The organism is Nocardiopsis sp. CNS-639, assembly GCF_000381685.1.
Classification (GTDB): domain Bacteria; phylum Actinomycetota; class Actinomycetes; order Streptosporangiales; family Streptosporangiaceae; genus Nocardiopsis; species Nocardiopsis dassonvillei.
The window spans coordinates 160,329-212,557 of the sequence record NZ_KB906866.1 but is presented as its reverse complement, the minus strand read 5'-3'; the positions used below and the strand labels follow the sequence as shown (position 1 = coordinate 212,557).

Below are 52,229 nucleotides of genomic sequence, written 5' to 3'. Positions count from 1 at the left end.
CGTCAGGTGCAGGAGTTGTTGGAGCGGGTGGGGTTGGAGCCGGGGCACTACAACCGGTTCCCGCACGCGTTCTCGGGTGGTCAGCGTCAGCGGATCGCGATCGCGCGGGCGTTGATCCTCAAGCCGAAGCTGATCATCTGTGATGAGCCGGTGTCGGCGTTGGATGTGTCCACGCAGGATCAGGTGTTGCGGTTGTTGTCGGAGTTGCAGGACGACTTCGGGTTGACCTACATCTTCGTGGCCCATGATCTGGCGGTGGTGCGTCAGGTGAGTGACCGGGTCGCGGTGATGCGTGCGGGTGAGGTGGTGGAGATGGGTGACAGCGACGCGGTGTACGAGAACCCCGCCAGCGACTACACCCGCCAGCTGCTGACGGCCGCTCCGGTCCTGGACCCCGACGAGGCCCGCCGCCTGCGCGCCGGGCGCGTGGAGAAGCGCGCCGAGGGCAAGGCCGTCGCCTGACGCTCCTCACGGGCCCAACGGTCCTGACAGTCCTGACAGTCCTGACGGACCAGTAGCCGACCGGCAGAACGACCCAGCGCCGGTGCCGCCGCGCAACCCCGCGGCGGCACCGGCGTTTCGCGTGTCCGGGACGAGGGCGCCGATGACAGCGCCGGGCCGTGCGTCAGGCCGGTCGCTGAACCCATCGGGCCACGCTCCGGAGCCGCTGAGCCGTGCGCCGGGCTGGGCACTGAACCCGCCAGGCCGGGCGTCGGAACCGCCGAACCGTGCGCCGCGCTGGGTGCTGGACCCGCCGGAGTCGCTGGACCCGCCGCGGCGTGCGCGGCGAGGAGGACCGCCAGTACTGGCGGTCGGTCCGCGGCGGTTCCGGCGGCTGAACGCCGTCGGGCGGGGGGTCGTCCACAGGGGAGAGATGACCTGGCCGGATCGGGAATGAAAACGGTTATCATTGACTTGTAACGCGTGGGAACCCTGAGGAGGCATCCATGGCACGCAACGAGATCCGGCCGATCATCAAGCTCAAGTCCACCGCGGGGACGGGCTTCACCTACGTCACCCGCAAGAACCGGCGCAACACGCCCGACCGGCTCACCCTGAAGAAGTACGACCCGCGCGTGCGCCGCCACGTCGAGTTCCGCGAGGAGCGCTGAGCCGGGCCGCGCCCCGGCCGCCCGTTCCCGGAAAAGGCCGGGCCCCGGCTGACCGGCGCCCCGACCGGCGGCGGCGCCGATCCTGACGGGCGCCCTCCCGTCGCGCGCCGCCGAGCAGGCGGACCGCCGCGCCCAACGACCACCCCAAGGGGGCACACATGAAGCAGGGAATCCACCCCGACTACCACCCGGTCGTCTTCCGCGACCGCGCGGCCGACTTCTCCTTCCTCACCAGGTCCACCGCCACCAGCGACAAGACCATCGAGTGGAGCGACGGCCGCACCTACCCGCTGATCGACGTCGAGATCTCCAGCGCCAGCCACCCCTTCTACACGGGCAACGCCCGCGTGGTGGACACGGCGGGCCGCGTGGAGCGCTTCCAGCGCCGCTACCAGCGCAAGGGCTGACCGACACGAGCGCGAGGCGGGGCCCGACGCCCCGCCCCCGACCACCCGAGAAGAAGGCAGAGGTTCCATGGCCGTACCCAAGCGCAGGATGTCGCGGTCCAACACCCGCACGCGCCGTTCCCAGTGGAAGGCCGCCACGCCCGACCTGGTGCGCGTCCACATCCGCGGCCGCGAGTACCTCGTGCCGCGCAACCTCGTCCGCGCCTACGAGCGCGGACTGCTCGCGCCGCCCGAGTAGCCGGACCCGGCACGGCCCGCCGACCCCCCGGTCCGGCCGTGATCCCGGACCCGGGCACCGCGGACGCCGCCGCGCGTCCGCCCGCACCGCCGCGCGCCGGCCGGGACCCCCTCCCGCCCGGCGCGCGGCGGTGTGAGCACCGCAGGCGAGCAGCCGGGCGGGGCGGCCGAGCGCCGTAGGGTGGTGGGCATGCCAGCCCGAACGCCCCCTACCGCGCCCGGCGGCGACGCCCCTGGGCTGCGCGCCGACGCGCTGCACAACCGCCACCGCATCGTCGAGGCGGCCCGCGCGGCCTTCGCGGAACGCGGGATCGACGTGCCGATGTCGGCCATCGCCCGCCGCGCCGGGGTGGGGGTCGCCACCCTCTACCGCCGCTTCCCCACCCGCGAGGCCCTGGTCACCGAGGTGTTCGCCGACCAGCTGACGGCCTGCGCCTCCCTGGTGGACGACGGCCTCGCCGACCCGGACCCCTGGCGGGGCTTCTGCTCGGTGGTCGAGCGGGTGTGCGCGATGCAGGCCGCCGACCGGGGCTTCACCGGCGCGTTCCTCACCACCTTCCCCGGCGCGGTCCCCTTCGAGGAGAGGCGCGAGCGCGCCGAACGCGGCCTCACCGAACTCATCCGCCGGGCCAAGGCGGCCGGGCGGCTGCGCCCCGACTTCGCGCTCGCCGACCTCACACTGGTGTTCCTGGCCAACTGCGGGGCCGCCTCCGGCCCGCCGGAGGCGGCCGCCGCATCCTCCCGCCGCCTGGTGGCCTACCTCCTCCAGTCCTTCGAGAACACGGAACGGCGCCGCCCCCTGCCCGCCGCCCCCGAGATCGGACTGGACCAGATCCCCGACCTCTCCACGGGCTGAGCGCGGACGCTCCCGCGAAACGCACCGCCCCTGGCCCCCGGCCCCCTCGGAGTCGGGCAGTCTTAAGGGTGTGACAACGCGAACCGACGAGATCCCCCCGCCGGACCCACGGACACCGAGAGCCCCGCGCAGGCCCGTCGACCTCCTCACGGGAACGGTCGGCCTGATCGTGGTGGCGGCGATCATGATCGCCGTCCGCGTGGTCACCGACGGTGTGGAGGGGACCGATCCCGACCGGCTCCGCGCACTGCTGCCCTCCGGCCTGCTCCTGCTCGTCGCCGCGGGTGCCAACCTCCTGCTGATCGTCCTGGTCAGCTACGTCGTCCTGCGCACGCTGTTCACCGGGCGGCGGCGCTCCCTGGTCCGGCCGGTCGCCGCCGGAATCGCCGCCTACACGCTCGCCTCGCTGATCAACGCCACCCTCTTCGCGCTGATCGGCCCGGAGCGGTTCCCCGACGCGCTCGCCCCCGACGACGTGTTCACCAGCGCCACCCTCGGCTACGTGGCCGCCGTCCTGGCCTTCATCCGCACCATGCCCACCGGACTGCCGCGGGTCCGCTCGATCCTGTGGGCGGGCAACACCACCGTCGCGGTCTGCGCCCTGCTGGCCGGGGTCACCAGCCTCCTCGCCCTCGTCCTGACCGTCCTGGTCGGCCTCACCTGCGCCGCCCTGGTCCGGTACGCGCTGGGGGAGAGGCCGCCGCCGCAGACCGACAACGGCCTGGACGCCGAGCTGCGCCGGTTCGGGCTGGCCGCCACCGGCGTCTCCCGCGCGGACGACGACGAGGAGGGAAACCCCCGCCACCTGGCCGAACTCGACGACGGCCGCCGGGTGGAACTGGTCGTGCTCAGCTCCGAGAACACCGCCGGGTTCTGGCGGCGCCTGCGCGACCTGCTGTTCCTGCGCGGTCCCGTGGCACCCCGGATGCTCTACGGCGTGCGCCGCCGCGCCGAGCACGCCGCTCTGATGAGCTTCTCCGCCCGGCAGGCGGGGGCCGCCGTCCCCCGGGTCCTGGCCGTCGGCGAACTCGGGCCCGGCACCGTCCTGCTGGTCCGCGAGCTGCCCGCCTTCCGCTCGCTGGACGCGCTCGACGACGAGGAGCTCACCGACGAGCTGATCGACCTGTGCTGGCGCGAACTCGGACTGCTGCACCGCCACCGGCTCGTCCACGGCAACGTCAACGGCGCCACCGTCGGTGTTCTGGACCAGCCCCGCGACCCTGCCAGCGCCTCCGTCCCCGAGGGCGCGTCAGAACCGGCAGAGGCCGCCACCTCGGCAGACACCTCCGGAACCGCGCTCCCGCCGGTCCCGGCGGCCTCTCGTGAAGCGGCGGTCCTGCTCACCGGCCTGGACCGCGGAGGCGTGGCCGCCCCCCAGCTCCAGGTATCCCTGGACCAGGCCGCCATGCTCACCCTGCTGGCCATGCGGGTGGGGTCCGGGCGCGCCGTGGACTCGGCGGTGCGCGCGCTGGGCGTGACCGCCACGGCCGCGGTCCTGCCCTTCCTGCAGCCCGCAGGCCTGCCCTACGCGCTGCGCAGGGGGCTGCGCGGGGACCGCGGGCTCCTGGCCAGGCTGCGCGAGCGCGTGGTGCGCATCGCCCCGGAGGCGCCCTCCGAACCCGCCCGCCTGGAGCGCATGCGTCCGCGCACCGTGGTCAGCGTCATCGTCGCCACCGTCGTCGGCCTGGTGCTGCTGTACCAGCTCACCGGCGTGGACTTCACCGCCATCGGCCGGGCCGACCCGGTGTGGACGCTGGCCGCGCTCGCCGCTTCGGTGGTGTGCACGCTCTCGGCCGCGATGATCCTCATCGGCTTCGTGCCCGTGCCGCTGCCGTGGTGGCGCACCGTCATGGTCCAGTACGCGGGGTCGTTCGTGCGCATCGCCGCCCCCGCCGGGCTGGGGTCGCTCGCGATCAACACCCGGTTCGTCACCAGGGAGGGGGTCTCGACCTCCCTGGCCCTGTCCGCGGTGGGCCTCACCCAGCTGGTCGGGTTCCTGGTGCACGTGCCGCTGCTGCTGGTGTGCGCCTACCTCACCGGCACCTCGTACTGGACCGGGTTCACGCCCTCCCCGACCGTCGTCGTGATCAGCGTCGCCGGAACGGCCGTGGTGGGGGTGGTCCTGCTGCTGCCCCGGCTGCGGCACGCCCTCGGCGCCCGGATCCGGCCCTACCTGCGCGGGGTGCTGCCGCGGCTGCTGGACATGCTCCAGAGCCCGTCCAGCCTGCTGCTCGGCTTCGGCGGAACGCTGCTGATCACCGCGGCGTTCGTGCTGTGCCTGCAGTTCTCGGTCCTGGCCTTCGCCGACCCGGGCGCCCAGGTGAGCCTGGTGGCGGTCGCGGTGGTGTTCCTGGCGGGCAACGCCATCGGCTCGGCCGCGCCCACGCCCGGCGGCCTGGGCGCGGTGGAGGCCGCCCTGATCGGCGGCCTGACCACCGTGGTGGGCGTCCCCGCCGCCGTCGCGCTGCCCGCGGTGCTGCTGTTCCGGCTGCTGACCTTCTGGCTGCCGGTCCTGCCGGGCTGGGGGGCCTTCTCCTACCTCCAGCGCCGCGAGGCCATCTGAGCGGGGCCCGGGCGTCAGGAGACGCCGGAGCGGGCGGGCACGAGCCTGCCGATCCCCCAGGCGACCAGACCGGTGACGGCGCCGACGGCCGCCCCGGTGAGGAGGCTGCTCACCACCGCGAAGCCGCGGATGACGACCGCGTGCGCGAGGGGCGGCAGGTCGCCGAGGTTGCCGCCGAGCCTGGGGGCACCGCCCTCCCAGGCGGTGTTCCACAGCAGCTGGTGCCCCAGGGCGAGGAGGACGCCGTAGAGCAGCCCGACCGCCAACAGCGTCAGGAACGGGTTCGGCACCCGGGTCAGGACGGCCACCGCCACCCACACGAGCGGGGGGACGAACACGAACAGGGCGTTGACGAGCGTTCCCTCCTGGATGACGCCGAGGTCGTGCAGGATCACGCGGGGCGCCGCGAGCAGGGCCAGCAGGGCGATGGCGGTCCAGGGCAGGCCGAGGGCGGAGCGTTTCTGTGCGGTCATGCCCACGACCCTAGGGAGGCCGCCGCGCCAGCACATCCGCGTTCGGTATCGACCGTGTACGCCCGTGGTCGGACCCGGGGCAGCGCCCCGTCGTTAACCTGTTGAGCCCGCCCCGTCGGGTGCGCACAATGGCCGGATGACCACGAGGAGGCGGGAACCCGTGCGCGGCTTCGACGACCTGGTGGAGGAGGCCGTCCGGCGGCCGACCTCCGGGTGGGACTTCCGGTTCCTGGACGGAAGAGTGGTCGAGGACCCGCTGCCCTGGTCCTACGGGGAGCGCGCCGGGCGGCTCGTGCGTACCGTGCGGGCGCCCGTCCTGGACCTGGGCACCGGGGGCGGAGAGTTCCTCTCCTCGCTGGCGCCGCTGCCGCCAGGCTCCCGGGCCACCGAGGGGTGGCCGCCGAACGTGCCCGTCGCGCGCCGCAGGCTCGCGGCCCTGGCGGTGGACGTGGTGGAGCCGGGGCCCGACGGGAGCCTGCCCCTGCCCTCCGGAGAGTTCGACGCGGTGCTCGACCGCCACGAGGTCTACGACCCCGCCGAGGTCGCCCGGGTCCTGGCCCCCGGCGGGGTCTTCGTCACCCAGCAGGTCGGCGGAGACGACGGGTACGAACTCAGCGCCCTCCTGGAGGGGCCGCCCCCGGACCGGGACGCGCGCTGGAACCTCGACGCGGCGGTCGCGGGCCTGGAGGGGGCGGGCCTGGTCGTCACCCGCGCCCGCCGGGCCCGGACCCTGCGCCGCTTCTACGACGTGGGCGTGCTCGTGTCCTACCTGCGCATGGTGCCGTGGCAGGTGCCGGGCTTCGACGCGCACACCCACCGCGGGCCGCTGCTGCGGCTGCACCGGGACATGGCGCGGGGGATCCCGCTCACGTGCACGGTGGACCGCTTCCTCGTCGAGGCGGCCCGGCGCTGACCGGCGCTCACTCGCCCAGTGTGATCGCCTCGGCCTCGGCCCGGGCGGACTCGGTGCCGTTGTCCACCCTGCGCAGCGCCCCGCGACCCAGGAGCACGATCCCCGCGGCCAGCGCCACCGACACCGCCGCCGCGTACATCGGCGCGCCGGGGGACAGGGCCGCGGCGAGCGCGGAGGCGGCCGGGGGAGCGGCGGCGCCGCCGAGGAAGCGCACCGCCGAGTAGGACGAGGACGCCACCGAGCGCGGCAGGTCGCTGGCCTCCATCACGCACTCGGTCAGCACCGTGTTGAGCACGCCCAGCAGCAGGCCGCCCAGCACGATGGCGGTGATCAGCCCCGCCGTGGACGAGATGAGCGCGCCCGCGGCGACCAGGTCCGCGGCCAGCAGGAGCAGGGTCGCCCACAGCACCCGCGTGCGCGGCCACCGGCGGGTGAGCACCGGGGCCACGAAGACCGAGGTCACGGCGACCGCCAGACCCCAGCCGAAGAAGGTGAACCCCAGGCCCATCTCGTCCAGCCCCAGGGGGAAGGGCGTGTAGGCCAGAAGGGCGAAGAACCCGATGTTGTAGAACAGCGCGGCCAGGGCCAGCACCAGGATGCCCGGGACGCGCAGCGCCGCGAACGGGGCCGACAGCGGCACCGGCGCGGTCCGCTCCGTGGCGTCGCTCCTGAGCAGGACGGCGATCGCGACGAACCCGACCGCCATCAGCGCGGCGGTGCCGAAGAAGGGGCCGCGCCAGCTGACGCTGCCGAGCAGTCCGCCCAGGAGCGGGCCCGTGGCGATGCCCAGGCCCAGTGCCGCCTCGTAGAGCACGATCGCGGAGGAGGCCCCACCGCTGGCGGCGCCGACGATGGTGGCCAGGGCGGTGGAGATGAAGAACGCGTTGCCCAGTCCCCACCCGGCCCGGAAGCCGATGACGGACTCGACGCTGCCGCTGGCCCCGGCCGCGGCGGCGAAGATCACGATCAGCGCCAGGCCGACCAGCAGGGTGCGCTTGGCGCCCAGGCGGCTCGACACCCAGCTGGTGACGAGCATGGCCAGGCCGGTGACCAGAAGGTAGCTGGTGAACAGCAGCGAGGTCTGGGTCTGCGTGGCCTCCAGGCTGCGGGAGATCGCGGGCAGGATCGGGTCCACCAGGCCGATGCCCATGAAGGCGATCACGCAGGCGAACGCCACGGCCCACACGGCGCGCGGCTGCCGGAGGATGGAGCCCTCCGGCGCATGCCCCTGGTCCGCGCCTCCGGGCGGTGCTGTACGCGGGGTGTCGGTCTTCGCCACCATGTTCTCGCTGCTCCCTGTCGTCGCTGATGGTGGGGAGGACGGCGGCCGATCCGGTCGGGGCCCTCATTCACATAGGTAACCTATGTTAATCCCCGCGCATTCCCGACCGGCACGCGAGGGGCGCGGGGGAGGGGAGGCGTCGATCACCGGAACCGCGGGAGGGCACGCGGGCGGCGGGCGCGAGGGCGGTGCGAGCCGAGGGTGCGACCGGGCTCCGGGAACGGAACCGCCCGCTCAGGCCCCGCCGCGGCGCAGTCGCTCGTCCAGCAGCCGCACCGACTCCGACAGCAGCTCCCGCTCACGCGCGGACAGGTCGGAGAACAGCGGCTCCAGCGCGTCGCCGATCCGGTGCCGCCAGTCCTCCAGCGCCGCCGCGCCCGCCAGGGTCAGCTCGTGCAGCTGGGCCCGCCGGTCGTCGGGGTCGGGGCTGCGCGCCACGTACCCGGAGGAGAGCAGCGACTCCACGATCACCGTCATGGTCGGCTGCCTGACCCGGCAGTGCTCGGCCAGGACGCCCAGCCGCAGCGGCCCCTTCTCCTGGAGCACGCTCAGCGCGCGCCATGTCGCCGGGGACGTGCGCTCGCCGGTCTCGTGCGCGGCGTAGCGCCCGATCCGCTGGCTGATGTTGAGGAGGCGGACCAGGAGGTGGGCGACATCGGGGCCCCGGCCGTCCCCGGCGTCCGCGTTCTCGGTGTGCTCGTCGTCGTGGTGCACGCCGCAAGGCTAGGGCATCTTCGGTCGGCGTGCTCCGCCGTGGGACGGGCGCTGTTCCCCCGCGGCCTACCGCGCCGCGGGGGAACAGCGGTCACGGGCGCCTGCCTGCCCGCGCCACGGAGTCGTGCGGGGGCGGCCCCGCGGCCGCCGTGGTCGGCCGTCCCGGTCCCGGGATCGGAGGCGACCAGGCCCTGTCCACACGCCCGGACGCGCCGTTTTCCTTCCCGTGGCTCACAGGCCGTGGCGGCCCTCGCCCGCCACCAGCTCGCCCACACGCGCCTCGGACTCGGCCGAGAAGGCGTCACGGCGGGCGGCGACCGCCCGGCGGGTGTCCTCGTTGACCAGGTCGGCGTTGATCTGGGCCCCGGCGGCGGCGCCCGAGGCCGCCGACGCGCCGACCTGGGCGGTCAGGTCGGTGACGTTGCCCGCGGCCCACACCCCGGGCACGTCGGTGCGGCCGTTCTCGTCGGTGGGGACGTACTCGCCGACCCCCATCGGGTGCTCCTGCACCCGCAGACCGAGCGTCTCCAGGAAGGAGGCGCGCGCCACCATCCGCGTTCCGACGGCCACCACCTCCCGGTCGACCACCGTGCCGTCCGCGAGCCGCAGCCCCGTGATCCGGCCGCCGGCGGTCTCCAGGGAGGCCACCGGACCCTCCACCACACGGATGTCGCGGGCGGCCAGCTTCTCGGCGTCCTCCTCGCCCGGTGCGGACGTGGTATGGGTGAAGAGCGTGACGTCCTCGCTCCACTGGCGGAACAGCAGCGCCTGGTGCACCGCCATCGGTCCGCTGGCCAGCACGCCGATGGCCCGGTCGCGCACCTCCCAGCCGTGGCAGTACGGGCAGTGCACCACGCCCGCGCCCCACTGCTCCCGCACGCCCGCCACATCCGGTAGTTCGTCCACCAGTCCGGTGGTCACCAGGACCCGGCGCGCGCGTACGCCGCGGCCGTCGGCCAGTTCCACCCGGAACCCGTCGCCGTCGCGGGTCACAGCCGTGACCTCCCCTGTGTTCACGTGGCCGCCGTAGCCGCGCACCTCCGCCCGGCCCCGCTCCAGCAGTTCGGCCGGGGACATGCCCTCCCTGGCCAGCAGCCCGTGCACGCCCGACGCGGGCGCGTTGCGCGGGGCGCCCGAGTCGAGTACCGCCACCGAGCGCCGGGCCCGGGCCAGCATGAGGGCAGCGTTCAGTCCGGCGGCGCCACCGCCGACCACCACCGCGTCGTAGCCGTTCTCCAACTGATCGTTCACCGCGATCACCTCCATGCCCCCACCATGCGACCCCCTCACCGGTTCACGCAATCTTTGTTGCCGTTATGGCAAAATGGCGGCATGGAACACGACCTCGACCAGGCGCTCGACGCGGTCGGACCCCGGTTGCGCGCGCTGCGCAAGCAGAAGGAGACCACGCTGACCGACCTGTCGGCGGCGACCGGCATCTCGGTGAGCACGCTGTCCCGGCTGGAGTCGGGTTCTCGCCGTCCCACCCTCGAACTGCTGTTTCCGCTGGCCAGGGCGTACGGGGTCACTCTCGACGAACTCGTGGACGCGCCGCCCACAGGCGACCCGCGCATCCACCTGCGTCCGGTCAACCGCCACGGCATGACCATGCTGCCCCTGACCCGCCGCCCCGGCGGCATCCAGGCGTACAAGCTGGTGATCCCGGGCCGCGACCGGCCGAGCCGGCCCGACCCGCAGACCCACGAGGGCTACGAGTGGCTCTACGTCCTCAACGGTCGGCTGCGGGTCGTGCTGGGCGAGCACGACCTAGTGCTCGCCCCGGGGGAGGCGGCCGAGTTCGACACCCGCGTGCCGCACTGGTTCGGCTCCGCCGACACCGAGGCGGTCGAGTTCCTCAGCCTGTTCGGCAGACAGGGAGAGCGCGCGCACCTGCGCGCCCGCCCCAAGACGGAGAACGCGTCCGGCGACGCCGACGCGTGACCGGAAGGGCGCGTCGGCCCGCGCCCACCAGGGGCGGTCCTGCTCCCAGAGGCGCGGTGGACCGCTGACAGCGCCCTCGGGGGCAGGGCCACCGCTGCGGAACCCCCACGCGTCACATCGTCCACGCTTTCGGTCAGGGGGTCGGCACTCGTGAGCCGGGGGCCGCCTGCTCGGCGGTGGGGCTGTCGGAGGCGCGCACGCTCGGGCACAAGGAGTCCGAGCCCGTCCCCGTACGGAACCCGGTTCCGGGTGCGGGGGCTCTCAGGAGCCGGGGACCGCTTCTTCAGCGGCGGGGCGCCCGGAGGCGCACACGCTCCGGCACGCGGCGACGACCTCCTCCACGCCGATCGCGTCCAGTCCCGGGTCCAGTTCGGCGGCGTGCGGATCGCCCAGGCGGCCCGCCCACAGGCACACGTGGACGTCCCGGTCCACCCGCGGGCCCCACAGCCGCGGGGAGACCGGCCCGAACAGGCGCACCGACGGCGTGCCGTAGGCCGTGGCCAGGTGGCCGATCCCGGTGTCCCCGCACACCACCAGCCGAGCCTCGCCGACCAGCCGCGCCAGCAGGCCCAGGGAGGTGCGCCCGGCCAGCACCGCCCGACCGCCGAGCCCGGCGGCCTCGGCCACCCGCTCGGCCAGCGCGGTCTCGTTCGGCGAGCCGGTCACCAGCACCCGCAGCCCCGAGGCCGCGAGGTCCCCCGCCACCCGCGCGAAACGCTCCGGGGGCCAGCGCCGCGACCCGGAGGCGGCCCCCGGGTGGACGATCGCGGTGTCCCCCTCGACCACCGCGTCCCGCCCCCGCGACGGGTTCGGCCACCGCAGGTCGTCGGGGTCGGCCGCCACACCGTGCGCGAGCAGCAGGCGGCACCAGATCTCGGCGTCGTGGACCCCCTCGGGCCACTCCGGGCCCGGCCACTGCGGGGCGGACGGGTGGCCGTGCGTCCACAGCCGCTCCGGCGACAGCGCCGCCAGGGCCGCGGTGCTCTGCGGTCCCCGGCCGTGCAGGTTGACCGCCAGGTCCGGAGAGCGGGTGTCGGGCGCGCGCAGCGGCTCGGTCGGCAGGACATCCCAGTCCAGCCCGGCCAGCGCGACCAGGTGCCGGTACCAGGAGGGGCCCGCCAGGGTGCGCCGCCAGGACGGCAGCGCCCGCTCCAGCGCGCGCAGCGCGGGAACGGCCGTGGCGAAGTCGCCCAGCCCCAGCGCCCGCAGCGCCAGCAGGGCAGGCCGCCCGCCCGTGCCGGGGACCCGGCCCCCGTCGGGCCCTCCGTGGCCGGGGCCCGGGTTCTCTCCCGCCGGTTCCACCGGATACCTCAGCGGTTGGGGTCGGCGGCGCTGACGTCGGCCAGCGCCGAGTCCTCGTCCACGGCCCGCGCCAGGTCGCCCATGGACACCACGCCCACGACGCGGTCGCCGTCCACGACGGGAAGGCGGCGCACCGCGCTGGTGCGCATGACGTGCACCGCGTCGGCGATCCCGCTCTGCGGCGGCACGGTGGCCACCTCCGAGCTGCACACGTCGCCGACGCTGTGCTCGCCCGGGTCGCCGCCCTCGGCCACGCAGCGCACCACGATGTCGCGGTCGGTCAGGATGCCCATGATCTGCTTGTCCCGGGTCACGACGACGTCGCCCACGTCGGCGTCGCGCATGATCTCCGCGGCCTCACGCAGGGACGTGTCCGGCGAGACCGTGCGGACCGGGCTGCTCATCACCTGGTCGATGGTTCGCACCACCATGGTCCTGCTCCTTTCGTGCCGGTCGTGCCTCTTCCGTTCTCACCGGTCCCATAGCCCGCATCCATGGGGGCAAACATGACGGCTCCCCCGCCGCCGCGGGGCGGACGGCGGGTGCGCGGGCGGCGGGCCCGGAGCGGTTTCCACGCGCGCGTCGGTGCTGGTGAGCGGGTTCCGGTCGGCCTGTGGTCGATGTTTAGGCGTCGCTGCTGCTGGTAGTCGAGTGGGTGCGCTCGGCGTCTGAGTCGCAGACCGGGCCTGAGGAGGGAGCGGTTACATGCGTGTCCTCGGTGTCAACGCCGTCTTCCACGACCCGGCGGCGGCGATCGTCGTCGACGGCCGTACGGTCGCGGCGGCGGAGGAGGAACGGTTCTCGCGGCGCAAGCACGGCAAGGCCGCGGTCCCCTTCTCCACGTGGGAGCTGCCGGAGCAGGCGATGCGCTGGTGCCTGGAGCGCGCGGGGCTGCGCCCCGCCGACCTGGACGCGGTCACCTACTCCTACGACCCCGCGCTGGCCGACCCCGACGGGCCCGGACAGGACCGCGGCTGGGAACGCCTGCGCCTGTTCTACGTCGAGCGCGCGCCGCACTTCCTGGCCACCGCGCTGCCGGGCCTGGACCCGGCCAAGGTCACCTACGTCCCCCACCACGTCGCGCACGCGGCCTCCGCCGGACTCGCCGCCCCGCCCGAGGCCGGAGGCGGCGAGTGCGCGGTGTTCGTGGCCGACGGCCGCGGCGAGAGCACCTCGCACATGGCGGGCGTCTACACCGGCGGGAAGCTGGACGTGCTGGTCCGCCAGCCGCTGCCCGAGTCCCTGGGGCTGGTCTACGAGGAGCTCACCGAACACGTCGGCTTCCACCGCTCCAGCGACGAGTACAAGGTGATGGCCCTGGCCTCCTACGGCGAGCCCACCATGCTCGACGCGGTCCGCAAGTGCGTGCGCTACGAGGGCGACGGCCTGGTCCGCGCCTCGGGCCTGGACTGGAACTCCCTCACCGACCCGTGCGAGCCGGGACGGGAGCCCTCCAAGGAGCACGCGAACCTGGCCGCCAGCGTGCAGGCCGCCATGGAGGAGACCCTCCTGGCCGTCGTCGGCTGGCTGCACGAGCGGACCGGCCGCCCGCACCTGACGATGGCGGGCGGGGTCGCGCTCAACTGCGTCGCCAACAGCCGCATCGTCCGTGAGGGGCCCTTCGAGAGCGTCTGGGTGCAGCCCGCCTCCGGCGACGCGGGCACTGCGCTGGGCGGCGCCCTGCACGCGGCCTCGCTCGTGGAGGACGTGGCGCCCATGCCCGGGGCCGCCCTGGGCCGCTCCTGGGACGAGGACGAGCTGCACGCGATCCTGCGCGAGGCCGACGTCGCCTTCGAGCGCCCCGACGACCTGGCCGACACCGTGGCCGAGGCCCTGGAGCGGGACGCGCTGGTGGCCTGGTTCCAGGGCGCCGCGGAGTACGGGCCCCGCGCGCTGGGGCACCGGTCCCTGCTCGCCAACCCGTCCAACCCCGACAACCTCGAACGGCTCAACCGGGTCAAGGGGCGCGAGCAGTTCCGTCCCGTCGCGCCGATGGTGGCCGAGCACAGGGCGTCGGAGATCTTCTCGGGCGGGCCCCTGCCCAGCCCCTACATGCTCTTCGTCCACGAGGTGCACCCCGACTGGCGCGACCGCCTGCCCGCCGTGGTGCACGTGGACGGCACCGCCCGCGTGCAGACCGTGGCCGAGCGGGACGACCCGCTCACCGCGCGCCTGCTGGACCGCTTCGAACGGCGCAGCGGCCTGCCGGTCCTGGTCAACACCAGCCTCAACACCGCCGGGCGGCCCATGGTCGACTCCCCGCGCGACGCCCTGGAGTGCTTCGGGTCCGCGCCCGTGGACCTGCTGGCCATCGGCCCGTTCGTCGTGCGCCGCCGCGCGGGCGAGGGGGCGCACCGGTGAGCGCTCCCCGCTACTCCGTGGTCGTGCCCACCGTGGGGCGCGACACCCTGCCCCGCGTGCTGGGACCGCTTCTGGACGCACCGCCGCGGGAGGCGCCCGAGGAGGTCGTCGTCGTGGACGACCGGCCGCCCGACGACACCGCGCCGCTGCCCGGGACCGACCACGCCCGGGTGCGCGTCCTGCGCACCGGGGGAGGCGGCCCCGCCGCCGCCCGCCAGGCCGGGTGGCACGCCTGCGCCACCGAGTGGATCGCCTTCCTGGACGACGACGTGGCCCCGCCCGCGGACTGGCCGCGGCGCCTTCGCGCCGACCTGGCCGACCTGCCCGCCGAGGTGGGCGCCAGCCAGGGCCGCATCACCGTGCCCCGCCCGCGCGGGTACCGGCCCACGGACGCCGAACGGGCCACCCTGGCCCTGGAGGGCGCCCGCTGGATCACCGCCGACATGGCCTACCGCAGGAGCGCCCTGGAGGCGGTCGGCGGCTTCGACGCCCGCTTCCCGCGCGCCTACCGCGAGGACACCGACCTGGCCCTGCGGGTCGTGGACGCCGGGTTCGTCCTCGTGCCCGGCGAACGCGAGTGCGTGCACCCGCTGCGCGGCGGCGGGCGCTGGGCGAGCCTGGCCGCCCAGCGCGGCAACGCCGACAACGCGCTGATGGACCGCCTGCACGGGCGCGGCTGGCGCAACCGGGTCGGGGAGGGCCCCGGCGGGCTGCGCGGGCACGTCCTCACCACGGCCGCCCTGCTGGGCGCCGCAGGGGCGGCCCTGACCGGGCACCGCGCCGAGGCCGCCGCGTGCGCCGCGCTGTGGACCGCGCGCACCGCCGCGTTCGCCCGGCGCCGGATCCGCGGCGGACCCGCCACCCGCGACGAGGTCACCGACATGCTGGTGACCAGCGCGCTCATCCCGCCCCTGGCCTGCTGGCAGCGGCTGCGCGGCGAGATCCGCCACGCCGGGGCGCGGCCCGCCCCGGGAGCGGCGGCCGTGCTGTTCGACAGGGACGGCACCCTGGTCGAGGACGTCCCCTACAACGGCGACCCCGACAAGGTGCGCCCCACGCCCTCGGCCGAACGGGCGCTCGCCCTGGCCCGCGGCGCCGGACTCGCCGTCGGGGTGGTCAGCAACCAGTCGGGCATCGCCCGCGGACTGATCACCCGCGACCAGGTGGACGCGGTCAACCGGCGGGTGGAGGAACTGCTGGGCCCCTTCGACGTGTGGCGCGTGTGCCCGCACGGCGAGGAGGACGGCTGCGGATGCCGCAAGCCCGCGCCCGGCATGGTCCGCTCCGCCGCGGCCGAACTGGGCCTGCCGCCCTCCCGCTGCGCGCTGGTCGGCGACATCGGCGCCGACGTGGACGCCGCTCGGGCCGCGGGTGCGCGCGGGGTGCTCGTGCCCACCGCCGCCACCCTGGACGCCGAGTGCCGTTCCGCGCCCGAGACCGCGCCCGACCTGGAGGCCGCCGTCCTGCGCCTGCTCGGAAGGGACGCTTCGTGAGCGGGGGAACCGTGATCGTGGCGCGCCTGGACAGCATGGGGGACGTCCTGCTGTCCGGACCGGCCGTGCGCGCCGTCGCCCACGGAGCCGACCGGGTCGTCTACCTCGCCGGACCCCGGGGAGCCGAGACCGCCGCGACGCTGCCGGGTGTGGACCGCGTCCTGACCTGGTGCGCGCCCTGGATCGCCGCCGACCCGCCGCCGGTGGACGCCGCCGACGTCGCCCGCCTCGTGGAACGCCTGTCCGGCCTCGGCACGGACGCCGCCGTGATCCTGACCTCCTTCCACCAGTCGCCGCTGCCGCTGGCCCTGCTCCTGCGCATGGCCGGGGTGCCCCGCGTCTCGGCCGTCAGCGAGGACTACCCGGGCAGCCTGCTCGACGTGCGCCACCACGTGGCCCACGCGATCCCCGAGGCCGAGCGGATGCTGTCCCTGGCCCGCGCGGCCGGGTACCCGCCGCCCCCCGGCGACGACGGACGCCTGGCCGTGCGCCGCCCGCTGCCCGACACCCGGGAGCTGACCGGGCCCGACGGGTACGCGGTGGTCCACGTCGGCGCGGACGCCCCCTCCCGGGAGCTGCCGCCCGCCCTGGCCGCCAAGACCGTCGCCGCGCTGGCCGAACGCGGCCACCGGGTCCTGGTCACCGGCACCGCAGGGGAGGCCGAGACGGCCCGCGAGGTCGCCGCGCACGGCGCGGCGGACCTGGCCGGGCGCACCACCGTCACCGAACTGGCCGACGTGCTCGACCGCGCCGCCGTCCTGGTCTCGGGCAACACCGGCCCCGCCCACCTGGCCGCCGCCGTCGGCACGCCCGTGGTCTCGCTCTTCTCCCCGGTCGTGCCCGCCTCCGCGTGGGCGCCCCACGGCACCGCGGTCCGCGTCCTGGGGGACCAGCTCGCGCCCTGCGCCGACACCCGGGCCCGGGTCTGCCCCGTACCCGGTCATCCCTGCCTGAACTCCGTCTCCTCCGACGACGTCCTGACCGCGGTCGACGAACTCCTGGGGGCACGATGACCATCCACCACCCGACGCCCACGATCCCGGCGCACACACCCCGGGGCATGGCGCAGGGCCGGGCCCGGACGCCCGCGCGCGTGCTGCGGATCCTGCTCTGGCACGTCCACGGCTCGTGGACGACCGCGTTCGTCCACGGCGGGCACACCTGCCTGCTGCCGGTGACCCCGGACCGGGGGCCCGACGGGCGGGGCCGCGCCCGTACCTGGGACTGGCCCGCCAACGCCGAGGAGCTGTCCCCCGAGGCGGTGCGGGACAGCGACCCCGACCTGGTGGTCCTCCAGCGACCGCACGAGATCGCCCTGGCCGAGGAGCTCCTGGGCCGCGTGCCGGGCCGGGACGTGCCCGCCGTCTACGTCGAGCACAACACCCCGCGCCAGGACGTGCCGATCACCCGGCACCCCGTCGCCGACCGCGGCGACATCCCCGTCGTCCACGTCACCCACTTCAACGACCTGTTCTGGGACTGCGGGCGCGCGCCCACCCGCGTGGTCGAACACGGCGTGCCCGACCCCGGGTACCGCTACACCGGCGAGGTCCTCCGCACGGGCGTGGTGCTCAACGAGCCCCTGCGCCGCTGGCGCTTCACCGGCACCGACCTGCTGCCCGCGCTCGCCGGGAGCGTGCCCCTGGACCTGTTCGGCATGGGCGTGGCCGGGGTACCCGAGCACCTCGGGCTGGCGCCCTCGCGGCTGCGCGCCCACGAGGACCTGCCCCAGGGCGCCATGCACGGCGAACTGGCCCGCCGCCGCGCCTACGCCCACCCGCTGCGGTGGACCTCGCTCGGCCTGTCCCTCATCGAGGCGATGATGCTGGGCCTGCCCGTGGCCGCCCTGGGCACGACCGAGGCCTACGAGGCCGTACCGCCCGAGGCGGGCACCGTCTCGACCGACCCCCGAGTACTCGCGGAGGCGCTGCGCGCGTTCCATGAGGATCGCGACCTCGCCCTTCGCACCGGCAAGGCCGCCCGTGCGGCGGCACTGCGCCGCTACGGGCTCACCAGGTTCCTCGACGACTGGGACCGGGTGCTACAGGAGGTGACGTCATGAGGATCGCCATGGTCTCCGAACACGCCAGCCCGCTGGCGGCGATCACCGGAGAGGACGCGGGCGGCCAGAACGTCCACGTGGCCGAGCTGGCCGCGGCGCTCGCCGCGCGCGGACACGAGGTCGTGGTCCACACGCGCCGCACCGACGCCGAGCGGCCCGACAGCGTCTCCCTGGGCCCGGGCGTGCGCGTGGAGCACGTGCGCGCCGGACCGGCGGCCCCGATCAGCAAGGACGAGCTGCCCCAGTACATGCCCGAGTTCGCGCAGCGGCTGCGGGCGGCCTGGCGCGTCCAACGGCCCGACGTCGTCCACGCCCACTTCTGGATGAGCGGTTTCGCCTCCCTGCGGGCGGCCGGCGCCCTGGGCCTGCCCGTGTTGCAGACCTTCCACGCCCTGGGCACCGTCAAGCGCCGCCACCAGGGCACGGACGACACCAGCCCCGCCGAGCGCGTCCCGACCGAACGCGCCGTGGCCGGTCAGTGCGACATGGTCGTGGCCACCTCCACCGAGGAGCGGCGCGAACTCGCCGAGTGGGGGATCCCGCCCGCGCGCGTGGCCGTGGTGCCCTGCGGCGTGGACACCTCACGCTTCACCGCCGAGGGCCCCGCCGCCGAGCGCGGCGACCGCCCGCGCCTGCTCAGCCTGGGCCGCCTGGTCAGGCGCAAGGGCGTGGACACGGTGATCCGCGCGCTGGCCGAGGTGCCCGAGGCCGAACTGGTCATCGCCGGAGGAACCGCCCGCGAACGCCTGTGGACCCAGCCCGAGGCGGTGCGGTTGCGCATGGCCGCCGAGCGCGCGGGCGTGGACGACCGGGTCCGCTTCCTGGGCTGCGTGGACCGCGCCGAGGTCCCCGCCCTGCTCAGGTCGGCCGACGTGGCCGTCAACGTGCCCTGGTACGAGCCGTTCGGGATCTCCACCGTCGAGGCGATGGCCTGCGGTGTCCCCGTGGTCGCCTCCCGCGTGGGCGGCCACGTCGACACCGTCGTGCACGGGGAGACCGGGCTCCTCGTCCCGGCCAGGTCGCCCGAGCGGCTGGGCCGCGCCGTGCGCTGGCTGCTCTCGGACGAGGCGACCAGGATCTCCTTCGCCGACGCCGCGGCCGAGCGGGCGCGCGACCACTACTCGTGGGCGGAGGTGGCCCGGCGCACCGAGGAGTGCTACCTGCACGTGACCACGACCGCGACCGGTGCGGCCGTCCCCGCGCCCCGCGCGGGGCTCAGCACGCCGGTCGCCACCACCACCGGGGGAGGCGAGGAGTGATGCACACCCACCTGAGACAGCTCAGCTCCGCGCTGGACGGCACGGACGCGGCCCTGGTCGAGGAGTGGGGACGCCGCGCCGCGCGCGCCCTGAGCCGGGGGCAGCGCCTGTTCACCTGCGGCAACGGCGGCAGCGCGGCCGAGGCCCAGCACCTGACGGCCGAACTGACCGGACGCTTCGAGGACGAGCGCGAGCCCCTGTCGGCCATCGCGCTGCACGCGGAGACCTCCAGCGTCACCGCCATCGCCAACGACTACGGCTACCACCAGGTCTACGCGCGCCAGCTGCGCGCCCACGCCCGCCCGGGCGACCTGCTGGTGTGCCTGTCCACCAGCGGCAACAGCGAGAACGTCGTCGCCGCGGCCAAGGCCGCGCGGGAACTCGGCGTCACCTGCTGGTCCCTGACGGGCCCCGGAGCCAGCGCCCTGGAGTCGCTCAGCGAGGAGACGGTCTCCGTCCCCGCGCCCAGCACCTCCACCGTGCAGGAGGTCCACCTGGCACTGGTCCACGTGTTCTGCGCCGCGGTGGACGCCGAGGTCGCCGCCCGCGCGCACGGGGTCTTCGTCCCCGAGGGGAGGGCGGCCACATGAGCGGGGGAACCGTGGTGGTGGTCGGCGACGCCCTGCTCGACGTGGACCTGCGCGGCGTGTCCCGGCGCGACTGCCCCGACGCGCCCGCGCCCGTGCTGGAGGAGCCCGAGTCCTGGTACCGGCCCGGAGGCGCGGCCCTGGCCGCCCGCCGCGCCCGGCAGGACGGCCACGACGTGGTCCTGGTGACCGCCGTGGGCCGCGACACGGCCGCCGACGACCTGGCCGCGCTCGTGGGGGAGGGCGTGCGACTGGTGGGGCTGCCCCTGATGGAGCACACGCCCACCAAGACCCGGGTCCAGGCCAACGGCCGCACCGTGGCCCGCCTGGACCAGGGGTGCGAGGGCGTGGAACTCGACGCCCGCGCCGAGGACGTCGCCGAGGCCCTGGCCGGGGCGGCGGCCGTGCTCGTGGCCGACTACGGGCACGGACTCACCCGCCAGCGCGCCGTACGCCGGGCCCTGGCGGTCTGCGCGCGGCGCGGCGTGCCGCTCGTGTGGGACCCGCACCCGCGCGGCGCCGACCCCGTGCCCGGAACCCGCCTGGCCACGCCCAACGCCGCCGAGGCCGGGGTCGCCGGGGGCGCCGACGGGCGGGCCCTGCGCCGGGCCGGTGAGCTGGCCGGGGCGTGGGACGTGCACTCGGTGGCCGTCACCCTCGGCGCGCGCGGCGCCGCCTGGTCGGACGCCGGGGACGGGTGCGCCCTCCTGCCGGGCACACCCGTCGACGCGCCGACCGACACCTGCGGCGCCGGGGACGCCTTCGCCGCCGCGTGCGCCACGGCGCTCGCCGACGGCGACGACGTACGCGACGCCGTCCGACGCGGGGTCGCCTCCGCCTCGGCCTTCGTCGCCGGGGGCGGAGCCTCGGCCTACGCCGCCCCGCGCCCCGCCGCCGGGCGGGCGCGCGCCGCCGCGGTGCCCGGCCCCCGCACGGGGGAGGGCCGCCGGGCGGAGCGGGTCGTGGCGACCGGCGGCTGCTTCGACGTCCTGCACGCGGGCCACGTCGACCTGCTGCGCCGTGCCCGCGCCCTGGGCGATCGCCTCGTGGTCCTGCTCAACAGCGACGCCTCCGTGCGCGCGCTCAAGGGCAGCGGCCGTCCGGTGGTCGCCGAACAGGACCGCGCCCGCGTGCTGGGCGCGCTCGACTGCGTGGACGAGGTGGTCGTCTTCGACGAGGACACGCCCGTGCGCGCCCTGGAGGAGCTGCGGCCCGACGTGTGGGTCAAGGGCGGCGACTACGAGGTGGAGGACCTGCCCGAGACGCCCGTCGTGCGGCGGGCCGGGGGAGAGGTGGTCACTGTGCCCCTCGTGCCCGGCCACTCCACGACCGGGCTGATCACCCGCATCCGCGGCCGGGGCCGCGACGGGGTACCCGCCCGCTGAGGGCCCCGGGACCGGACGCCCCCGCCCGGCGCCCGGGAAGCCGGAAACGAACGACGAACGACGACGAACGACGACGGAGAACGAGGGAGACAGATGCGTCCACTCGGAAACACGCTGATCACCGGAGGGTCCTCGGGCCTGGGAGCGGCCACCGCGCGGGCCGTGGCCGACGGGGGCGGCCACCCGATCATCCTGGACCGGCAGCACCCCGGCAACGACCTGTCCTTCCACCAGGTGGACCTGGCCGACCGCGAAGCGGTCGAGCGCGCCGTACAGCAGGTCAGCGTCCAGCACGGCCGCATCGACGCCCTGGTCAACGCGGGCGGGACCGACGCCTGCGGCACGCTCACCGACGTGTCCGCCGAGGACTGGGAGCGGGTCATCCAGGTCAACCTCATCGGCACCGCCGCCGTGACCCGCGCCGCCCTGCCGCACCTGCGCGCCTCCCGGGGCACGGTGGTCAACTGCGCCTCCACGCTCGGCCTGCGCGCGCTCAGCGACGCCACGGCCTACTGCGCCTCCAAGTTCGGGGTCGTGGGCTTCACCCGGGCGCTGGCCGCCGAACTCGCCGGACAGGTCGGGGTGACGCTCCTGGTCCCCGGGGGCATGAGCACCTCCTTCTTCGACGACCGCCCCGACCAGTACAAGCCGGGCCCGGACGCCAAGCTCAACGCGCCCGAGGACGTGGCCCGCGCGGTGGTGTTCGCGCTGAGCCAGCCGCCCGGCTGCGAGGTGCGCGAGATGGTGATCTGCCCCTCGCAGGAGACGTCCTGGCCCTGACCGGTGTCTTTCGGGGCCTCCGCTTCGCTTCGGCCCGCGTTCGGGCGCCCGAACCACCCCCCTCACGCCAAGACTCCGTTCACAAGACAGGCCCCAGGGGCCACAGAACAGCACCCAGGTAAGCGGTGAGACCATCCGAGGAGGTGGGCGACGATGCGCGAGCACGCGTCGAGAGGTAGGGCCCTGGTCACCGGTGGCGCCGGGTTTCTCGGCTCCCATCTGTGCGAACGGCTGCTGGAGAGGGGCACACGCGTGGTGTGCCTGGACAACTTCGCCACCGGCCGGGCGCAGAACGTGGCGCACCTGGCCGGGCACCCCTGGTTCGAGCTGATGGAGGCCGACCTCACCGAACCGTTCACGCTGGAGGAACCCGTGGACACGGTGTTCCACCTGGCCTCGGCCGCGTCGCCGCCGGACTACCTGCGCCTGCCGGTGGAGACGCTGGAGGTGGGCAGCCTGGGCACACGCAACGCGCTGGAGTGCGCCGAGCGCCACGGCGCCCGCCTGGTCCTGGCCTCCACCAGCGAGGTGTACGGCGACCCGCTGGAGTACCCGCAGCGCGAGACCTACTGGGGCAACGTCAACCCCGTCGGCCCGCGCAGCGTCTACGACGAGGCCAAGCGCTACGCCGAGTCGCTGACCATGGCCCACCACCGCGCCCGCGGGGCCGACGTGGGCATCGCCCGCATCTTCAACTGCTACGGGCCGCGCATGCGCGCCGACGACGGCCGCATGGTGCCCACCTTCGTCAACCAGGCGCTGGAGGGCAGGCCGCTGACGGTGGCGGGCGACGGCCACCAGACGCGGTCGCTGTGCTACGTGGACGACACCGTGCGGGGCCTGATCGCCCTGGCCGACAGCGAGACGACGGGGCCGGTCAACATCGGCAGCGACGAGGAGCTGTCCGTGCTGAACCTGGCCCGCGTCGTCCTCGGCGTCACCGGGACCCGGTCGGAGATCACCTTCGTCGAACGCCCCGAGGACGACCCGCACTTCCGGCGCCCCGACATCCGCCTGGCCGAGGAGGCCCTGGGCTGGAGGCCGCGCGTCCGCCTGGACGAGGGGCTGCGCCGCACCGTCGCCTACTTCGTGGACCAGCGCGACCGCTACGAGGGCCTGCCCGAGGGGACCGCGCCCGCCAACTGAGGGCCGGACCGGAAACGGTGCCGGTGTGACGCCAGAGGTCCTGGTCCGCGGCGCCCCCGTACCCGTGGCGAGTCCGGAGCGCCGGACCCCGCCACGAGTACGGGACCGCGGCGAAGGCGCGGGTCGGGACACGAGAGGGGAGAGAGGGCCAGCGTGGGGAATCCGGAGCGCTCACGGGTCACCGTGGTGGTGGCCACCCGCGACCGGCGCGAGGAGCTGCTGCGCACGCTGGGGCACCTGGAACTGCTGGAGCCCCGCCCGCCCGTGGTGGTCGTGGACAACGCCTCCACCGACGGCACCGCCGAGGCCGTGCGCGAGGGGTTCCCCGACGTCGAACTCGTGCGCCAGGACCGCAACACCGGCTGCGTCGCCCGCAACACCGGGGTGGCGCGCGCCCGGACGCCCTACGTCGCCTTCTGCGACGACGACTCCTGGTGGGCGCCGGGGGCGCTGGAGGCGGCGGCCGACGCCCTGGACGCCCACCCGCGCCTGGGGCTGGTCGCCGCGTCGGTGTTCGTCGGCGAGGAGGGGCGGCCCGACCCGCTCAACGGGGCGCTGGCCCACAGCCCGCTCCCGGACGGCGACGGCCTGCCCGGCCCGCGGATCCTCGGTTTCCTGGCCTGCGCCGCCGTGGTGCGGCGCGAGGCGTTCACGGAGGCGGGCGGCTTCAGCCACCTGCTGTTCTTCGCCGGGGAGGAGGTCCTCCTGGCCCAGGACCTGGCGGCCTCGGGCTGGGAGCTGTGCCACCTGGAGCACGTGCGCGTGCACCACCACCCGTCCTCGGCGCGTCCGCCCGGCCTGTGGCGGCGCACGCTGGAGGAGCGCAACGCCCTGCTGACGGTCTGGCTGCGCCGCCGCCCCGGCCTGGCCCTGGCGCGCACGGCCCGGCTGGCCGGGCGCTCGCTGCGCGACCCCGTCTCGCGCGGCGCCCTGACCGGGGCGCTGCGGGTCCTGCCCGCGGTGCTGGCCCGGCGCCGTCCGGTGCCCGCGCACGTCGAGAGGGACCTGGCCCTGCTGGAGGAGGCATGAACCGGAGCGCGCGCGTGGGCGTCGTGGTCATCACCCGCGACCGCCGGGAGGAACTGCTGCGCACCCTGGACCGGCTGGCGGACCTGCCGGGGCCGCCGCCGACCGTCGTCGTGGACAACGCCTCGGGCGACGGCACGGCCGCGGCCGTCGCCGAACGCCACCGGTGGGTGCGGCTCGTCCGGGCGGGGGCCAACCTGGGCTCGGTGGGCCGCAACGTCGGGGTGGAGGCCCTGGACACGCCCTACGTCGCCTTCTGCGACGACGACACCTGGTGGGAACCGGGCTCCCTGGAGCGGGCCGCCGACCTGTTGGACGCCCACCCCGGGCTGGGTTCGGTGACGGCGCGGCTGATCGTGGAGCCCGGGGGCGGCGAGGACCCCCTCACCCCGGAGCTGCGCCACTCGCCGGTGCCCGGGCCGGACTGGCTGCCGGGTCCCGCCCTGCTCGGGGTGCTCGCCGGGGTCACCGTGTTCCGCGTCCGCGCCTTCTGGCAGACGGGGGGCTTCTCCCGGCGCCTGTGGATGGGCGGGGAGGAGGAGCTGCTGGCGCTGGACTTAGCCGCCGCCGGGTGGTGGATGTGCTGGGACGAGGACACGGTCGCCCACCACGCCGCCTCGCCGGTGCGCGACCCCACCCGGCGGCGGCGCCTGGGCATCCGCAACACCCTGTGGACCGCGTGGCTGCGGCGCCCGGTGGACGGGGCGTGGCGGCACACGTGGTCGGTGCTGCGGTCGGTGCCGCGCGACCTGTCGAGCGCGATGGCCGTCGCCGAGGCGCTCGGGGGGCTGCCCTGGGTGCTGAGGGAACGCGCGCCGGTCCCGCCGGGTGTGGAGCGCGGGCTGCGCACCCTGGAGGCGCCCCGCAGGGAGTCCCGTGCGCGGCGCTACGTGGGCTGAGGCGTCCGGGACGCGGGTCGCCCGGGATGCGGGCTGCTCGGAACGCGGGTCGCCCGGGCTGTCACGGCCGTGAGCCGATCGGGGCGTGAGTTGTCCGGGGCGCGAGCCGTCGGGGGCGCGAGCCGTCCGGGTCCCTGGCACGGGAGGCGCCCCGGGGGCGCCCGGGACGGCTCCGGGTTCCGGATGAACGCCTGCCCGCGATCCCGGGTGCGGCGCCCTTCCGGGGGCGGTGCCTTTTCTCTCCGTGCGCGGTGGGGAGCTGGTCCCCATTCCGGGGGACAAAAGCTGGAATTCCAGGTAAGCGACAGATAGCCATTCGGTGAATACTCGGTGTAGTGGCGCGGGTATGTACACGAACGCGTCACCTGTCCGTTCGATCCCTGGGTCCGCCCCTCCCAGGGCGAGGAGTCCCCCGTGCAAGCGCAACGGAACCCTGTCCCCGTTCCCCCGCTTCCCCCGAACACCCGGCCGACACCGTGCGGGCGGCGCGCATGACCCACCGACCCCTCCGCGCGTCGGACCGGGCCCCCTCCGGCGCGGGCGCGCGCAGGGCGTTGGCCGCCCTGTGCGTCACCGTCACCGCCAGCCAGGGAGTGCTGTTCTACGCCTTCCCCGTGCTGGCGCCCGCCATCGCCGAGGACACCGGCTGGTCCCTGCCCGCCGTCATCGCCCTGTTCTCCGGTTCCCAGGTCGTGGCCGGGCTGGGCGGGCCCCTGGTGGCCCGCTGGCTGCGCGTGCGCGGCCCCCGGCCGGTGATGACCGCGGCGGCCCTGCTCGGCGCGGTCGCCGTCGCCGGACTGGCTCTGTCCCCGAACCTGTGGTTCTTCGGCGCGGCCTGGCAGGTGGCCGGAGTCGCCGTGGCCGGGCTCTCCTACCCGCCCGCCTTCGCCGCCCTGACCCGCTGGTACGGGCAGGGCAGGGTCCGGGCGCTCACCGCCCTCACCCTGGTCGGCGGGCTGGCCAGTACCGTCTTCGCCCCGCTGACCGCCGCCCTGGAGGCGCAGGTCGGCTGGCGCGGCGCCTACCTCGCCCTCGCCCTGGTCCTGGCCCTGGTGGTGCTGCCGCTGCACGCCCTGGCCCTGACCCCGCCCTGGACTCCCGGCGGCACCGCCGACCGGGCCGGGGACCGCCGGGCGGTGCGCGGGGTGGTCCGCAGCGGCGCGTTCTGGGCGCTGACCACGGCGCTCGCCCTGGGCACCCTCACCGTGTACGCGGTCGTGGTCGGCGTCGTCCCGCTCATGGAGGGGCGCGGGTTCGGCACCGCCGAGGCCGCCTGGACGCTCAGCGCCGTGGGCGTGGGCCAGGTGCTGGGCCGCCTCGTCTACGCCCCGTTGGCGCGGTACAGCGGGGCGGTGCACCGGATCGCCGCGGCGCTCCTGGCCTGCGCCGGGGCGACCGGCCTGATCTCCCTGGTCAGCGGGCCGCTGTGGCTGGTCATGACCGCGGCGGCGCTGGTGGGCGCCGCGCGGGGCGTGCTCACCCTGCTCCAGGCCACGGCCGTGGCGGACCGCTGGGGGGAGGAGCACTACACCACGCTCAACGGCATCATGCACACCCCGCTCATGCTCACGATGGCCCTGGCGCCGGGGGCGTGCGCGCTGCTGGCCGGGCCCCTGGGCGGCTACCCGGCGGTGTTCCTGCTGCTGGCGGCCCTGTCGGTGCTCGGCGCCCTGGTCGCGCTGGCCAGCGGCCCGGCCCGCCGTTAGCGCCGTGACCGGCGGGGCCCTCCGCGGCGCGCCCGCCGGAGGCGGTCCCGCTCCCCGCGGCACCCCCGACGGCCCGCGGTGCCGCCGGGAGCGGGGTCGCCGACGAGGAACCCCCACGTCACACCGGACACGTTTTCGGCCCGTCGCGATGGGAGCCCCGCCCACCCGTCCTCGACGGGTGTCAGGCCTCGGACGCCGACGCGACCCGCAGCAGCCGCAGCTGCCCGAGCTCGGCCACGTTCTTCATCAGCTCGCCGTTGACCCAGGCGGCCGTGTGCTCGACCGCCAGCCCCGAGTCCGGCGGCCAGGGGAACGCGGCGGGGGCGTCCAGGTCCGGGCCGGTGAGCCCCTCCAGCACCTCCAGCCACTGCGTCCGCAGTGCGCGCAGCCAGTCGGCCGCCTCCTCCGGGCCCGGCCAGTGGACCTCCTCGCGCTCGCGCGGAACGCGTCCCCGCAGGTGGTCCAGGGCCGTGGACCACCACCAGCCGATGTGCCAGGTGACCCAGGCCGCGGTGGGGACGGGCACGGGGTCGGGTTCGGTGTCCGCCCAGTCGGGCACCCAGCGGCCCCCGCCGTCCCGGCGCACCGTCCAGCACAGGGGGCCGGGCTCCCAGAGCAGGTCGCCGGGCTCCAGGCGCTCCAGGTGGTACTCGAACAGGGACCAGGTGAAGTCGAACTGCCAGCGCAGCAGCGCGCAACGAGGGTCGGACATGGTGCCAGCCTGGCACAGGACCCCGCCCGCGCCGAAGCGGTTTTCCCGCGTCTGCCTCCACACGGGGCGGGCTGGACCACACGGCCCGCTGGTCCCCGCGTCCGGGTTTTCCCGCGTCCGCGCGGGCGCGGGAAAACCCGGACGAGAACGTGTTGCGGTTGACGTAGCGTCAACGCCTAACGTCGTTCCCCGGGCCGGAGGGACCGGCCCGACGAGGGAGAGACCGCGATGTCCTGGTCGATGGGAGAGGTGTGCCGTATGAGCGGCGTCACCTCCCGCACCCTGCGGCACTACCACCGGATCGGCCTGCTGGAGCCCGAGCGGATCGGCCCTGGCGGGATCCGCCACTACGGGCACGGCCAGCTGCTGCGCCTCCAGCACATCCTGGTGATGCGCGAGCTGGGCATGGGGCTGTCGGACATCACCCGCGTGCTGGACGAGCGCGGGGATCGGACCGGGGCGCTGCGCGACCACCTGCGCGCCCTGCTGGTCGAGCGGGACCGCGTCGACACCCTCGTCGCCACCGTGCGTCGTACCGTCGACGCACTGGAGGAGGCAGACGCCATGAAGGCCGTACACCACCCCGAGGACCTGTTCGCCGGGTTCGACACGTCCGACTACAGCGAGCGCGCCCGCGTCGAGTGGCCGCACACGTGGGAGCGGGCGCGGCGGACCACGGAGGGGATGACCGAGGACGACCGGGAGCGGTACCGCGACGAGGCCGCGGACCAGCTGCGGCGCATGGCCGCCCACCTGGTCGCGGGCATCCCGCCCGACGACCCGGCGGTCCAGGCCGAGGTGCACGTCCACTACCTGGTGGTGAGTCGGATGTGGGCGTGGACGCCCGACGCGGGCGCGTTCGAGAACCTGGGCCGGAGCTACGCCGAGGAGGGACCCTGGCGCGAGGTCTACGAGGGCTGTGCCCCGGGACTGGCCGACTACCAGCACGAGGCCATGGCGTTCTACGCACGCCAGCGGCTCGACCGGAAGGAGGAAGCGTGATCCCCGAGGACTGGCCGGTGCACCGCCGCGACGAGGACGGCGAGGTGCTCGGCTACCTCGAACCCGCGGGGGAGGGGCGCTACCGCCCCGTCACCCCCTTCGGCCGTCCGCTCGACGGTCCCGGTGACGAGGACTCCGCCCGCGCCGTCCTGGACGCCTGGGGACTGTCCTACCTGGCCGACCCCTGGCTGCTCAGCCTTCCCGGGCGGGAGGAGCCGATCAGGGTGCGGATCGTGGAGGTCAGCCCCGAGCGCGTGCGGGTGGCCAACATCGACCACGGCTACGAGGAGGCCGACCTGGGCCGCGTCTTCGTCCTGGACGTGCCCGAGACCGAACGCCTTTGCCCGGTCGGGGGCTAAACGGCGCAGTCCTTCCTTCGTTGGGGCGTTCCGCGTCCGGGGGCCGGGAGGCCGGGGCATACGCGCCCCGGCCTCCCCCGCCGCCCCTCAGAGGACGTCGGGCGAGACGTCCAGCACCGTGCGGTCGCGCGAGGCCACCAGGTCGAACTGCGGCCCGGTGCGCGGCAGCTCGTGGCGGAAGAAGTACGCCGCCGCGGCGCGCTTGCCCTCGTAGAAACCGCCCTCGCGCCCGTGCGCGGCCACCAGCTGCTCCAGCCACATCCAGGCGACCACCACGTGTCCCACCGCCTCCAGGTAGGGGGTGGCGTTGGCCAGCGCCACCGCCGGGTCGCCCCCGGCCCAGGCCGCGGCGGCCGTCTCCGCGGTCCGGTCCAGGGCCTCCGACAGCAGCCGCGCGTACTCGGCCTCGCGCCCGCCCAGCTCCCGGGCCCGGTCCGCCGTGGCGCGCGCGGTCTCCACCAGCAGCGACAGCCGGGAGCCGCCGTCGAGCACGGCCTTGCGGCCCAGCAGGTCCAGGGCCTGGACGCCGTGGGTCCCCTCGTGGATCGGGTTGAGCCGGTTGTCCCGGTAGTGCTGCTCCACGTCGTACTCGCGCGTGTACCCGTACCCGCCGTGCACCTGGATGGCCAGGCTGTTGGCCTCCACGCACCACTGGGAGGGCCAGCTCTTGGCGATCGGCGTGAGCACGTCCAGCAGCAGGTGGGCGCGCTCGCGCACCTTGCCGTCCCCGGCGCTGGCGGTCTCGTCCACCAGCCGGGCGCAGTACAGCACCAGGGCGAGCGCGCCCTCGACGTAGCTCTTCTGGGCGAGCAGCATCCGGCGCACGTCGGTGTGCTCGACGATGGGGACCTGCGGCCGCCCGGGGTCCTTGTCGCCCAGCGGGCGGCCCTGGAGGCGTTCGCGGGCGTAGGCCAGCGACTTGAGGTAGCCGGTGTAGCCGACGGCGGCGGCGCCCGCGCCCACCCCGATCCGGGCCCCGTTCATCATGTGGAACATGTACTTCAGCCCCTGGTGGGGCTCGCCGACCAGGTAGCCCACCGCGCCCGGCCGCCCGCCGGGGGTGTGGCGGCCCTCGCCGAAGTTGAGCAGCGCGTTGACGGTGCCCCGGTAGCCCATCTTGTGGTTGAGCCCGGCGGGCACGACGTCGTTGCGCTCGCCGACCGACCCGTCGGCCTCCAGCAGGTACTTGGGCACGACGAACAGGGAGATGCCCCGGACCCCGGGCGGGCCGCCGGGGATCTTGGCCAGCACCAGGTGCACGATGTTCTCGGTCAGCTCGTGGTCGCCCGCCGAGATCCACATCTTGTTGCCGAACAGCCGGTAGCCGCCCTCCCCGTCCTCCTCGGCGCGGGTGGTGATGTCGGCCAGAGAGCTGCCCGCCTGCGGCTCGGACAGGCACATGGTCCCGGTGAAGCGCCCCTCCACCATGGGTCGCACCCAGGTGTCGACCTGCTCGGGACTGCCGTGCGCCAGGAGCAGGCGCGCGTTGCCCGAGGTGAGGAAGGGGTAGGCCGAGGTGCCCAGGTTGGCGGCCTGGAAGTAGGCGCCGCACGCGCTGGAGACCACGTGCGGGATCTGGGCGCCGCCCACGGAGGCGGGCATCCCGGCGGCGCTCAGGCCGGTCGCGGCGTAGACCTCCAGGGCCTTCCCCACCTCGGGGATGACGTGGACGCGCTCGCCGTCGAAGCGGGGCTCGTTGGCGTCGCCCGTCTTGTTGTGCGGCGCGAAGTGGTCGGTGGCCACGCGTTCGGCCAGCTCCAGCGCGGCGTCGAGGGTCTCGCGCGAGTGGTCGGCGTAGTGGGGGCGTCTGGTGAGCGCCTCGGTGTCGAGCCACTCGTAGAGCAGGAAGTGCAGGTCGCGCGTGGACAGCAGGGTGGACGCCACGGGTCGCCTCCTCGGAATCGTGGACCGACTGGTCGGTATGCTACCCCGTCCGCGGGACTCCGGGGCGACCGGGGCCACGGCTCCTCCCGGGCCCTAAGCTTGCTGCCACCGACCCGAGAAGGAGCGCTGACCCGCATGTCCGCTGTGTCCGACCCCTCCCGCACCGTCCTGCTGCTCAACGGCCCCAACCTCAACCTGCTGGGCACCCGCGACCCCGGGCAGTACGGCACCACCACCCTGGCGGAGGTCGAACGGCGGGTGGTCTCCCTCGGCGAGGAGCTGGGCGTGCGGGTGGTGTGCGCGCAGAGCAACAGCGAGGGCGTGATGGTGGACCGGATCCACGCCGCCCGCGACTGGGCCGGGGTGGTGCTCAACCCCGGCGCCTACGCGCACTACGGCATCGCGCTGCGCGACGCGATCGACGCGGTCGAGGCGCCCGTGGTGGAGGTGCACATCTCCAACGTCTACGCGCGCGAGGAGTTCCGGCACACCTCGGTGACCGCGCCGGTGGCCGCGGGCTACGTCGCCGGGTGCGGGGTCTTCGGCTACGAACTGGCCCTGCGCGCGGTGCTGCGGCGCGACGCCGAGCGCCGGGAGGCGGGCGGCGCCCAGGCGGGGTGAGCCGGGCGGCCGGACCGCGCCCGGTCCCTCGGGGGGTCCTCCGCGGGCCGATCGGACCAGGGGTCCGCGGGGCTGTGTGCGGTCCCGGCCCCGACCCGCGGGGACGCGGGTCGGGGCCGGGACCAGGGGGGCGTACGCGGTCGTACCGGCCGCCCTGGAGGCGGTACCAACCGGTCGGTTTGCGCCGGACGCGCGTCGGGCGGCACGTGCGTTCAGCGGTAGGTCATCAGCGCGGGACCGCCCTGCTCCAGGTGGGCGTGGTCGTTGAAGGACAGCAGCCGGGTGCCGCCCCGGCCGTGCAGCAGCTTGCTCACCGAACCGTTGACCACCACGCGGTTCAGGGCCAGGAACCCGGTGGGCGCCGTGCCCAGCAGGGTCGAGCACACCGTCGCGATCACCCCGGCGGAGGTGAAGACCAGCGCGGTCTCCCCCTTGCCCAGTCCGGCGACCAGGTCGTCCAGCGCCTGCCGGACCCCGCTCCGGAAACCCTCCCAGGTGCCCGGACCGCTGCCCCCGGCCTCGATCCACGAGGTCAGGGAGGCGTCGAGCCGTTCCTGGAGCGAGCCGGTCGCGCCCGGGTGGGCGCCCAGCAGGCCGAGGTGGTCGTACTCGTTCCACCGCTCGTCGCCGACCGGCTCCAGGTCCAGGCCCGCCTCGGCCAGGGCCGCGGCCGCCGTCTGGCGCTGGCGGCGCAGCGCGCCGGTCACCACGCGGCCGACGCGGGGGCCGCGCCGCCGGAGCTCGGCGCCCAGCAGGCGCGCCTGCTCGTAGCCGGTCGGGCTCAACTCGTCGTAGTCCTCCGCCTCGGGGGAGGCCTTCCCGTGACGGATCAGATAGATCGCTGGCATCGCACCAGGGTACGAGCGGCCCCGCTGACGCCCCCACGCCGGGGGAGGCGATCGGAGGGACGGGCGAAGGCGCTGACGGGGTCCGGGCACGGGCGCCCGTCGTTCGGGAACGCCCGCGCACACGGCGCTTTCGCTTGCGTCACGTTTTCCGCGAGCAGGACAATACGGGCGCGGACCACGCTTCCCGTGAGAGGGCACACCATGACGGACACACCCCCCATCGACACCACCGTGGCACACTCCGCCCGGGTGTGGAACTACTGGCTGGGAGGCAAGGACAACTACCCGGCCGACCGCGAGGTCGGCGACTACGTGCTCCAGGCCTACCCGGAGATGGTCACCGCGGCCCGCGCCGACCGGGAGTTCCTCATCCGCGCGGTCACCCACCTGGCCCGGGAGGAGGGCGTCCGCCAGTTCCTGGACGTGGGCACCGGGCTGCCCACGCACGACAACACCCACGAGGTCGCCCAGGCCGTCGCCCCCGACGCCCGCGTGGTCTACGTGGACAACGACCCGCTGGTGCTCACGCACGCCCGCGCGCTCCTGGCCGGAGAGGGGACGGGGGAGGTCCACTACGTCGACGCCAACCTGCACGAGCCCGGGCAGGTCCTCAAGGCGGCCGCCGCCCACCTGGACTTCGGCCGGCCCATCGCGCTCACCATCCTGGGCGCCATGGGGCACACCCCCGACAACGCCCGGGCCTACGCCACCGTGCGCGCCTACGTGGACGCGCTGCCCCCGGGCAGCTTCCTGGCCCTGTGCGACGGGACCGACACCAGCGAACCGATGATCGAGGCTTCCCGGCGCTGGAACGAGACCGCGCCCCTGCCCTACCACCTGCGCAGCCCCGAGGAGATCGCGGGCTTCTTCGCCGGGCTCGACCTGCTGGAGCCCGGCGTGGTCTCGGCGCCCCTCTGGCGGCCCGACGCCGCGGAGGCGGGCGGGATCGTCGCGGCCGACCAGTACTGCGGCGTCGCCCGCAAGGCCTGACGGTCCGCCGGGCCCCGGGGAGCGCGCCCCGGGACCGGACGACCCGCCGGGCCCGGCGGGCCGGCCGGAAGGGTTGCCGGTGTGACGCGTGGGGCCCGGCGAAGGGGACGGGCCGGGGCACCGTTCCGGTCACGGGGTCATACGGCCCCGGAGTCGGGCTCGAAGCGCACCACCACCGACTTCGACGTCGGCGTGTTGCTCACCTCGGCCGTGGAGTCCAGCGGCACCAGCACGTTCGTCTCCGGGAAGTAGGAGGCCGCGCACCCGCGCGCGGTCGGGTAGTGCACCACCCGGAAGTGCGCCGCGCGCCGCTCCCTGCCGTCGTGCCACTCGCTCACGAGGTCGGTGTAGGCGCCGTCGGCCAGCCCCAGCTCCCGCGCGTCCTCGGGGTTGACCAGCACGACCCGGCGGCCGTCCTTGATGCCCCGGTACCGGTCGTCGAGGCCGTAGACCGTGGTGTTGTACTGGTCGTGCGAGCGCAGCGTCTGCAACAGCAGCCGCCCCTCGGGCACCTCCGGCGCGTACGTGCCGTTCACCGTGAAGTTGGCCAGCCCGGTCGCGGTGGGGAAGCGCCGGTCGTCGCGCGGGGCGTGCGGCAGGGTGAACCCGCCGGGCCTGCGCGCGCGGGCGTTGAAGTCCTCGAACCCCGGCACCACCGCGGCCACGTGCTCGCGCACCCGGTCGTAGTCGGTCAGCTCCGACCACGCCACCGGGAAGTCGCCGAGCACCCGTTCGGCCAGGTCGCAGACGATGTCCACCTCCGAGCGCATACCCGGCGACAGCGGGGCCAGTACGCCGTGGGAGGCGTGCACCTTGCCCATGGAGTCCTCCACCGTCACCCACCGCGGCTCGCCGTCGCGCAGGTCGCGGTCGCTGCGCCCCAGGGCGGGCAGGATCAGCGCCCGCGTCCCCGTCACCACGTGCGAGCGGTTCAGCTTGGTGGACACGTGCACCGTCAGCCCCACCCGGCGCATGGCGTCCTCGGTCACCAGCGTGTCCGGGGTGGCCGCGACGAAGTTGCCGCCCATCGCGAAGAACACCCGCACGTCACCGCGCGCCATGGCGCGGATGGCGTTGACGGTGTCGTACCCGTGCTCACGCGGCGGCGCGAAGCCGAACTCGGCGCCCAAGGCGTCCAGGAACTCCTCGGCCGGGCGCTCGAAGATCCCCATCGTGCGGTCGCCCTGCACGTTGGAGTGGCCGCGCACCGGGCACACGCCCGCGCCCGGGCGGCCCACGTTGCCGCGCAGCAGCAGGAAGTTGACCACCTCGCGGATGGTGGGCACCGAGTGCCGGTGCTGGGTCAGCCCCATCGCCCAGCACACCACGATCCGCTCGGAGGAGGTGACCATCGCGAAGATCCGCTCGATCAGCTCCCGCTCCAGGCCGGTGTCGCGCTCGGTGCGCGCCCAGAACTCCTCGTCCGGCTCGGCCAGCAGCGCCTTGGCGAACTGCTCGAACCCGTGGGTGTGGGAGGAGACGAACTCCCGGTCCAGGACCGGCTCACCGCGCTCGTCGGCCTCCAGCAGCAGGCGGTTGAGGGCGGAGAACAGGGCGAGGTCGCCGCCCAGCCGCACCTGCGCGAACAGGTCGGTCAGCTCGGTGCCGCGCCCCAGCAGGCCGCCCGCGCGCTGGGGGTTGCGGAACTCGCGCATCCCCGCCTCGGGCAGCGGGTTGACGGTGACGATCCGCGTCCCGGACTTCTTGGCCCGCTCCAGGGCGGTGAGCATACGGGGGTGGTTGGTGCCGGGGTTCTGCCCGGCCACGATGATGAGGTCGGCCTCGCGCAGGTCCTCCAGGGACACGCTGCCCTTGCCCACGCCCAGGGTCTCGGTCAGGGCCGAACCGGACGACTCGTGGCACATGTTGGAGCAGTCGGGCATGTTGTTCGTCCCGAGGGCGCGGGCGAACAGCTGGTAGCAGAACGCCGCCTCGTTGCTGGTGCGCCCGGAGGTGTAGAACACCGCCTGGTCCGGGGAGTCCAGCGCCCGCAGGTCCTCGGCGACCAGGTCCAGCGCGCGCTCCCAGCTGACCGGCTCGTAGTGGGTGGCGCCCTCGGCCAGGTACAGCGGCTCGGAGAGGCGGCCCTGCTGGCCCAGCCAGTACCCGGACCGCCCGGCCAGCTCGGAGACCGGGTGCTCGGCGAAGAACTCCCCGGTCAGAGCCGTGGCCGTGGCCTCCTCCGCGACGGCCTTGGCGCCGTTCTCGCAGAACTCGGCCCGGTGCCTCTTGTCCCCCTCGGGCCAGGCGCAGCCGGGGCAGTCGAAGCCGCGCTTCTGGTTGATCGCGAGCATGGCGGGCAGTCCGCGCCGCACGCCGGTGTGCTCGTTGAGGTGCCGGAGGCTGTTGAGCACGGCGGGGAGTCCGGCCGCGCTGCTCTTGGGCGGGCTGATCCGCGGGGAGTCCTGGGCGGGGTCTGCGTTGTCCGAGTGCTGGTGTCTCACACTGCGCATTCTGGCACTGACCATCCGATGGTGGGACGTCCGGGTGAGCGTCACCGGTCAGGGCGGGGCGCGGAGCGCACGGAGGCCTTCCCGCGCGGGGCGTCGCGCACCGCCCGCCGGAACCGCTGCCGGTCCGAGGGACGACCCCCGGGACCGGCATGCGTCACGACTCGCCGGGATACCCGATGAGCCGCCGTACGGCGGTCGGAGGCCCGTGCGCGCCGGAGGCGGGGTCGAAGACCAGGTCGTCACGGAAACAGAAGTACAGCCGCTGCCAGATCCCCCACGCGCGGGCCCTGAGGGGCGCGTCCCGCTTCCTGCGCGCTTCGGTGCTCTGGACGTCCCGCAGGACCAGCGCGGTTCCCGCTCCGATCACCAGTGCCCACACGACCATGCCGAACACGAAGGAGGCGAACCGCTCCACTCCTCCGAGCAGGCTCAGGGCGCCGTTGGCCACCAGGCCCACGAGGAGGAGGACCGCGGCGGACGCGATGAGCGCTCTTCTCCACTCCCAACCCAGCAGCCAGCGCAGGACCAGACCGGTGGCCACCGCCGGTACGGCGCCGAAGACACCGAACTGGATCACCAGCGGGGCGGCGAGCACGAGCAGGGCGATTCCGATCCACCGGGCGAGCCCGGGCGCCGTTCCGGGCGGCGCGGGGAAGCTCAGTTGCGCCGCCAGGGCGCTCTGGGAGTAGGAGGTGGAGGAGTGCCGGGCCCGGGCGATCGTCGTTTCGCCGCGCAGCCACGACCATTCGTCATCCCCGCGGACCGTCGACGATCCGGCGCTCCGCGTGGTCGTCGTGCCCTCACGGACCACGGCGGACACCTTGATCGTCCGATCCTGACGTGAGCACACCGGGCAGTTCGCCACCGGCCGCCTTCCTCCCGCGTCCCCGTGCCGTCAGACCTCCAGATGAGGCTAACCGTTGGCGGGGCACCGCGGAAAGGCTTTTCCTCCCGCTTCCGGGGCCCGGCTCCGCCGCCCGGCGGCGGTCCGCCGTCCCCCGCACCGGCCGCCGTGGTCGCCGACCGGTGAGGGCCCGGCGGGAGCCCGGTCGGTCCGGCGCCCCTCCTGCGGGTCCGCCGCGGGGTTCGCGGGCGCCCCTCGGGCGGTGGATGACATGCCGCCGACTCCGCAATGCGCTCCCCGGGCCGCCTCGCGGGGCAGACTGACGGCGCTGGTCATCAGGAGAAACGTGGGTAAGCGAACCGCATGGGTGTCTTCGAGCGCAGCCTTCGGACGGCCCCGGCGGGGCCGCGGCCAACTCCCGCGCGGCGGCGCGGCAACCGGAGGGCGGCGCGATGAGCGACGACGGCTGGCCGCTGGAGACCGGCCTGCTGCGCGCGGTGTTCGACAGCGTGGGCGCGGGGATGTTCGTCATCGACACCACCGGCCGGATCACCGCCGCCAACCCCTACGCGCAGCACATCCTCGGCCGGCCCAGGGAGCGGATGCTGGGCCTGGACCTGCACGAGCTGCTGCACCGCGACCCGGAGGGGGAGAGGAGCTCCAGGGAGGACTGCCGCGTCCTGGCCGTGCTCGACAGCGGCCACCCGGCCGAGGGGAGCAGCGAGTCCTTCCTGCGCGGGGACGGCACGCTCGTGCCCATCATCTGGGCGACCACCCCGCTCCAGCACGAGGGGCGCCTGGAGGGCGCGGTCATCGTCTTCCACGACTTCCGGGCGCACCGCGACGCCGCCGAGCAGACCGCGGCGCACCTGGCGGCCCTGGAGGAGCTCACCGGCCGGTTGAGCCTGGTCGCGGAGATCTCCGTGGTCCTGGCCTCCACCCTGGACGTGCCCGAGATGCTGGACAGGCTGGTCCGGCTGCTGGTGCCGGAACTGGGGGACTGGGCGGTGGTCGACATGGTCACCGACGGGCGCACCAAGGAGGTGGAGCGCGTCGCCGTGCACGCCCTCGGCGACCAGGACACGGCCGAGGCGCTCAAGGGCCCGCTGCCGCCGCTGTCCTCCGACGCCCACGCGGCGCTGATGCGCGCCCTGTACAGCACCCAGCCCGTCCTGTTCGTCGCCGGTGACCTCGCCCGTGAACCGGACGAACCGCTCGCCCGGGCGCACCGGCGGCTGTTCGACCGCCTGGGCGGGCACTCCGCGGTGGTGGTGCCGCTGCACACCCACAGGCAGGTCTTCGGGGCGCTGACCGTGGCCCGCACCGGGGAGCGGCCCGCCTACACCGACGCCGAGATCCTCGTTCTGGGGGACGTCGCCCGGCGCGCCGGTCTGGTGATGGAGAGCGCCCAGCTCTTCGCGCAGCAGCGCCACGTCGCCGAGACCATGCAGCGCCAGCTGCTGACCCCCCTGCCACAGGTCGACCACCTGCGGTTCGCCGCCCGCTACCAGCCCGCGCAGCAGGCCGCCGAGATCGGCGGGGACTGGTACGACGCCTTCCTGCTCGCCGACGGCGTCATGACCATGGTCATCGGCGACGTAGTCGGCCACGACCTCCAGGCCGCCGCGCACATGGCCGAGGTCCGCAACATGCTGCGCGCCCTGGCGTGGGACCGCCAGGAACCGCCCAGCCTGATCATGCGGCGGCTGGACGAGGCCATGACCAACACCAGCGACGCCCCCATGGCCACCGCCGTCTTCGCCCGTATCGAGGGCCCCGAGGGCGGGCCCTGGTGTCTGCACTGGGTCAACGCCGGACACCCCCCGCCGCTGCTCGTCACCGCCGACGGCCACACCCGCTACCTGGAGGACGGCCACGGACCCCTGCTGGGGATGAGCGCCGCCCTGCACCTGGGACTGGACTGGTCCGACGCCCGCGAGGAGATCCCCGCGGAGTCCACCCTGCTGCTGTACACCGACGGCCTCGTCGAGAGCCGCGACCACCCCATCGACACGGGCCTGGCCAACCTGCGCCGCCACGCCGCCGCCCTGGCCCGCCGCGACGTCGAGGACTTCTGCGACGAACTCCTCGCCCGCATCTCCCCCCGCGGTGACGACGTCGCCCTGCTCGCCCTGCGCATCCCGGCGGCGGGAGAGGGAGCGGGCGAGGACACCGCGCCGCCCCAGCACGCGCACAGCCCCGCCGCGCCCGACCGCGGGGCGCCCGGCGCGGCCGTCGAGGACAGCCCGGTCAGGGACACCTCCGAGCGGGGGTGAGCTGGAGCGGACCCGGGAGGGGTACGGGCCCGGGGCGCCGGTGCACGGGGCCTCGGACCGGTGCGCCGACCGGCTCCGGATCGCACGCCGGGCCCACAGCGGACCGGTTCCGGGGCGCCCGCGACTCCCGTTTCCGCGGACACGGGCCGGGTAGTGGCCGAGGGCAGTCCAGGGGGCCGCGCGCTCCCCAGGCGACGCCCGCCACCGTCGTGAGACCAGGGGGAACCAATGAAGGCAGTGGTGTGGAACGGGACCAGGAACGTCGACACCGTGACCGTTCCCGATCCGCGGATCGAGGAGCCCGGTGACGCCCTCGTCCGGATCACCAGTTCGGGCCTGTGCGGATCGGACCTGCACCTGTACGAGGTGCTCGGGCCGTTCATGACCCCGGGGGACATCCTCGGACACGAACCCATGGGCGTGGTCGAGGAGGTCGGTTCCGGCGTCACCTCCCTCACCCCCGGCCAGCGGGTCGTCATCCCCTTCCAGATCTCCTGCGGGCACTGCCTCATGTGCGACACCGGCCTCCAGAGCCAGTGCGAGAACACCCAGGTCGAGGAGCAGGGCATGGGCGCCGCGCTCTTCGGCTACAGCAAGCTCTACGGCGCGGTGCCCGGCGCGCAGGCCGAGTACCTGCGGGTTCCGCGAGCCGAGACCACCGCGGTCCCGGTGCCCGACCAGGGCCCCGACGACCGCTACCTGTTCCTGTCCGACGTGCTGCCGACCGCCTGGCAGGCCGTCCGCTACGCCGACGTCCCCGAGGGCGGGTCGGTGGCCGTCCTGGGGCTGGGGCCGATCGGCGACATGTGCTGCCGGGTCGCCCGCCACCTGGGCGCGGGCCGGGTGTTCGGCGTGGACCCGGTGCCGGAACGGCGCGCCCGCGCCGCCGCCCGGGACGTGGAGGTGTTCGACTCCTCCAAGGGCACCGACGACGTGGTCCAGGAGATCCGCGACCGCACGGACGGGCGAGGCCCGGACGCGGTCATCGACGCGGTCGGCATGGAGGCGGCCGGGCACGGCTCGGTCAAGTTCGCGCAGCGCGTGGCCAACCTCATGCCCCGGGGCGTGGCGGCCAAGATGATGGAGACGGCCGGGGTGGACCGGCTGACCGCCCTGCACACCGCCATCGACCTGGTGCGGCGCGGCGGGACCGTCTCCCTGATCGGCGTGTACGGCGGCATGGCCGACCCGATGCCGATGCTCACGCTCTTCGACAAGCAGATCCAGCTGCGGATGGGGCAGGCCAACGTGCGCCGGTGGGTGCCGGAGATCCTGCCGCTGCTGGAGGGGTCCGACCCGCTGGGGGTGGACGACTTCGCCACCCACCACGTGGGCCTGGACGCGGCCTCGCTGGCCTACGAGAAGTTCCAGAAGAAGCAGGACGGCGTGTTCAAGGTCGTCTTCCGGCCCTGACCCGCCGGAGGCGGGCGCCCCGGGCCGGGGGGATCCGGCCCGGGGCGCCGTTCTGTTCTCCTCCGTTCGTCCGGACTAGTTCTCGTAGATCCGGACGTAGTCGACGACCATCTGCTGGGGGAACTGGGTGGTGCCGTCGGGGTAGCCGGGCCAGTCACCGCCCACGGCGATGTTGAGGATCATGAAGAAGGGCTGGTCGTAGACCCACGGGTTGCCGCCCACGTCGGCGCTGGTGAGGGTGTGGTAGGCGTTGCCGTCCACGGACCAGGTGATGGAGCCGGGGCTCCAGTCGACGGCGAAGGTGTGGAAGTCGTCGGCGAAGGACCAGCCCTGCGGGTGCATGTAGGAGCCGGTCAGGGGGTTGCCCCCGGAGTAGCCGGGGCCGTGGAGGGTGCCGTGGACCAGGTGGGGTTCGCGGCCGATGTTCTCCATGATGTCGATCTCGCCGGAGTTGGGCCAGGGGGTGTCGGGGAAGTCGGCGCCGAGCATCCAGAAGGCGGGCCAGATGCCCTGGCCGCGGGGGATCTTGATGCGGGCCTCGATGCGGCCGTAGGCGTGTTCGACCTTGTTCTGGGTGGTCATGCGGGCGGAGGTGTAGGCGCCGTCCGCTTCCTTGCGTGCGGTGATGACGAGGTTGCCGTTGCCGTCGAGGGCGGAGTTGGCGCGGCTGTCGGTGTAGTTCTGGAGTTCGTTGTTGCCCCAGCCGTGGGCGCCGGTCTCGTGGTTCCAGTTGGCGGGGTCGGGGGCGCTTCCGGCGGCGCCGTCGAACTCGTCGGACCAGACGACGTCCCCGGGCGCGGCGCTGAGTTCGGCGTTGGCCTCGTCCACGTCGGCTCCGGTCCACTGCGGTGCGGTGAGGATCGCCGCGGCCAGCGCGGCGGAGGCGGTCACCGCCGTGGCGACGGTGGCGGTGCGGCGGGTACTGCGGCGGGCGCTCTTGGTCATGGCGTACTCCGGTGAGCGGGGGGACGGGCGAGCCCGGCGCCGCGACGCGTGCGAAATAGCGGGTCCCGCACGTGCCGCGAGGGGCTTGCCCGCGTGGGCGGACGCCCACTGAACAAGCGTTAAGTGACTGTACGTACGCGACCGTTCGCGGACAAGGGGGTCGCGCGAAAAAGTTGGGATCGCTCCCATGGGGCTGGGGTGAAATATGTGGTCTGTGTGCTTTTGGGGTGGTGTGGTCTTCGTGGGGGAGAGGACCTGTGGGGCGCGCCGTGTCCCGGCGCCTGAGTCCCAAGCCCTCGTGCTCACGGGGTCGGGCCGGATTCGGGTCACGCACCACACGGCGGGCGGCCCACGTCCTCGTGCTCGCGGAGACGGGTGTTTCGGGCGTCCCTGCCCAGGCGCTCCGGACGCCCGCGCCCCCGCGTTCCTGCATGGGCCGCCGGGACGAAAGCGCGAGCCGCGCGGCCGTCGGCCTCCGGGGGCCCGACGACGACGGGCCCCGCGGAGCGCGCGCTCCACGGGGCCCGGCAGGCGGGGCGTCAGCCGTTCAGGGTCTCCTGGAGCAGCGGGACCAGCTCGTCCAGCGCGTGGGAGATGCCCGGGTACGAACCGCTGGAGAAGGCGTTGGCCAGCTCCGGGTCGTCCAGGATGACCAGTCGGCCGTCCTCGGCGGAGGGGATGCCCTGGAGCACCGGGTCCTCGCGCAGGTGGTCCGCCGTGCCGCCGATGGGGAACATGACCGTCAGGTCCGCGTCCAGGACCTCCAGCCGCTCCGGGCTCAGGTCGACGTAGAAGGCGCCGTCGGCCATCTCCTCGACCTCGGGCTCGTACTGGAAGCCCAGCTCCTGGAGCAGGTCCACCCGGGAGTCGCCGGGCACGTAGGCGCCGTACTGGCCGTCGAAGTAGGCGCCCACGGTCAGGGTCATGTCGGCGAACTCGGGGTTCTCCTCGCGGATCCGGGCGAAGCGGCCCTCCAGCTCCTCGATGAGCTCCTCGGCGCGCTCCTGCTCGCCGACCACCTGGGCGACCTGTCGGGTCTGCTGCTGCCAGGTGGTGCCGTAGGTGACCTCCACCCCGGGCGGCGGGCCGACCACGGGGGCCACCGGAGAGAGCGTGTCGTAGCGCTCCTGGCTGTTGTCGGAGCGGGTGTCGAGGATGACGTCGGGCTCCAGGGAGGCGATCGCCTCCAGGTTCGGCTCCATGGTGCCGAGCTGGACCGGCTCCTCCTCGAACATGTCGGCCGCCCACGGGCCCACGCCCGTGCCGCCGTAGGCCTGCCAGTCGGCCACGCCGACCGGCTGCACGCCCAGCGCCAGCGCAGTCTCGGCGTCGGACCAGCCCATGGCGACGACGTTGGTCGGCTTGTCCGCGATCTCCACGTCGCCGAAGATGGTCTCGACGGTGACCGGGTACCCCTCGGCGACCTCGCCGTCCGAGCCGCCCTCCTCGGAGCCGGAGGTCTGGCCGCCGCAGGCGGCGAGCAGCAGGAGGGAGAGCGCGCCGGCGGCGATCGCGCCGCCGCGGTTCAGCGGACCGGGGTTCATGGGGCCTCATTCGGTCGAGTGGATGAGCTTAGCCTTGCCTAAGCAAGGTTATGGTGCTGGAGTCGTCCGTTTTGCGCAAGCCCGTGGTGGGAGGGCGTGGAAAACCGCGTATGCCGGTGAAGCCCGTTGTGCACGGTCGTCGGCGGGGCCGCGCGGCGCTCCTCGCGGGCCGGTGCCGTGTCGAGGGTCACACCGTCACGAGTAGGCCGCCACGCCGTGGCGCCAGTAGCCGATGAAGGCGATGTCGTCCTTGGGGATGTGGTGTTGGCGGACGAGGGTGCGGCGTAGTTCGGTGGGGAGGGCGTTCTCTCCGGCGACGAAGCAGTAGGGGCGTCCCTGGGGGAACTCGGCGGTGCGTACGGTCTCCAGGGCGAGTCGTCCGGGGATGGCGTGGGGGTCGGTGCGGGCGAGCCAGTGCACGTCCACTCCGGGCGGGGCCTGGACGGGGCGTACGTCTTCGGGGCAGGGGACTTCGAGGTAGGCCTGTCCTCGCAGGTGGGCGGGGGCCTGTTCGAGGATGGAGAGCAGGGCGGGCACGGCGCTCTCGTCGCCGACGAGCAGGTGCCAGTCGGCCTCCTCCGGCGGCAGGTAGTAGATCCCCTCGGCGTACAGGCCCAGTTCGTCGCCGGGCCGCGCGGCCAGCGCCCACGCCGACGCCGGGCCCTCGTCCCCGTGCGCGACGAACTCGATGTCCAGCTCCAGCGCCTCGGCGTCGAAGCGGCGGACGGTGTAGTTGCGCACGTGCGGGCGCACGTCGTCGGGCATGGCGCGGAACGCGGCCACCCACCCGTTGCCGTCGCCGCCGCTGTCGGCGACGGGCAGGTGCAGCCTCTCCTGGCCCGGCCGGGCGAAGAGGATCCGCGTGCACTGGTCCAGGCCCAGGAACTCGAACCCGGTCAGCTCCTCGCCGGTGAGCGTCACGGTGAGGAAGTGCTCGCTGGTCCGCTCGGTGCGCGCCACCCGGGTGCGGATCATGCTGCGGTGGCTCGGATACCTGATGCGCAAGGCGCGGCCCCTTCGTTCGGGTCGGAGAGCGGCGGATGTCGGGTTCGTCCGGTCTCGGGGTGCTGTGACCGTATGCCGACTCGGGAAAGGTTAGCCTAACCAAGCTTGGTGTGGCACGGTGGTCCGGGGGCGCTCCTTCCCGGTTCCGCGGGCGCTCCGCCAGCCCACTAGCCTTGCCCAGGGCACGACACAGCGGGGGGAACAGGACATCGGATGAGTAGACGTCTGTACGGGGCCGCGCGCCCCGCGCCGAGCGGACGCGCCGTATGAGCGCCGCCCCCGCGACAGCCCCCGCCGCCGAGCGCGAACGGCGCTCCCCCAGCGTCTCCGGGGGTGAGGTCCCCGACAGCGTGCGCGCCCTGCGCCGCCGCACCCTGCGGCGCAACCGCGGCCGCGTCCTCGTCGGCGTGGTCCTGCTCTCCCTGCACCAGGTCGCCGAGGCCCTCGTCCCGGTGGCCATCGGCCTGACCATCGACTGGGCCGTCTTCTCCGGCGACGTCGGCGCCCTCGCGGTCTGCGTCGCGGGCATGGTCGTGCTCTTCACCGTCCTGGCCCAGGCCTACCGCAACGGCGCCCGCTTCACCCTGCGCGCCGTCGAGAACGAGGCGCACCTGCTGCGGGTGGAGGCCGCCCGCCGCGCCCTGGACCCGCGCGGCGAGCGCAGCGGCCTGCGCGCGGGCGAGGTCCTGTCGGTGGCCACCTCCGACGCCGAGCAGGCCGCCCTGTACGTGCGCGCCTGGTCGGCCTCGATCGCCGTGGCGGTCGCCATCATCGTCACCACCGTCGCGCTCCTGGCCGTGGACGTGCCCCTGGGGATCGGCGTCCTGGTCGGCGTCCCCCTGCTCATGCTGCTCCTGCGCCTGCCCGCCGCCCGCATCACCCGGCGCAGCGAGGCCAAGCAGGCCACCGCCGCCGGGGCCACCGCCCTGGCCACCGACCTGGTCAGCGGCCTGCGCGTCCTCATGGGCATCGGGGCGCGGCACAACGCGGCCGCCCGCTACCGCAGGGCCAGCACCCTGGCCCTGGACGCCTCGGTCGGCGCCGCCGCCAGCAACGGTGTCTACCGCGGCCTGGTCACCGCCGCCAGCGCCGTCTTCCTGGCCTGCGTGGCGGGCGTGGCCGGGTGGATGGCCCTCCAGGGACGCCTCAGCGTCGGCGAACTCGTCACCGTCATCGGCCTCGCCCAGTTCCTGGCCGAACCCGTGCAGAGTCTGGGCATGGTCGGCCAGCTGTTCGCCACCGCCCGCGCCTCCGCCCGGCGGCTGGTGCGCCTGCTCAACGCCCCCGACGCGGTCACCCCGGGCGAGCGCGCCTGCGCGGAGGAGCCCGTGGTCGCGCTGTCCGGGGTCAGCTACCGCACGCTGCGCGGGGTGGACCTCGAACTCGCCCCCGGCGAACTCGTCGGCGTGCTCACCACCGACCCCCGCGACGCCGAGGCGCTGCTGGAACTGCTCTCTGGCCGGGCCGAACCCGCGGCCCTGGACGGCACGCTCACGGTGGGCGGCGTCCCCGTCCCCGAACTCGCCCTGGACGCCCTGCGCGAGGCGGTCCTGGTGGAGGAGCACGGGACCACCCTGTTCGAGGGCACCCTGCGCTCCAACCTGGACACCGGCGCGGACGGCGACGAGGAGCGGTTGCTGGACGCCCTGCGCGCCGCCTCGGCCGCGGACCTGGTCGAGGGCCACCCCGAGGGCCTGGACCGGCCGGTCGCCGACCGCGCGGCCAACCTCTCCGGCGGACAGCGCCAGCGCGTGGCCCTGGCCCGCGCCCTGGTCGCCGACCCGCCCGTCCTGGTGCTGCACGATCCCACCACCGCCGTGGACGCGGTCACCGAGGAGGCCATCGCCCGGGGCACGGCCGCCGCCCGCGCGGGTGCGGCCAGGTCCACCCTGGTCGTGGCGAACAGCCCGGCGCTGCTGGCCCGTGCCGACCGCGTCGTGGTGCTGGCCGAGGGGCGGGTGCGGTGCACGGGCACGCACGCGCGGCTGGTCGAGGAGGACGCGGACTACCGCGAGGCGGTGCTGCGATGACCGCCCCACCGGGCGCGGCGCCGACGCGGTGCGCCCCATCGCGGTGCGCCTCACGGCCGTTCGCGGCACGCCGGAGCGCCCCGCCGCCGACCGCCGACCCGGGGCGCCGCGCTCCCCTTCCCCGCCCCCACGACCCCGAGGACGACCGATGAGCACGCCGGTGGAGGACTCCGCGAGCGAACACGGGGAACTGCTCCCCACCGCCTCGGCCCGCCGCACGTGGGCCGTGCTGGGCGAGGGGGTGCGCGGCACCGGCTGGGGCGCCCCGCTGGCCCTGGCCACCGTGCTCGCGGGCAGCGCCGCCGGACTGGTCGCCCCCTGGGTGCTGGGCCGGATGGTCGACGACATCTCGGCGCAGCGGGGGCTGGACACCGTCCTGTCCTCGGTCCTGCTCATCGCCGGGGCGGGGCTGCTCGGCGGCCTGCTCACGGGCGTGGGCAGCTGGCTGGTCAGCCGGGTCGGCGAGACCGTCCTGGCCCGCCTGCGCGAAAGCGTCATGGACCGCGTGCTGCGCATGCCCGCCGCCCGCCTGGAGCGGGTGCGCATCGGCGACCTGCTCTCCCGGGTCGGCGACGACGTCGCCGTGGTCACCGCCAGCATCGCCCGCAGCGGCCCCGACGCCGTCGTGGCCCTGGCCACCGTCCTGCTGACCGCGGTGGGCATCACCGCCCTGGACTGGCGCCTGGGCCTGGCCGCGATGCTCTGCGTGCCGGTCTACGTGACGGCCGTGCGCTGGTACCTGCCCCGCTCGGGCCCCTACTACGCCCGCGAGCGCGTGGCCATGGGAGAGCGCTCGCACGCGATGATGGGAGCCCTGCGCGGGCGTTCCGCCGTGCGCGCCTACCGCCTGGAGGACGAGCACGAGTCCCGGGTGCGCGACCGCTCGGCCGCCGCCATGGACATCACGGTGTCGGTGTTCCGGCTGTTCACCCGTTTCGGGTCGCGGCTCAACGCCGCCGAGTGCGTCGGACTGACCTCGGTGCTGGTGGCCGGGTTCTGGCTGGTGCGCGCCGACCTGGCCAGCGTCGGCATGGTCACCGCCGCCGCCCTGTACTTCCACCGCCTGTTCGGCCCGCTGATCTTCCTGGTCATGAACTTCAACGAGGTGCAGTCGGCCGGGGCGAGCCTGGCCCGCCTGGCCGGTGTGGTCGACCTCCCGGTGGAGGCCGACCCGGGCGCGGAGGAGGGCCCGGCCGGTTCCTCGGTCCGCGTCGCGGGGGTCACCCACTCCTACGGCACCGGCGGCCCGGCCGCGCTGGAGGAGGTGTCGCTGGAGGTCGCCCCGGGTGAGCGCGTGGCCCTGGTCGGGGCCAGCGGCGCGGGCAAGACCACGCTGGCCGCCCTGGTCAGCGGCTTGCGCACGCCCACGGCCGGAACCGTCTACCTGGGCGGGATCCCCCTGGAGGAGCTGGGGGAGCGGCGGGTGCGCGAGCACGTCTTCCTGGTCAGCCAGGAGACCCACGTGTTCGCCGGAACCCTGCTGGAGGACCTGCGCCTGGCCCGCGCCGGGGCCGACGCGGCCGAGGCGGAGGCCGCCCTGGAGGCCGTCGGCGCCCTGGAGTGGGTGCGCGCCCTGCCCGAGGGACTGGACACGGTGGTCGGCGAGGGCGGGCACGCCCTGACCGCCGAGCAGGCCCAGCACCTGGCACTGGCCCGGCTGGTGCTGGCCGACCCGGACGTGGCCGTCCTGGACGAGGCCACCGCCGAGGCGGGCAGTTCCGGCGCCCGGCGACTGGAGCGCGCCGCCGCCGCGGCCACCGCCGGGCGCACCACGCTGGTGGTGGCGCACCGGCTGACCCAGGCGCAGACCGCCGACCGCGTGGTGGTCATGGACCGGGGCCGCGTCGTCGAGCAGGGGACGCACGCCGAACTGGTCGCCAGCGGGGGGCGCTATGCCGACCTGTGGCGCAGCTGGCGGGGCGCGCCGGACGACGGGGAGCCGCTCTCCCGCTGACCGCGCCTTCGGTCGGCGCGCCAGCGCACCCGGCCGGGCGCGGTCAGCGCCGCACGCGGCCGGGTCAGCGCCGTTCGGAGCGCGGGTGCCGGGGCGGGGAGTCCGGGAGGGGGCGTCGTCCGTACCCGCGCCGCCCCGGGCGCGGGACGGGCCGGGTCACAGCTGGAGTTCGCTCTCCACGCGCCGGAGGGTGTGGCGGGCCATGGCCAGGTTGGCGCGCTGACGGTCCAGCGCCAGGTAGAGGAAGACGCTGCCGTGCGACTTCTCCAGCAGGCGGATGAGGTGGTACTGGCTGCTCAGCGTGATGAGGATGTCCTCGATGCGGTCGTCGAGGCCGATCGCGCCCAGGGCGCGCGTCTTGGCGCGCACGACCTCGGTGTTGGCCGCCGCGGCCATCTCCAGGTCGAAGTGGCCGCCCCCGCCCATGGTGCCCAGGGACATGCCGCTCTCGTAGTCGACGACCGCTACGCCGATGGCGCCCTCGATCCCCATGGCTTCCTTCATCGCCGCGTCGGCGTTCATGGCGTCTCCTCACGCTCGGTGTCCACCGCAGGAGCGGCGATACATGACGAAAATTAGCGAAACGCCCGGAGGGTGCGTAAGTGGACAGTTTGTGGCGGGAGTCCATCGTTACCACAGTGTGTTCTCTTTGCTCCTCTTTGACTGTTAAATGTCTTTTGGAGGCAACCAGACACCGGGGGGCACGTGTCGAGCACAGCTGTATCCACGGAGCGTTACCTGAGCTGTGACGGGGTCGTGGCCGCGATGCTCGTGGACCGCGCGACGGGTCAGGCGCACGCGCGGTCGGGTGCGGTGTCGGCGCTGCCCGACCCCGAGCACGTCGCGGACTCCCACCACCTGGCCCTCGACCTGGCCCTGGCCTCCCGCGAACCGGAGGTCCAGGAGAGCGTGGTCACCACCGACGGGCACCACGTGCTGACCCGCGCCGTGCCCTCCCCGGGCGCGGACGACGCCCTGCTCGTCCTGGTCTTCGACCGCGCGCGGACCAACCTCGCGCTGGCCCGCCTCCAGGCCGACGAGCACACCGCGGCGCTGCTGTCATGAGCGCCGCCGCGCCCCCGCGGGCCCTGGCCGAGCCCCTGCTCCGCGCCCGCGAGGAGGGGTTCACCGGAGCCCTGCGCCTGACCGGCCAGCCCGAGGCCCTGGTCCACCTGGCCGCCGGACGCGTCACCGCCGTCACCACACCGGCCGCGCCCACACCCGAGACCCTCCTGGTCAGATCCGGCGCGGTCCCCGCCGGGGTCTGGGCCGCCGCCTACGAGGCGGCCGCCCACACCGACAGCCTGGCCCGCGAACTGCTGGACCGCGGCGCGGTCTCGGCCGCGGTACTGGAACTGGCGTGCGCCACGGCGCTGGCGGACGGCGTCCTGGCGCTGTGCCTGTCCCCCGGACCCCGGGTGGAGGCCGTGCTCTCCGACGCCGCGCCGCCGCTGCTGGGCCTGGAACCCGGCCTGGACCCCGAGGAGGTGCTGGCCGAGGCCGGGCGCCGCCTGGCCTTCCTCGCCGACCGGTGGGGCGCGCCCGCGGACCTGGTCCGCCGCCGCCCCGTGCCCGCCGGGCCGGTGCACGACTTCCTCCCCTCCGCCTACCGGCTCCTGCTCACCCAGGCCAACGGCCGACGCACCCCCCGGGACCTGGCCTTCGCCCTGGGGCGGGGACTGACCGGGGTCATGGCCGACGTCGCGCGCCTCACCGAACGCGGGCTGCTGGAGGCCGCAGCCCCCGGCGGGGCGGACGGCCTCACCCGCCGCACGCCCGAGGCCGCCGCCCCGGACGAGGGCCCGTCCGCGCTGGCCAAGCGGCGTCCGGGGGCCAACACCGTGCGCCCCGCGCCCCCGTCCTCCTCTGTCCCGGTCCCCGGGAGCGTGCGCGAACGCCTGCGCTCACTGGGCGCCGACCACGGGACGGCCGCGGCGGTCGGGGAAGAGGCGGCCCGATGAGCACGACCGGACACCCCTGTCCGGCCCGCGGCGGCGAACCGCCCGCCGGGGGACACGAGGCGGGCGGCCTGACCGCACTGCCCAAGCGCACCCCCTCCCCGGTGCCCCGGGGGCCGCGCCCCCGGCCGGGCCTGTTCGGTCCCAAGGAGCCCGAACCGGGGCCCATCGCCGCCCTGCGCCGCGCGCAGCGCGCCGCGGTGCCCCTGGAGAGGGTGCGCCGCGCACTACAGGACCTGGACGCCCACACCGGCCGCGCGCCGCGGCCGACCGACGAGCACGGGAGCGAGTAGATGGTTCAGGGGCAGATCGCCGAGGAGCTGGCGCGGCTGCGCGAGCACGTCGTCGGCGTGACCGACAGCGCCGTGGCCGCCTCCGACGGCATGCTGGTGGCCTCCGACATCCAGGGCGGACGTCCCCACGCGCTGGCCGCGCTCGCCGCCGCCTCCCTGGGCCTGGGAAAGCGCACCGGTGACGAGACGGGGCTGGGGCCGCTGCGCGAGGTCGTCACCCGCTGCCAGGGCGGCTACGCGGTCGTCTACGCGGTCGGGATGGAGGCCCTGCTCGTCGTGCTGGGCGACGAGGGCATGGACACCGCCGCCCTGCGCCGCGAGTCCCGGCTGACGGTGGAGCGCGTGGGCTCGCTGCTGGAGGTCACCACCGCGGGCTGAGGCCCCGGCGGCGGGGCCCTCCCGGACCCGGCCCGCCGCCCGGCCGGTCACGGACCCGCCCCGGTACTGGACGGGCGCGGGACCGGCCGGGGCCGCCTGCTTCGCGCGCGGGCCGGTCAGGCGCCGACGTAGGCCGTGAGGTGCTCGCCGGTGAGGGTGGAGCGGGCGGCGACGAGGTCGGCGGGCGTGCCCTCGAACACGACCCGCCCGCCGTCGTGGCCCGCCCCGGGGCCGAGGTCGATGATCCAGTCGGCGTGCGCCATGACCGCCTGGTGGTGTTCGACGACCACGACCGACTTCCCCGAGTCGACGAGCCGGTCGAGCAGGCCGAGCAGCTGCTCGACGTCGGCCAGGTGCAGGCCGCTGGTCGGCTCGTCCAGGACGTAGACGCCGCCCTCCCCGGCCATGTGGACGGCCAGCTTGAGCCGCTGCCGCTCGCCGCCGGACAGGGTGGTCAGCGGCTGGCCGACCCGGAGGTAGCCCAGGCCGACCTCCTCCAAACGCCGCAGGATCCGCGCGGCCGCGGGTACCTTCGCCCCCTCGCCGTCGAAGAACGCGTGCGCCTCGGCCACCGACATCGCGAGCACCTCGCTGATGTCGCGGCCGCCGTCCGGGCCGCCCAGGCGGTACTCCAGCACCTGCGGCTGGAACCTCCTGCCCTCGCACTCCTCGCACGGCGAGGCCACCGTGTCCATCATGGCCAGGTCGGTGTAGAGCACCCCTGCTCCGTTGCAGGCCGGGCAGGCGCCCTCGGAGTTGGGGCTGAACAGCGCCGGTTTGACGCCGTTGGCCTTGGCGAAGGCCTTGCGGACCGGGTCGAGCAGCCCGGTGTAGGTGGCCGGGTTGCTGCGCCGCGAGCCGCGGATCGCGCCCTGGTCCACCGACACCACGCCCGCGCCCGCGGGCATCGACCCGTGGACCAGCGAACTCTTGCCGCTGCCCGCCACGCCGGTCACCACGCACAGCACGCCCAGCGGCACGTCCACGTCCACGCCGCGCAGGTTGTTGGCGTCGGCGCCGCGGATCTCCAGGGCGCCCCGGGGCGTGCGCACCCGCGGCTTGAGCCGGGCCCGGTCGTCGAGGTGGCGGCCGGTGAGGGTGCCGCTGGCGCGCAGCCCCCCGACGCCGCCCTCGAAGACGATCCGCCCGCCGTCGTCACCGGCGCCGGGGCCGAGGTCGACCACGTGGTCGGCGATCGCGATGGTCTCCGGCTTGTGCTCCACGACGAGCACGGTGTTGCCCTTGTCGCGCAGCCGCAGCAGCAGGCGGTTCATCCGCTCGATGTCGTGCGGGTGCAGTCCCACGGTGGGTTCGTCGAAGACGTAGGTGACGTCGGTGAGCGAGGAGCCCAGGTGGCGGATCATCTTGGTGCGCTGCGCCTCGCCGCCCGAGAGCGTGCCCGAGGAGCGGTCGAGTGAGAGGTAGCCCAGCCCGATCTCCACGAAGGAGTCGAGCGTGTGCCCCAGTTTCTCCAGCAGCGGCCCCACGGAGGGTTCTTCGAGCCCGCGGACCCACGCGGCCAGGTCGCTGATCTGCATCGCGCACGCGTCGGCGATGCTGATCCCGCGGATCCTGGAGGACCGGGCCTCCTCGCTGAGGCGGGTGCCGTCGCACTCGGGGCAGGCGGTGAAGGTGACCGCCCGGTCCACGAACTCCCGGATGTGCGGCTGCATCGCCTCCTGGTCCTTGGACAGGAACGACTTCCTGATCTTGGGGATCAGCCCCTCGTAGGTGAGGTTGACGCCCTCGATCTTCACCTTGACCGGTTCCTTGTGGAGGAAGTCGGCGAGTTCCGCCTCGGTGTAGTCGCGGATCGGCTTGTGGGGGTCCACGAAGCCCGACTCGGCGTAGACCCGCACCGTCCAGAAGTTGTCCGACTTCCAGCCGGGGATGGTGAACGCGCCCTCGGCGATCGACTTGGAGTCGTCGTAGAGCTGGGTCAGGTCGATGTCGGAGACCGTGCCCCGGCCCTCGCAGTGCGTGCACATGCCGCCGGTGCGGCTGAAGGTCTGCTTCACGGCCTTGCCGGTGCCCACCCTGATGGCGCCGCTGGCCTGGACCGAGGCGACGTTGAACGCGAAGGCGTTGGGCGAGCCGATGTGCGGTTTCCCGAGGCGGCTGAAGAGGATGCGCAGCAGCGAGTTGGCGTCGGTGGCGGTGCCCACCGTGGAGCGGACGTTGGCGCCCATCCGCTCCTGGTCGATGATGATCGCCGT

Annotated in this window: 48 protein-coding genes (1 of these 48 only partly in view); 32 read left to right on the top strand and 16 right to left on the bottom strand. The window is 74.8% G+C overall.

What is annotated here, in order from left to right; translation table 11 throughout:
- The 6 genes from G011_RS0119995 to G011_RS0119970 all read left to right on the top strand — a co-directional run.
- Nucleotides 1-462 (top strand): ABC transporter ATP-binding protein (locus tag G011_RS0119995; protein WP_019610050.1); only part of this gene is annotated, 462 nt, incomplete at its 5' end.
- Between the two features lie 485 nt (nucleotides 463-947).
- Nucleotides 948-1,112 (top strand): 50S ribosomal protein L33, encoded by a 165-nt coding sequence (gene rpmG / locus G011_RS0119990; protein WP_013152592.1) that lies wholly within the window; start codon nucleotides 948-950, stop codon nucleotides 1,110-1,112.
- A 158-nt stretch (nucleotides 1,113-1,270) separates the two neighbouring features.
- On the top strand, nucleotides 1,271-1,519 hold the full coding sequence (locus G011_RS0119985; protein ID WP_013152593.1) for a type B 50S ribosomal protein L31: 249 nt from the start codon (nucleotides 1,271-1,273) through the stop codon (nucleotides 1,517-1,519).
- 67 nt (nucleotides 1,520-1,586) lie between these two features.
- A complete protein-coding gene (gene rpmF, locus G011_RS0119980; protein ID WP_013152594.1) occupies nucleotides 1,587-1,757 on the top strand; it encodes a 50S ribosomal protein L32 in 171 nt (56 codons plus the stop codon).
- 189 nt (nucleotides 1,758-1,946) lie between these two features.
- Nucleotides 1,947-2,612 carry a TetR/AcrR family transcriptional regulator gene (locus G011_RS0119975; RefSeq protein ID WP_036552860.1) on the top strand — a complete coding sequence of 222 codons (666 nt, stop codon included), beginning with the start codon at nucleotides 1,947-1,949 and terminating at the stop codon, nucleotides 2,610-2,612.
- Nucleotides 2,613-2,682: 70 nt separating this feature from the next.
- Nucleotides 2,683-5,175, top strand: coding sequence for a lysylphosphatidylglycerol synthase transmembrane domain-containing protein (locus G011_RS0119970; protein WP_026338472.1), 2,493 nt, complete (start codon nucleotides 2,683-2,685; stop codon nucleotides 5,173-5,175).
- Between the two features lie 14 nt (nucleotides 5,176-5,189).
- Here G011_RS0119970 and G011_RS0119965 read toward each other — a convergent pair whose 3' ends face one another.
- Nucleotides 5,190-5,648, bottom strand: a complete 459-nt coding sequence (locus tag G011_RS0119965) for a hypothetical protein (RefSeq protein WP_019610047.1) — start codon at nucleotides 5,646-5,648, stop codon at nucleotides 5,190-5,192.
- A gap of 136 nt (nucleotides 5,649-5,784) precedes the next feature.
- On the opposite strand from G011_RS0119965, the gene G011_RS0119960 reads away from it, so the two are divergent.
- Nucleotides 5,785-6,561: a class I SAM-dependent methyltransferase gene (locus G011_RS0119960; RefSeq protein WP_036552836.1), complete on the top strand. Its 777-nt coding sequence runs from the start codon at nucleotides 5,785-5,787 to the stop codon at nucleotides 6,559-6,561.
- Between the two features lie 7 nt (nucleotides 6,562-6,568).
- Here G011_RS0119960 and G011_RS0119955 read toward each other — a convergent pair whose 3' ends face one another.
- From G011_RS0119955 to G011_RS0119945, 3 genes are all read right to left on the bottom strand, one after another.
- Nucleotides 6,569-7,843, bottom strand: a complete 1,275-nt coding sequence (locus G011_RS0119955) for an MFS transporter (RefSeq protein WP_019610045.1) — start codon at nucleotides 7,841-7,843, stop codon at nucleotides 6,569-6,571.
- A 234-nt stretch (nucleotides 7,844-8,077) separates the two neighbouring features.
- Nucleotides 8,078-8,557, bottom strand: coding sequence for a MarR family winged helix-turn-helix transcriptional regulator (locus tag G011_RS0119950; protein ID WP_019610044.1), 480 nt, complete (start codon nucleotides 8,555-8,557; stop codon nucleotides 8,078-8,080).
- 231 nt (nucleotides 8,558-8,788) lie between these two features.
- A complete protein-coding gene (locus tag G011_RS0119945; protein ID WP_019610043.1) occupies nucleotides 8,789-9,823 on the bottom strand; it encodes an NAD(P)/FAD-dependent oxidoreductase in 1,035 nt (344 codons plus the stop codon).
- Nucleotides 9,824-9,889: 66 nt separating this feature from the next.
- On the opposite strand from G011_RS0119945, the gene G011_RS0119940 reads away from it, so the two are divergent.
- Nucleotides 9,890-10,498, top strand: a complete 609-nt coding sequence (locus G011_RS0119940; protein ID WP_013152602.1) for a helix-turn-helix domain-containing protein — start codon at nucleotides 9,890-9,892, stop codon at nucleotides 10,496-10,498.
- A 261-nt stretch (nucleotides 10,499-10,759) separates the two neighbouring features.
- Here the strand turns inward: G011_RS0119940 and G011_RS30055 are convergent, their stop codons facing one another.
- Complete coding sequence (locus G011_RS30055; protein WP_019610042.1) at nucleotides 10,760-11,800, bottom strand: glycosyltransferase family 9 protein; 1,041 nt, start codon at nucleotides 11,798-11,800, stop codon at nucleotides 10,760-10,762.
- Nucleotides 11,801-11,808: 8 nt separating this feature from the next.
- Nucleotides 11,809-12,231 (bottom strand): CBS domain-containing protein, encoded by a 423-nt coding sequence (locus tag G011_RS0119930; RefSeq protein ID WP_019610041.1) that lies wholly within the window; start codon nucleotides 12,229-12,231, stop codon nucleotides 11,809-11,811.
- A gap of 274 nt (nucleotides 12,232-12,505) precedes the next feature.
- Between G011_RS0119930 and G011_RS0119925 the strand changes: the two genes are divergently transcribed.
- The 12 genes from G011_RS0119925 (at nucleotide 12,506) to G011_RS0119870 (ending at nucleotide 26,504) form a co-directional block, all read left to right on the top strand.
- Nucleotides 12,506-14,161: a carbamoyltransferase C-terminal domain-containing protein gene (locus G011_RS0119925; protein WP_019610040.1), complete on the top strand. Its 1,656-nt coding sequence runs from the start codon at nucleotides 12,506-12,508 to the stop codon at nucleotides 14,159-14,161.
- On the top strand, nucleotides 14,158-15,654 hold the full coding sequence (locus G011_RS0119920) for an HAD-IIIA family hydrolase (RefSeq protein WP_019610039.1): 1,497 nt from the start codon (nucleotides 14,158-14,160) through the stop codon (nucleotides 15,652-15,654). Before G011_RS0119925 ends, G011_RS0119920 begins: the two co-directional genes overlap by 4 nt.
- A complete protein-coding gene (locus tag G011_RS0119915) occupies nucleotides 15,651-16,667 on the top strand; it encodes a glycosyltransferase family 9 protein (protein WP_019610038.1) in 1,017 nt (338 codons plus the stop codon). Before G011_RS0119920 ends, G011_RS0119915 begins: the two co-directional genes overlap by 4 nt.
- Nucleotides 16,664-17,716 carry a glycosyltransferase gene (locus G011_RS0119910; protein ID WP_019610037.1) on the top strand — a complete coding sequence of 351 codons (1,053 nt, stop codon included), beginning with the start codon at nucleotides 16,664-16,666 and terminating at the stop codon, nucleotides 17,714-17,716. The genes G011_RS0119915 and G011_RS0119910 overlap by 4 nt, the downstream gene beginning before the upstream one ends.
- Nucleotides 17,713-18,975 carry a glycosyltransferase gene (locus tag G011_RS0119905; protein ID WP_013152609.1) on the top strand — a complete coding sequence of 421 codons (1,263 nt, stop codon included), beginning with the start codon at nucleotides 17,713-17,715 and terminating at the stop codon, nucleotides 18,973-18,975. Before G011_RS0119910 ends, G011_RS0119905 begins: the two co-directional genes overlap by 4 nt.
- Nucleotides 18,975-19,565: an SIS domain-containing protein gene (locus G011_RS0119900; RefSeq protein WP_019610036.1), complete on the top strand. Its 591-nt coding sequence runs from the start codon at nucleotides 18,975-18,977 to the stop codon at nucleotides 19,563-19,565. The genes G011_RS0119905 and G011_RS0119900 overlap by 1 nt, the downstream gene beginning before the upstream one ends.
- Nucleotides 19,562-20,947 carry a D-glycero-beta-D-manno-heptose 1-phosphate adenylyltransferase gene (gene rfaE2 / locus G011_RS0119895; RefSeq protein WP_019610035.1) on the top strand — a complete coding sequence of 462 codons (1,386 nt, stop codon included), beginning with the start codon at nucleotides 19,562-19,564 and terminating at the stop codon, nucleotides 20,945-20,947. Before G011_RS0119900 ends, rfaE2 begins: the two co-directional genes overlap by 4 nt.
- Nucleotides 20,948-21,040: 93 nt before the next feature.
- Nucleotides 21,041-21,727, top strand: coding sequence for an SDR family oxidoreductase (locus G011_RS0119890; RefSeq protein ID WP_013152612.1), 687 nt, complete (start codon nucleotides 21,041-21,043; stop codon nucleotides 21,725-21,727).
- Between the two features lie 153 nt (nucleotides 21,728-21,880).
- Entirely contained in the window at nucleotides 21,881-22,873 is a 993-nt protein-coding gene (locus G011_RS0119885; RefSeq protein ID WP_019610034.1) for a UDP-glucuronic acid decarboxylase family protein, read from the top strand.
- Nucleotides 22,874-23,026: 153 nt separating this feature from the next.
- A complete protein-coding gene (locus G011_RS0119880) occupies nucleotides 23,027-23,902 on the top strand; it encodes a glycosyltransferase family 2 protein (protein WP_019610033.1) in 876 nt (291 codons plus the stop codon).
- The gene (locus G011_RS0119875; protein WP_019610032.1) at nucleotides 23,899-24,798 is read left to right on the top strand and encodes a glycosyltransferase family 2 protein; all 900 of its coding nucleotides are present in this window, start codon (nucleotides 23,899-23,901) and stop codon (nucleotides 24,796-24,798) included. The genes G011_RS0119880 and G011_RS0119875 overlap by 4 nt, the downstream gene beginning before the upstream one ends.
- 491 nt (nucleotides 24,799-25,289) lie before the next feature.
- Nucleotides 25,290-26,504: an MFS transporter gene (locus tag G011_RS0119870; protein WP_019610031.1), complete on the top strand. Its 1,215-nt coding sequence runs from the start codon at nucleotides 25,290-25,292 to the stop codon at nucleotides 26,502-26,504.
- A gap of 181 nt (nucleotides 26,505-26,685) precedes the next feature.
- On the opposite strand, the gene G011_RS0119865 is transcribed toward G011_RS0119870, so the two are convergent.
- On the bottom strand, nucleotides 26,686-27,216 hold the full coding sequence (locus G011_RS0119865) for a DinB family protein (protein ID WP_026338469.1): 531 nt from the start codon (nucleotides 27,214-27,216) through the stop codon (nucleotides 26,686-26,688).
- A 228-nt stretch (nucleotides 27,217-27,444) separates the two neighbouring features.
- On the opposite strand from G011_RS0119865, the gene G011_RS0119860 reads away from it, so the two are divergent.
- Together G011_RS0119860 and G011_RS0119855 are read left to right on the top strand one after the other, a co-directional pair.
- Complete coding sequence (locus G011_RS0119860) at nucleotides 27,445-28,218, top strand: MerR family transcriptional regulator (protein WP_026338468.1); 774 nt, start codon at nucleotides 27,445-27,447, stop codon at nucleotides 28,216-28,218.
- A complete protein-coding gene (locus tag G011_RS0119855; RefSeq protein WP_019610028.1) occupies nucleotides 28,215-28,577 on the top strand; it encodes a hypothetical protein in 363 nt (120 codons plus the stop codon). Before G011_RS0119860 ends, G011_RS0119855 begins: the two co-directional genes overlap by 4 nt.
- 87 nt (nucleotides 28,578-28,664) lie before the next feature.
- Here G011_RS0119855 and G011_RS0119850 read toward each other — a convergent pair whose 3' ends face one another.
- Nucleotides 28,665-30,461: an acyl-CoA dehydrogenase gene (locus G011_RS0119850; RefSeq protein ID WP_019610027.1), complete on the bottom strand. Its 1,797-nt coding sequence runs from the start codon at nucleotides 30,459-30,461 to the stop codon at nucleotides 28,665-28,667.
- 135 nt (nucleotides 30,462-30,596) lie between these two features.
- Between G011_RS0119850 and aroQ the strand changes: the two genes are divergently transcribed.
- Nucleotides 30,597-31,082: a type II 3-dehydroquinate dehydratase gene (gene aroQ, locus G011_RS0119845; RefSeq protein ID WP_019610026.1), complete on the top strand. Its 486-nt coding sequence runs from the start codon at nucleotides 30,597-30,599 to the stop codon at nucleotides 31,080-31,082.
- A gap of 212 nt (nucleotides 31,083-31,294) precedes the next feature.
- Here the strand turns inward: aroQ and G011_RS0119840 are convergent, their stop codons facing one another.
- A complete protein-coding gene (locus tag G011_RS0119840; RefSeq protein WP_019610025.1) occupies nucleotides 31,295-31,930 on the bottom strand; it encodes a histidine phosphatase family protein in 636 nt (211 codons plus the stop codon).
- A 201-nt stretch (nucleotides 31,931-32,131) separates the two neighbouring features.
- Between G011_RS0119840 and G011_RS0119835 the strand changes: the two genes are divergently transcribed.
- On the top strand, nucleotides 32,132-32,920 hold the full coding sequence (locus tag G011_RS0119835) for an SAM-dependent methyltransferase (RefSeq protein WP_019610024.1): 789 nt from the start codon (nucleotides 32,132-32,134) through the stop codon (nucleotides 32,918-32,920).
- A 137-nt stretch (nucleotides 32,921-33,057) separates the two neighbouring features.
- Here the strand turns inward: G011_RS0119835 and G011_RS0119830 are convergent, their stop codons facing one another.
- Nucleotides 33,058-35,373, bottom strand: a complete 2,316-nt coding sequence (locus G011_RS0119830; protein WP_019610023.1) for an FdhF/YdeP family oxidoreductase — start codon at nucleotides 35,371-35,373, stop codon at nucleotides 33,058-33,060.
- Nucleotides 35,374-35,527: 154 nt separating this feature from the next.
- Complete coding sequence (locus tag G011_RS0119825) at nucleotides 35,528-36,238, bottom strand: hypothetical protein (RefSeq protein ID WP_026338467.1); 711 nt, start codon at nucleotides 36,236-36,238, stop codon at nucleotides 35,528-35,530.
- Between the two features lie 431 nt (nucleotides 36,239-36,669).
- Between G011_RS0119825 and G011_RS0119820 the strand changes: the two genes are divergently transcribed.
- Together G011_RS0119820 and G011_RS0119815 are read left to right on the top strand one after the other, a co-directional pair.
- Nucleotides 36,670-38,493 carry a SpoIIE family protein phosphatase gene (locus tag G011_RS0119820; protein ID WP_019610021.1) on the top strand — a complete coding sequence of 608 codons (1,824 nt, stop codon included), beginning with the start codon at nucleotides 36,670-36,672 and terminating at the stop codon, nucleotides 38,491-38,493.
- Between the two features lie 228 nt (nucleotides 38,494-38,721).
- Complete coding sequence (locus tag G011_RS0119815) at nucleotides 38,722-39,906, top strand: alcohol dehydrogenase catalytic domain-containing protein (RefSeq protein WP_026338466.1); 1,185 nt, start codon at nucleotides 38,722-38,724, stop codon at nucleotides 39,904-39,906.
- 75 nt (nucleotides 39,907-39,981) lie between these two features.
- Here G011_RS0119815 and G011_RS0119810 read toward each other — a convergent pair whose 3' ends face one another.
- The 3 genes from G011_RS0119810 to G011_RS0119800 form a co-directional block, all read right to left on the bottom strand.
- Entirely contained in the window at nucleotides 39,982-40,851 is an 870-nt protein-coding gene (locus tag G011_RS0119810) for a family 16 glycosylhydrolase (RefSeq protein WP_019610019.1), read from the bottom strand.
- Between the two features lie 539 nt (nucleotides 40,852-41,390).
- A complete protein-coding gene (locus G011_RS0119805) occupies nucleotides 41,391-42,395 on the bottom strand; it encodes an iron-siderophore ABC transporter substrate-binding protein (RefSeq protein WP_019610018.1) in 1,005 nt (334 codons plus the stop codon).
- Nucleotides 42,396-42,590: 195 nt separating this feature from the next.
- A complete protein-coding gene (locus G011_RS0119800) occupies nucleotides 42,591-43,370 on the bottom strand; it encodes a siderophore-interacting protein (RefSeq protein WP_019610017.1) in 780 nt (259 codons plus the stop codon).
- A gap of 296 nt (nucleotides 43,371-43,666) precedes the next feature.
- On the opposite strand from G011_RS0119800, the gene G011_RS0119795 reads away from it, so the two are divergent.
- Nucleotides 43,667-45,430, top strand: a complete 1,764-nt coding sequence (locus G011_RS0119795) for an ABC transporter ATP-binding protein (protein WP_019610016.1) — start codon at nucleotides 43,667-43,669, stop codon at nucleotides 45,428-45,430.
- A 148-nt stretch (nucleotides 45,431-45,578) separates the two neighbouring features.
- Nucleotides 45,579-47,384 carry an ABC transporter ATP-binding protein gene (locus tag G011_RS0119790; protein WP_019610015.1) on the top strand — a complete coding sequence of 602 codons (1,806 nt, stop codon included), beginning with the start codon at nucleotides 45,579-45,581 and terminating at the stop codon, nucleotides 47,382-47,384.
- A 156-nt stretch (nucleotides 47,385-47,540) separates the two neighbouring features.
- Here the strand turns inward: G011_RS0119790 and G011_RS0119785 are convergent, their stop codons facing one another.
- A complete protein-coding gene (locus G011_RS0119785; protein WP_013152631.1) occupies nucleotides 47,541-47,906 on the bottom strand; it encodes a hypothetical protein in 366 nt (121 codons plus the stop codon).
- A gap of 183 nt (nucleotides 47,907-48,089) precedes the next feature.
- Here G011_RS0119785 and G011_RS0119780 point away from each other — a divergent pair, with 183 nt between their 5' ends.
- From G011_RS0119780 to G011_RS0119765, 4 genes are read left to right on the top strand one after another with little or no spacing between them, the layout of a single operon-like run.
- Nucleotides 48,090-48,449, top strand: coding sequence for a hypothetical protein (locus G011_RS0119780; RefSeq protein WP_231391535.1), 360 nt, complete (start codon nucleotides 48,090-48,092; stop codon nucleotides 48,447-48,449).
- Nucleotides 48,446-49,345: a hypothetical protein gene (locus G011_RS30050; RefSeq protein ID WP_026338465.1), complete on the top strand. Its 900-nt coding sequence runs from the start codon at nucleotides 48,446-48,448 to the stop codon at nucleotides 49,343-49,345. Before G011_RS0119780 ends, G011_RS30050 begins: the two co-directional genes overlap by 4 nt.
- The gene (locus G011_RS0119770; RefSeq protein ID WP_013152634.1) at nucleotides 49,342-49,635 is read left to right on the top strand and encodes a hypothetical protein; all 294 of its coding nucleotides are present in this window, start codon (nucleotides 49,342-49,344) and stop codon (nucleotides 49,633-49,635) included. Before G011_RS30050 ends, G011_RS0119770 begins: the two co-directional genes overlap by 4 nt.
- Nucleotides 49,636-50,013 (top strand): roadblock/LC7 domain-containing protein, encoded by a 378-nt coding sequence (locus G011_RS0119765; protein WP_019610013.1) that lies wholly within the window; start codon nucleotides 49,636-49,638, stop codon nucleotides 50,011-50,013.
- A 116-nt stretch (nucleotides 50,014-50,129) separates the two neighbouring features.
- Here G011_RS0119765 and G011_RS0119760 read toward each other — a convergent pair whose 3' ends face one another.
- Nucleotides 50,130-52,229, bottom strand: the 3' portion of a protein-coding gene (locus G011_RS0119760; RefSeq protein ID WP_019610012.1) for an excinuclease ABC subunit UvrA. It continues 297 nt past the right edge of the window; 2,100 of the gene's 2,397 nt are visible here — the last part of the coding sequence; its start codon lies off the right edge, out of view — the gene reads right to left on this strand; the stop codon is at nucleotides 50,130-50,132.

Bases quoted from the DNA above. Each gene is read 5' to 3' on its own strand.
- rpmG (WP_013152592.1), top strand. From the start codon at position 948: ATGGCACGCAACGAGATCCGGCCGATCATCAAGCTCAAGTCCACCGCG.
- G011_RS0119985 (WP_013152593.1), top strand. From the start codon at position 1,271: ATGAAGCAGGGAATCCACCCCGACTACCACCCGGTCGTCTTCCGCGAC.
- rpmF (WP_013152594.1), top strand. From the start codon at position 1,587: ATGGCCGTACCCAAGCGCAGGATGTCGCGGTCCAACACCCGCACGCGC.
- G011_RS0119975 (WP_036552860.1), top strand. From the start codon at position 1,947: ATGCCAGCCCGAACGCCCCCTACCGCGCCCGGCGGCGACGCCCCTGGG.
- G011_RS0119965 (WP_019610047.1), bottom strand. From the start codon at position 5,648: ATGACCGCACAGAAACGCTCCGCCCTCGGCCTGCCCTGGACCGCCATC.
- G011_RS0119960 (WP_036552836.1), top strand. From the start codon at position 5,785: ATGACCACGAGGAGGCGGGAACCCGTGCGCGGCTTCGACGACCTGGTG.
- G011_RS0119955 (WP_019610045.1), bottom strand. From the start codon at position 7,843: ATGGTGGCGAAGACCGACACCCCGCGTACAGCACCGCCCGGAGGCGCG.
- G011_RS0119945 (WP_019610043.1), bottom strand. From the start codon at position 9,823: ATGGAGGTGATCGCGGTGAACGATCAGTTGGAGAACGGCTACGACGCG.
- G011_RS0119940 (WP_013152602.1), top strand. From the start codon at position 9,890: ATGGAACACGACCTCGACCAGGCGCTCGACGCGGTCGGACCCCGGTTG.
- G011_RS0119930 (WP_019610041.1), bottom strand. From the start codon at position 12,231: ATGGTGGTGCGAACCATCGACCAGGTGATGAGCAGCCCGGTCCGCACG.
- G011_RS0119925 (WP_019610040.1), top strand. From the start codon at position 12,506: ATGCGTGTCCTCGGTGTCAACGCCGTCTTCCACGACCCGGCGGCGGCG.
- G011_RS0119910 (WP_019610037.1), top strand. From the start codon at position 16,664: ATGACCATCCACCACCCGACGCCCACGATCCCGGCGCACACACCCCGG.
- G011_RS0119905 (WP_013152609.1), top strand. From the start codon at position 17,713: ATGAGGATCGCCATGGTCTCCGAACACGCCAGCCCGCTGGCGGCGATC.
- G011_RS0119900 (WP_019610036.1), top strand. From the start codon at position 18,975: ATGCACACCCACCTGAGACAGCTCAGCTCCGCGCTGGACGGCACGGAC.
- rfaE2 (WP_019610035.1), top strand. From the start codon at position 19,562: ATGAGCGGGGGAACCGTGGTGGTGGTCGGCGACGCCCTGCTCGACGTG.
- G011_RS0119890 (WP_013152612.1), top strand. From the start codon at position 21,041: ATGCGTCCACTCGGAAACACGCTGATCACCGGAGGGTCCTCGGGCCTG.
- G011_RS0119885 (WP_019610034.1), top strand. From the start codon at position 21,881: ATGCGCGAGCACGCGTCGAGAGGTAGGGCCCTGGTCACCGGTGGCGCC.
- G011_RS0119875 (WP_019610032.1), top strand. From the start codon at position 23,899: ATGAACCGGAGCGCGCGCGTGGGCGTCGTGGTCATCACCCGCGACCGC.
- G011_RS0119870 (WP_019610031.1), top strand. From the start codon at position 25,290: ATGACCCACCGACCCCTCCGCGCGTCGGACCGGGCCCCCTCCGGCGCG.
- G011_RS0119865 (WP_026338469.1), bottom strand. From the start codon at position 27,216: ATGTCCGACCCTCGTTGCGCGCTGCTGCGCTGGCAGTTCGACTTCACC.
- G011_RS0119860 (WP_026338468.1), top strand. From the start codon at position 27,445: ATGTCCTGGTCGATGGGAGAGGTGTGCCGTATGAGCGGCGTCACCTCC.
- aroQ (WP_019610026.1), top strand. From the start codon at position 30,597: ATGTCCGCTGTGTCCGACCCCTCCCGCACCGTCCTGCTGCTCAACGGC.
- G011_RS0119840 (WP_019610025.1), bottom strand. From the start codon at position 31,930: ATGCCAGCGATCTATCTGATCCGTCACGGGAAGGCCTCCCCCGAGGCG.
- G011_RS0119835 (WP_019610024.1), top strand. From the start codon at position 32,132: ATGACGGACACACCCCCCATCGACACCACCGTGGCACACTCCGCCCGG.
- G011_RS0119830 (WP_019610023.1), bottom strand. From the start codon at position 35,373: ATGCGCAGTGTGAGACACCAGCACTCGGACAACGCAGACCCCGCCCAG.
- G011_RS0119820 (WP_019610021.1), top strand. From the start codon at position 36,670: ATGAGCGACGACGGCTGGCCGCTGGAGACCGGCCTGCTGCGCGCGGTG.
- G011_RS0119815 (WP_026338466.1), top strand. From the start codon at position 38,722: ATGAAGGCAGTGGTGTGGAACGGGACCAGGAACGTCGACACCGTGACC.
- G011_RS0119810 (WP_019610019.1), bottom strand. From the start codon at position 40,851: ATGACCAAGAGCGCCCGCCGCAGTACCCGCCGCACCGCCACCGTCGCC.
- G011_RS0119805 (WP_019610018.1), bottom strand. From the start codon at position 42,395: ATGAACCCCGGTCCGCTGAACCGCGGCGGCGCGATCGCCGCCGGCGCG.
- G011_RS0119800 (WP_019610017.1), bottom strand. From the start codon at position 43,370: ATGATCCGCACCCGGGTGGCGCGCACCGAGCGGACCAGCGAGCACTTC.
- G011_RS0119795 (WP_019610016.1), top strand. From the start codon at position 43,667: ATGAGCGCCGCCCCCGCGACAGCCCCCGCCGCCGAGCGCGAACGGCGC.
- G011_RS0119790 (WP_019610015.1), top strand. From the start codon at position 45,579: ATGAGCACGCCGGTGGAGGACTCCGCGAGCGAACACGGGGAACTGCTC.
- G011_RS0119785 (WP_013152631.1), bottom strand. From the start codon at position 47,906: ATGAACGCCGACGCGGCGATGAAGGAAGCCATGGGGATCGAGGGCGCC.
- G011_RS30050 (WP_026338465.1), top strand. From the start codon at position 48,446: ATGAGCGCCGCCGCGCCCCCGCGGGCCCTGGCCGAGCCCCTGCTCCGC.
- G011_RS0119770 (WP_013152634.1), top strand. From the start codon at position 49,342: ATGAGCACGACCGGACACCCCTGTCCGGCCCGCGGCGGCGAACCGCCC.
- G011_RS0119765 (WP_019610013.1), top strand. From the start codon at position 49,636: ATGGTTCAGGGGCAGATCGCCGAGGAGCTGGCGCGGCTGCGCGAGCAC.